Consider the following 46,599-nt stretch of genomic DNA (forward strand, 5'->3'; position numbering starts at 1 on the left):
GGTATTGGTGCTATGATCGGCATCGCTCAGTCCGGTTGGTGGTTTTGGTTGGTTTGGCGATTGATCAGATCGCACAATCCGGGCTGAGTTCCCTTTCAGTGATCTACTATTCCGCGCAGCTATTTAGTCACTGCCACTGCAACTAATTTAAGTTTCATTGTTAACAATCCTTATAATTTTCTTGGTGTGATTCCTGAACCATTGCCGAACGAATCGCTTCATCAATGGCAAACTATTTTTAAGGTACGCAGCAGTACCAATTCAATAATAAGTTTCATGGAATTGCAGATTATTTCTATTTGTGTGATCCAGATCGCCTTAAGTCAAATCTGAGGCGCGGAAATTCCTGGAAATAACTATCTATGCAATATTTACGCAGGGGACTATATACGGGTTATCGGTTATTATATGAGTTAGTTACCGATGTGTATTATATACGCGTTAATAATTGTAAATCAGCGAAATCATTTAATTATTTAGCGTCTTGTTAGCATAAATTTAACATAAGTATAAAAACTTAATATTTCTGTTGTAAGGAAATAAATAAACCTGAATCAGCTCCATAATAAAGGTATGGCAGGGCGATCGAAAAAAGCGAATAAGAATTTTCTAACAATCAGTAAATATCCTAAGGAACGACAGTTGATTTATTGTCTCGCGAAGGATGATGTCCGGGTCAGAAAAGGGGGGCGACCCGGTGATAGCGTTACGCGCGGCGTGTGGCCCACCAGCAGAGCAGCGAACCAATGCAAACCATAATGGCACCCTGCCAGAAGGAGAACGACAGCGGGGCGCTCAACAGCACGGCTGCCAGCGCAGATGACAGCACCGGTGTGAAATAAGAACCTACCGCCATGATGGTGACATTTCCGTGCAAAATCCCCACGTTCCAGGCGGCATAGGCAAAGCCCAGCGTCAGCGCGGCAGAGACGAGCTTAATCACCACCGGCGTACTGAACATCATTTCGGGCTGCGGCGTCAGAAAATAGTGGACCCACAAACTGAGTGCCGTCAGTAAAACAAAAACCGTAATGCCATTAAACCCCCGCGCGTATTTATTGGTCACGGTACAGTAGGTCGCCCAGATAAACGCGCCGAGAAAGGCGAGAAAGTAGCTCAACGGACTGCTGGTGATATTGCTGATAATCTCTCCAGGATTCAGACCGTTTTCTCCACCCAGCACCCAACAGATACCGGTTATTGCGAGCAGGACGCCGGGAACGATTATCCAGGTGGTTTTTTGACCGTTAAACAGAATCGCGAATAACACCGTCAGACTTGGCCATAAATAATTGACCATACCGACCTCAATCGCCTGATGACGGGTAGCGGCATAGCCCAACGATAACGCCAGACATATTTCATAACTGACAAACAGCACGCTACCGGCGATTAAATAACCAACAGGGAAACGACGGATATTGGGAAATCCCACGGTAAATATCAACAGCAGCCCACTTAATGAATAGATTGCCGCCGCACCACCAACTGGCCCAAGTCCCTCACTGACGCCACGAATCAGACCCACCATTGTGCTCCACAACACAATGGCAATAAGTCCAATCAGCGTTGCTTTTTGTTTCGTCATTCTGTTTGCCGTTTTCCATGCCTTATCAAAAAAGAAGTTGAAATATATAGCACTTTTTTAGCGGATTTATCCAGGCGAATGCTGAGGAGGTATTACCACCTTGGTGGTATATAAAACCGACAATTGGGACTATTTAGTAGCGGAACCGTTTCGTTATTGATTTGACTCAAAAAAAATACGGGTATTGCTGTTAGTTTCCTCGGCGACATGACAACTCTGGAAAAAGAGGGAAAGCAATGAACGTCAGCCGCAGAAAGTTTTTTAAAATCTGCGCGGGCGGTATGGCTGGAACAACGGTTGCTGCGTTGGGATTTACGCCCAAAATGGCACTGGCTCAATCGCGAAATTATAAGCTGTTGCGCGCGAAAGAGATCCGAAACACCTGCACATACTGTTCCGTAGGTTGCGGGCTATTAATGTATAGCCTGGGAGATGGAGCAAAAAACGCCAAAGAAGCGCTTTATCATATCGAAGGGGATCCGGATCATCCGGTGAGCCGTGGCGCATTGTGTCCGAAGGGTGCCGGTCTGCTGGATTACGTCCATAGCGAAAACCGCCTGCGTTACCCGGAATATCGCGCGCCAGGCTCCGATAAATGGCAGCGCATTAGCTGGGATGAGGCACTCACCCGCATTGCTAAACTGATGAAGGCTGACCGTGACGCCAACTTTATTGAGAAAAACGAACAGGGCGTAACGGTAAACCGCTGGCTTTCCACGGGGATGCTCTGTGCCTCCGCTGCCAGTAATGAAACTGGCATGCTGACGCAAAAATTTGTGCGCTCACTCGGCATGCTGGCAGTAGACAACCAGGCGCGCGTCTGACACGGACCAACGGTAGCAAGTCTTGCTCCAACATTTGGTCGCGGTGCGATGACCAACCACTGGGTTGATATCAAAAACGCGAACGTCGTGATGGTGATGGGCGGTAACGCCGCGGAAGCCCATCCAGTGGGATTCCGCTGGGCGATGGAAGCGAAGAACAACAATGACGCCACGCTGATTGTTGTCGATCCCCGTTTCACCCGTACCGCCTCGGTTGCCGATATTTATGCGCCGATTCGCTCTGGCACGGACATTACGTTCCTGTCCGGCGTGCTGCGGTATCTGATTGAAAATAACAAAATTAACGCCGAATACGTCAGGCATTACACCAACGCCAGCCTGCTGGTGCGGGATGATTTCACCTTTGACGACGGTTTATTCAGCGGTTATGACGCGAAAAAACGGCAGTACGACAAGTCGTCCTGGAACTACCAGTTCGATGAAAACGGCTATGCCAGACGCGATGAAACCCTGTCGCATCCGCGCTGCGTATGGAATCTGCTGAAACAGCACGTTTCCCGCTATACGCCGGAGGTGGTAGAGAACATCTGTGGGACGCCGAAAGCTGACTTCCTGAAAGTGTGTGACGTGCTGGCCTCCACCAGTGCGGCGGATCGTACCACGACATTCCTGTATGCGCTGGGCTGGACGCAACACACGGTCGGGGCGCAGAACATTCGCACGATGGCGATGATCCAACTGCTGCTCGGCAACATGGGGATGGCAGGCGGCGGCGTTAACGCCCTGCGCGGTCACTCCAACATTCAGGGCTTAACCGACTTAGGTCTGCTCTCTACCAGCCTGCCGGGTTATCTGACGCTGCCGTCAGAAAAACAGAGCGACTGGCAGACCTGGCTGAACGCCAACACGCCAAAGGCCACGCTGCCCGACCAGGTGAACTACTGGAGCAACTATCCGAAGTTTGCCGTCAGCCTGATGAAATCGTTCTACGGCGATGATGCACGCAAAGAGAATGACTGGGGCTTTGACTGGTTGCCGAAATGGGATCAGGCGTACGACGTCATCAAATACTTCAACATGATGGATAGCGGGAAAGTCACCGGCTATATCTGTCAGGGCTTTAACCCGGTGGCGTCCTTCCCGGACAAAAACAAAGTGGTTCGCAGCCTGAGCAAGCTGAAGTACTTGGTGGTTATCGATCCGCTGGTGACTGAAACCTCAACCTTCTGGCAGAACCACGGCGAGTCGAACGATGTTGACCCGGCGTCGATTCAAACCGAAGTATTCCGTCTGCCGTCCACCTGTTTTGCCGAAGAAGATGGTTCTATCGCCAACTCCGGACGCTGGCTGCAGTGGCACTGGAAAGGTCAGGATGCTCCGGGTGAAGCACGTAACGACGGCGAAATTCTGGCCGGGTTGTTCCATCGTCTGCGCGAGATGTATCGCACAGAGGGGGGTAAAGGCGTGGAACCGCTGCTGAAAATGCGCTGGGACTACAAACAGCCGGATCATCCAGAGTCAGAAGAGGTGGCGAAAGAGAACAACGGCTATGCGCTGGCCGATCTCTATGACGCCAACGGTGTTCTAATCGCGAAGAAAGGGCAACTGCTCACCAGCTTCGCACAACTGCGTGATGACGGGTCGACCTCGTCTTCCTGCTGGATCTACACCGGTAGCTGGACGGAGAAGGGCAACCAGATGGCCAACCGCGATAACGCCGACCCGTCAGGGTTGGGCAATACGCTGGGTTGGGCATGGGCATGGCCGCTGAACCGTCGCGTGCTGTATAACCGCGCCTCAGCGGATATCAACGGTAAGCCGTGGGATGCGAAACGCATGCTGATCCAGTGGGACGGGGCGAAATGGACGGGTAATGATATCCCGGACTTCAACACCGCGCCTCCGGGCAGCGCAACCGGGCCGTTTATCATGCAGCCGGAAGGGCTGGGGCGTCTGTTTGCCCTTGATAAGCTGGCGGAGGGGCCGTTCCCGGAACACTACGAGCCGATGGAAACGCCGCTGGGAACCAACCCGCTGCATCCGAACGTCGTTTCCAGCCCGGTCGTGCGCATCTATGAAGATGACGTGTTGCGCCTTGGGAAGAAAGACGCGTTCCCGTATGTCGGAACGACCTATCGTCTGACCGAGCACTTCCACACCTGGACCAAGCACGCGCTGCTGAACGCCATCGCGCAGCCGGAACAGTTTGTGGAGATCAGCGAAACGCTGGCCGCCGCCAAAGGCATTGGCAATGGCGACTACGTGACGGTAAGCAGCAAGCGCGGATTCATTCGCGCGGTTGCGGTGGTTACGCGTCGTCTGCGAACGCTGCACGTCAACGGTCAGCAGGTTGAAACCGTCGGGATCCCGCTGCACTGGGGCTTTGAAGGGGTTGCGCGTAAAGGCTATATCGCCAACACCCTGACGCCAAACGTCGGTGACTCAAACTCGCAAACGCCGGAGTACAAAGCGTTTTTAGTTAACATCGAGAAGGCGTAAGGGGGCGAGCATATGTCTTTGGAAACGCAGGACATCATCAAAAAGTCCGCAACGAACGCGATCACGCCGCCGCCGCAGGCGCGTGATTACAAAGCCGAGGTCGCCAAACTCATTGACGTCACCTCCTGCGTGGGCTGCAAAGCCTGCCAGGTGGCCTGTTCTGAGTGGAACGACATCCGTGATGACGTGGGGCATTGTGTCGGGGTGTATGACAATCCCGCCGATCTCAGCGCCAAGTCCTGGACGGTGATGCGTTTTAGCGAAACCGAGCAGAACGGCAAGCTGGAATGGCTGATTCGTAAAGACGGCTGTATGCACTGTGAAGATCCGGGCTGCCTGAAGGCGTGCCCGTCTGCCGGGGCAATCATCCAGTACGCCAACGGGATTGTCGATTTCCAGTCCGAACACTGCATTGGCTGCGGCTACTGCATCGCCGGGTGTCCATTTAATATTCCGCGCCTCAATAAAGAGGATAACCGCGTCTATAAATGCACACTCTGCGTCGATCGCGTCAGCGTGGGTCAGGAACCGGCCTGTGTCAAAACCTGTCCGACCGGGGCGATTCATTTCGGTACCAAGCAACAGATGTTGGAAATGGGCGAGCAGCGCGTCGAAAAGCTGAAGGCGCGCGGTTACGAACATGCTGGCGTCTATAACCCGCAGGGCGTAGGCGGTACGCACGTGATGTATGTTCTGCATCACGCGAATCAGCCGGAGCTCTATCACGGTTTGCCGAACGAACCGAAAGTCGACACGTCTATCAATCTGTGGAAAGGGGCGCTGAAACCCCTGGCGGCGGCCGGATTTATCGCCACTTTTGCCGGGCTTATCTATCATTACATCGGTATTGGCCCGAACAAAGAAGTGGACGATGACGAGGAGGACCATCATGAGTAAGTCGAAAATGATTGTGCGCACGAAGTTCATCGACCGCGCCTGTCACTGGACGGTGGTGATTTGCTTCTTCCTCGTGGCGCTGTCGGGGATTTCGTTTTTCTTCCCGACGCTGCAATGGCTGACGCAAACCTTCGGTACGCCGCAGATGGGACGTATTTTGCATCCGTTCTTTGGCGTGGCGATTTTTGTCGCGCTGATGTTCATGTTTGTTCGTTTCGTCCATCACAACATCCCGGATAAGAAAGACCTTCCGTGGCTGAAGAACATTGTTGAAGTGCTGAAAGGCAACGAACATAAAGTGGCGGATGTCGGCAAATATAACGCCGGACAAAAGATGATGTTCTGGTCAATTATGAGCATGATTTTTGTGCTGCTGGTGACCGGCGTGATCATCTGGCGTCCGTACTTCGCGCAATACTTCCCGATGCAGGTGGTGCGTTACAGCCTGCTGATCCACGCGGCGGCGGGGATCGTTCTGATTCACGCCATCCTCATCCATATGTATATGGCATTCTGGGTGAAGGGATCGATTAAAGGGATGATTGAAGGGAAGGTGAGTCGCCGCTGGGCGAAGAAACACCACCCGCGCTGGTATCGTGACATCGAAAAGGCAGAAGCAAAAAAAGAGAGTGAAGAAGGGTTAAGCTAATTCTCTTTTTTTCAGATTAAAGGGGCGCTACACAAGTAGTGCCTTTTTTTTGCCATAAAAACGTCATGATCCTGACATCGACTAAACGTAACGTGTTGTCTTCACAAATAACCGAAGAGTTAACCGACAATGCATCTGGTCAAAAAATTAGTCGCGGTAAGCGTACTTCTTTGTGCGTCAGTTCAGGCGCAGAACATCCTCGATTTTCCACAACCGGAGAACAATCCGGAAGAGTTTTACGCCGTGACGGAAATTCCGGCCGGTGGGATCATTAAATACGAAACCGACGCTAAAACCGGATTCATCTTCGCGGACCGCTTCCAGTCGATGCCGGTCGCTTATCCGGCAAACTACGGCTCACTGACCCAGTCACTGGCGGGCGATGGGGATCCGCTGGACGTGATTTTCTACACCCGCGCTCCGATGGCACCGGGAACGCTGATCAAGCTGCGCGCGATTGGTGTACTGAAGATGATTGATGGCGGCGAGAAGGATGACAAAATTGTGGCGGTTCCCGCCAGCAAAATTGATCCTACGTATGACGACATCAAGGAACTGGCCGACCTGCCAAAAATTGAGGTTCAGCGTCTGGAATCGTTCTTCCGTGTCTATAAAGCGTTACCGGAAGGGCGTAAGAAAGTGGAGCTGAACGGCTTTAACGACGCGGCGACCGCGAAGCAGGAAATCAAACAGGCATGGGACGCCTGGAAAGCGAAAAATCCTCAGCAATAAGTGAATCTGCCGGACGGTGTGTTTGCCTGTCCGGCATGCAACGCCTTTACTGCGCGGCCAGCCGGCGCAGGCGGGAAACGTCCACGCTTTTTTGCGCTTGCGCCAGACTCCAGGTATTTTGCAGATTCAACCACATTTCCGGAGAACTGCCGATCACTACCGAGAGTTTGATCGCCATTTCCGGGGTCAGGGCCGCTTTGCCCGTAAGTAACCGACTTGCCGTTGAGGGCGCAATCTCCATTGCTCGGGCAAATTCACGCAAACTGACGTTCAGTTCGTCCAGCGCTTCCTGAATGATATCCCCGGGGCGGGGATGATTCGCCATTTTCATCAGTGATAATCCTCGTAATCCAGAATGTACGCATCGCCATTGACGAATTCAAACGTCATACGCCAGTTGCCTGAAACCGAAATCGCCCAGACGCCATCGCGATCGCCGCTCAGGGGATGCAGTCGGTAACCGGGCATGTTGATATCGTTCACGCAGCCTGCGGCATCAATCACAGCAAGGCGGTGTCGTAAACGTCTGACGTGATTTGTCATCACACCTGACGTTTTGCCGTGAAGAAACAGGTCGCGTAATCCCTTGTGCCTGAAATTCATGATCATCCAGTTCACCTCGTTCCTTCAGGAGGAACAGTAGCATTATGTTCCGTGTGGCGCAACAATTTTCGCCGTCGTGTGCGTGATTGTCTGGCGAAATGAGCAAAGAGAAAAGGAGAGGGGATGAATACTGGAAAGCGCTACGCAAATTGCCCGGTAAACATCACGTTACCGGGCATTGAGGGTTAAAGACGTGCGGTGAGGTCGTCTATCTCTTTACGCCATTGAGCCTGTAACTGCGGCTTCTGGTGTCTGGGTTTACGGGCCAGATCCTCAGCCAGACGCTGCTCAAGCGCGAGCAGTTTTTCCAACAGGTCTTCCTCGTCAATGCGCTCCAGGGCAAGCGGACCGTCATCTTTCACATCAGCCGACGAAAGTTCCGCTGTGGTCTGCCGGATATGCGCATAGACGGCTTCCAGATCGTGCCATTCGCTCAGTTCACCGTCGTCAACAAACCAGAACCGATTACAGCTCTGGCTGATGAGTTGACGATCGTGACTGACCAGCAGCACGCCGCCCTCAAAGGTTTGTAGCGTCTGCGCCAGCGCTTCTTTGCCCTCCATATCCAGATGGTTAGTCGGTTCATCCAGCATGAGCAGGCTATAGCGCGCCAGCGACAGTCCGACGAACAGCAGGCGCGAACGCTCGCCGCCGCTTAATGTACTGACCGATTGCGAATGGCGAATCCACGGGAATCCCGCGCTTATCAGCGCCATTTTGCGGATGTCCGGTTGCGGGGCGAACGGTTCAAGGGCGTCAAACAACGACGCATTATCCGGCAGTTGATGCAGCGTCTGGTCGTAGTAGCCCAGTGAAACGCGAGGGTGAAGGCGCAGTGAATCTGACGTCTGCTCCGTCAGATAATGCTGCCAGATCAGTTTTAACAGCGAGGATTTACCGCAACCGTTACGCCCGACGATCGCCACCCGATCGCCGCACTTCAGGCGGATGCCTGCAATGGTAAACAACGTTGGCGCGTCCGGGGCAGGCATGACCGACAGGTGCGATAATTCCAGCAGACGGTCTGCTCGCAGTGCGTCTCCGTGTAATGTTAGTGACCACTGACTTCCTGCCGTCAGATCCGTTTGCACCTCCTTCAGACGTAACACCTGCTTTTCCATTTGCTTCGCTTTGCGCGACAGATCTTCGTTGTCGTACACTTTCCCCCAGGTTGCCAGTCGTTTAGCGCTGGCGGTGACGCGGTCGATCTCCTTTTGTTCCGCCTTATGGCGTAACGCGTCGCTGGCATCGCGCTCAATCAGCGCCTGCCGGGCCGCGCTACAGGACAACGCAAAGGTATGAAGGGTACGATCGCGCAGGATCCACGTGCCGTTTGTGATCGCATCCAGCAGGTGCGGATCGTGGGACACCACCACGAAACTGCCGCACCAGTTCTGTAAAAACTGTTCCAGCCACAGTAGCGTCGGCAAATCCAGGTGGTTACCCGGTTCGTCAAGCAGCAGAAGGTCTGGTTGGCGCATCAGCGCGCGGGCCAGCAGCAGACGCGTATGCTGACCGCCGCTCAGGGTCTGCGCCGTCAGTTGTCGATCCTGGACACGGAAGCCCATCTGCGCGAGCAAGGTGTCGACCTGCCAGAGTTGACTGGGGCGTTCATGTTCAGGAAGTTGAGCCAACACGGCTTCCTGTAACGTCAGCGGCAGGATCTCATCAGGCAAATGTTGTTCAACACGGGCAAGATGGCAATGGTTCGCCAGCGCCAGGGTTCCGCCGGTCGGGGCAATTGAACCGTCGAGAATTTTAAGCAGTGTGCTTTTGCCGCAACCGTTGTAGCCGATAAGCCCAATGCGATCGCCTTTTTTCAGGGTAAACGTCAGATCGTCGAAAAGCGTGCCGAACGCCGTATCAACGTGCAGGGATTGTGCGGTTAGTAATGTGCTCATTGTTGCTTACTCAAGAGTTACAGGCGTAAAAACGCCTCGTCAAACATCGCTGACGATAACCCGGTAAGCCCGAGAGAAGGGGAATTCAGAAGTTAGCTTCGCTCAAGCAGAAGTTATCGCAGCACGATACCGATAACGCTTGAGCACTGGCGATCGCCAAAAGCATGTGAAGCGATGAATCGTTCACAGTACAGCATAAGTATCCTCCTTTTATTTATCCGAATGTTAATCGATGGTGAAAGTGTAAGCGCAAGTGATGAGACAGCGCAAGCCTGAAGGCCCGGCAGCGTACGCCACCGGGCAGTTCATCAGATGGAAGTACGACGATAATCGCGATATTCCGCCTGCCAGAAGTTCTCTTCGATAGCCTGCAACAGCGCTTCGGCAGAGGTTTTCACCGCCACGCCCTGTTGTTGTGCCATTTTACCGACGGCAAACGCAATGGCGCGCGAGACGGTCTGAATGTCTTTCAGTTCCGGTAACACGAGCCCTTCACCGTTGAGTACCAGCGGCGAGTACTGGGCCAGCGTTTCACTGGCGGACATCAGCATCTCATCGGTAATGCGGGATGCGCCGGAGGCAATCACGCCCAGCCCAATCCCGGGGAAAATATAGGCGTTGTTACACTGGGCAATAGGATAGATTTTGTCTTTCCAGACCACGGGCATAAACGGACTGCCGGTGGCGACCAGCGCGTTACCTTCCGTCCAGGCGATGATGTCCTGCGGCGTTGCTTCCACACGCGAGGTGGGGTTAGACAGTGGCATCACGATCGGGCGCGGGCAATGCTTGTGCATTTCGCGGATGATCTCTTCGGTGAACAAACCGGTTTGTCCGGAAACGCCGATCAGAATATCGGGCTTAACGTTACGGACTACGTCAAGCAGCGACAGCACGTCGTTGTCGCTGTCCCACGATTGCAGATTTTCACGTTTCTGCACCAGTTTGGTCTGGAAGGAGAGTAGATTCGGCATCTGGTCGGTCAGCAGGCCAAAACGGTCCACCATGAAGACTCTCTGGCGCGCGGCCTCTTCGCTCAAACCTTCACGCTGGATCTGAGCAACTATCTGCTCGGCAATACCGCAACCGGCGGAACCCGCGCCGAGGAAGACAATTTTCTGCTCGCTGAGCTGGCTACCTGCCGCTCGGCTGGCGGCGATCAGCGTACCAACGGTAACCGCAGCGGTGCCTTGAATGTCGTCGTTGAAGGAGCAGATTTCGTCGCGATAGCGGTTAAGGAGCGGCATGGCGTTCTTCTGCGCGAAATCTTCGAACTGCAGCAGAACGTCCGGCCAACGGTGCTTAACCGCCTGAATAAATTCATCGACAAACGCATAGTATTCATCATCGGTGACACGCGGATTTCGCCAGCCCATGTACAACGGATCGTTGAGCAGTTGCGGGTTGTTGGTTCCCACATCCAGCACCACAGGCAGGGTATAGGCAGGGCTAATCCCGCCACAGGCGGTGTACAGTGAAAGCTTCCCGATTGGAATGCCCATCCCGCCGATCCCCTGGTCGCCAAGACCGAGGATACGCTCGCCGTCGGTCACCACGATTACTTTGATGTTGTGGTTGGGTACGTTTTGCAGAATGTCGTCCATGTTGTGGCGGTTCTGGTAGGAGATGAACACGCCGCGCGCGCGACGATAAATCTCGGAGAAACGTTCACAGGCAGCACCTACCGTCGGGGTATAGATAACCGGCATCATCTCATCGAGATGGTTGTGAACCAGTCGGTAGAACAGGGTTTCGTTGGTATCCTGAATATTGCGCAGGTAGATGTGCTTGTCGATTTCCGTTTTGAATCCCTGATACTGGATCCAGGCACGTTCCGCCTGTTCTTCAATCGATTCGACCACTTCCGGCAGTAACCCCAGCAGGTTGAAGTTACGGCGTTCCTCCGTACTGAACGCACTGCCTTTATTCAGTAAGGGAAATTCCAGCAGTACCGGGCCAGCGTAAGGAATATAAAGGGAACGCATTTTTTTGCTTTTGGTTTCCATGTCACTCACTCTTTTTTGGATATCCGTCCCTGGCACTTTTTATAATACGTCGCCATTCCACCAGGGTATCGGGCACAGAGTATAAAGCATTGCGAATGGATTAAGGCTTTTTGTAAGCAAAAACACCATCGCGGTTGCGATGGTGTTTATCGTCATATTCGGGCTGTACGGTTACTTCTTGCTGTCTGCGTGGCGTTTTCTGCCGGTAGGGTTGTTCACCACGCTGGATTTTTCACCTTCAGTCACCACTTTGCGCTGATTGGAGATTTTATGGTCCAGTCCAAGAATATGACGGGCCTGACGGTTCGATTTCATTCTAACTCCTTTATCCTGTTACTGGTTTCAAGGATGAGTCCATATGACTTCGGACGAAATATAACCCTTAAGGTCGACGATACAGAAAAATACCGACCTGATTGATGGTCGGCCATTTTCTCTGAAAGGTCAATGTGTAAGCGGGGAATTAAGAAGTCTCTGCTAACCGCCACAAAATCTGCTGAACGTCCTATACTTGTTATCCCGACGATAAAAAGGAGAGAACGATGACTATCCATAAGAAAGGTCAGGCACACTGGGAAGGCGACATCAAACGCGGAAAAGGCACTGTTTCGACGGAAAGTGGCGTGCTTAACCAGCAGCCTTATGGTTTTAATACCCGCTTTGAAGGGGTGAAAGGCACCAACCCGGAAGAGTTGATTGGCGCGGCGCATGCCGCCTGTTTCTCAATGGCGCTGTCGTTGATGCTTGGCGAAGCAGGCTTCACGCCAGAGGCTATCGACACCACGGCGGACGTGTCGCTGGATAAAGTCGATGCCGGTTTTGCCATTACCAAAATTGCGCTACACAGCGAAGTGAAGGTGCCGGGAATCGATGCCGCCACCTTCGACGGTATCATCCAGAAAGCGAAAGCCGGCTGCCCGGTCTCGCAGGTGCTGAAAACGGAAATCACCCTCGATTATCAACTGAAGTCATAGCGACAGTATTGCCCGGTCGCGTGATGCGAACCGGGCATAAAAGCCTTACTGTACAACCCAACATCACGCACCAGCTTAGCGCTATCCGGCACGCCAGCAGCGCACGTCGATTCCCGAATCAAGTCTGCGTAGCACCTGTCGGTTTTCACATCCGCTACCGGCGAGCGGACACCGTTCACGAAAGAAACACCCCACCGGCAGAACCCGGTTGCCGGGCAACTCCGTTTTGCGAATCACCAACTCTTCGGCCAGCGGCGCGCCGGTTTTTGGCACGGAATCCAGCAGCAGACGGGTATAAGGATGTGCCGGGGTGGTAAGTACCTGCGCCGTGTCGCCGAGTTCGACGATTTGCCCGAGGTACATCACCGCCACCCGGTCGCTCATATGACGTACCACCGAGACGTTATGCGAGATCAGAATGTAGGTCAGATTGCGACTGGCCTGCAGTGCAACCAGCAGGTTCAGGATCTGCGCCTGAACGGAAATATCCAGCGCAGATGTGGGTTCATCCAGCACGATCACGTCCGGTTCTGACGACAGCGCGCGGGCAATAGCAATACGCTGACGCTGCCCGCCGGAGAAGGCGTGTGGCAGACGGTCGAGATATTCCGGGCGGATCCCGACCTGGCTTGCTAACGCGGCGGCCAGCGCCCGACGCTCCCGCTCGCTACTGCGCTTGTGGATCCACACCGGTTCGGTGATTATCCGCCAGACGGGCAGACGCGGATCCAGCGAAGAGAGCGGGTCCTGAAACACCATCTGCATTTCGGTCGACGCGGAGTCCTGCTGATACTGTCCCTGGCTGGGTTTCAGCATTCCCATAAGTAACTGCGCCAGCGTACTTTTACCGCAGCCGGATTCGCCCACGATCCCCAGCGTTTCGCCCCGACGGATCTGTAAATCCATCCCGTTGAGCGCGTGCACGCGTTCGGTCACCCGTCCCAGCCAGTTTTTCTTCGCCGGGAAATCAACGTGCACATCTTCTAAGGCCAGTAATGTTTCAGACATGGGAACTCTCCAGATGGGGATACCAGCAGGCTGACCGCTGGTCGCCAGCGCCGAGGGGGCTCATGGTGGGTATCGTTTCGCAAAGCGGACCCGCGGCAAAACAGCGATCCCGAAACGCGCAGCCGTGCGGCAAACAGGTGAGATCCGGCACGGTGCCTGGGATTGCCGGCAGCGGTTGACGCGGTTCACCCTGTTCCGGCGCACATTTGAGCAGGCCAATCGAATAGGGATGGGTCGGATGGTGAATCACGGCATCGGTCGGGCCGCTTTCAATGACGCTTCCGGCATACATCACGTACAGCCGGTCGCACAGTTGCGACACCACCGCCATGTCATGACTGATAAACAGCACGGCCGTACCGCTGGCGCGGGCTTTGTGCTTCAGCAACCGCAGCACCTGCAACTGCACGGTGACGTCCAGCGCGGTGGTAGGTTCATCGGCGATGATCAGTTCCGGCTCGCAGGAGAAGGCAAGGGCGATCATGACCCGCTGACGCATCCCACCCGAAAGCTCAAACGGAAAGCGGCTCATCACCCCGGCGGCGTCGGGGATCTGCATCTCTTCCAGCAGGGTAATCGCTTTTTCGCGGGCCTGCGCACGACTCACCGTCTGGTGGTGGCGAATCACCTCAACCATCTGCTGGCCAATACGGCGCGTCGGGTTGAGGGCCGTCATCGGCTCCTGGAAGATCATCGCCACGCGGGCGCCGCGCCACTGGCGCATCTGCTTCTCACTGGCGTTCAGCACATCTTCGCCCAGTAACGAGACGCGCCCCTGATGGATGCGATAGCTGCCTTCCGGCAGCAGACGCATGGTGAGCATCGCCGTGACCGACTTCCCGGAGCCTGATTCGCCCACCACGCCGACAATCTCGCCGCGATGAATGCGCAGCGACACATGGCTCAGTGCATGAACATCGGCTTTGTATCCCGGAAAGCTTAAGTGTAAATCGTCTATTGCCAGCACCGGTTGAGTCATCACTGTTTTCCTCCTGCTTTCGGATCCAGCAGATCGCGGATCCCGTCACCGAACAGGTTAAAACCGACGGCGGTGATCAGGATGGCGGCACCGGGGAAGGCGCAATACCACCACTGATCGAGAACGTAGTTGCGGCCAATCGCCACCATTGCCCCCCATTCTGCGCTCGGTTGCTGGGCACCAAGCCCGATAAAGCCCAATGTTGCCGCCATCAGGATGGCGCTGCCGATATCCAGCGACGCCTGCACAATCAGCGGCGGCAGCGAGTTGCGCAGGATGTGCCAACTGATCAAATGCCAGCGGGAGGCACCGTACGTGCGGGCAGCCTGCACATAGGCAAACTGGCGCACGACCAGCGTTTGTCCGCGCGCCAGTCGCACATAAAAGGGAATGCGCACAATGGCAATTGCCAGCATCGCGTTAAGCAGGCTCGGACCCAGCGCGGCGGCCAGCGCCATCGTCAGCACCAGAGAGGGGATAGACAACATGATATCCATCATCCGCATGATGATGGCGTCAGCGCGACCGCCCATCACGCCGGACAGACAACCGAGCAGTGAGCCAACGCCGCCGGCAATCCCGACCACCACCAGCCCGGCGACAATCGACTGCTGGCTGCCCACCAGCACGCGACTGAACAGATCCCGTCCGACCTCATCCGTTCCGAACCAGTGCGTCGCCGTCGGTGGCAACAACCGTGCGCTTAAATCAATGGCATTCGGATCGTAAGGCGTTAGCCACGGCGACAACACCATCAGCAACAGCATCAGGACAATGATCGCCCCGCCAATTAGGGTCAGCGGACTGCCCTTCATCAGCCAGAACAGTCTGGCCCAGTCTATGCGCCGACGCGTCGCGCGAACCGGCGTCGGGGTCTCTTCGGTTAACATCATTCAGCACCTCCGCGCCCGATGCGTGGGTCCACCCACAGATAGAGCAGATCGACCACCAGGTTGACCAGCACATAAGCAAAAGAGACCACCACGGCAAAGCCCATCACCGCCGGGAAATCAAGCGCCTGAATCGACGTTACCACCCAGGCGCCCATACCGGGCCAGGCAAAAACAGTTTCGGTCAGTACTGCGCCATACAGCAGATCGCCCAGCGCCAGTCCAAGTACGGTGATCGACGGGATCAGCGCGTTGGGCAGGGCGTAACACAGTACGATGTACCAGCCGGGAAGACCGCTGGCTTTAGCCGTGCGGATATAATCTTCACTGAGCTGTTCCAGCATCGCAGAACGAATTTGCCGTGCCACAATCCCCAGATGAACGAACGCCAGCGTCAGCGACGGTAAAATCAGATGCTGTAGCGCATTGAAAAAGACCTCGCCGTTGCCTTCCAGCAGGGCATCAATCAGATAAAACCCGGTGACATGCGTCGGCGGATCCAACCAGTCATCCAGTCGTCCGCCTCCCGGTAAAATGTGCAGTTGTCCGTAAAACAGCACGATAACGCCCAGGCCCAGCCAGAAAGCCGGCGTTGAAATACCGGTGATCGCCATCAGGCGCACCAGATGGTCCAGCCAGCGATTACGCCAGACGGCGGAGAGGATGCCTAACGGAATACCGATGACCAGCGCCAGCAGTAGCGAGCAAAAGGCCAGCTCCAGCGTGGCCGGGAAAAAAACGCGCAGCTCTTCCATCACCGGACGTCCGGTGCGAATCGAAATGCCTAAGTCGCCCTGAAAGACATCGCCTACGTAGCGGGCAAACTGCACGTACAGCGGTTGATTCAACCCAAGCTGTTGGCGAATGTTCTCGACAATCTCTTCGCTTGCCCGGTCGCCCGCCAGCAGGCGCGCCGGATCGCCGGGGATCAGGTGCGAAATAATAAAAGTGATGACGCAAACGCCGGCCACGACAAGGACAAGTCCCCAGCAGCGCTGGCGCAAAATGCTCCAGAAAGTCATTGGCTTCCCCTGGCGGAGCCAATACGGCTCCGCATTAACGTGGCTTATTTGCTCATGGTGCCGATATTAAAGACCTGCTCGAGCATCGGATTGAACACGAAGCCTTTGACCTCTTTGTTCATCGCTAACTGGTAGTTCTTCTGGAACAGATAGACGTAAGCCGCTTCATCAATGACTATCTTCTGTGCCTGCTGGTAGTCCGTGGTTCTGGCCGTCTGATCGGTCGTGCTCAGCGCACTGCGCAACAGCTTGTCGACCTCGGCATTTTCATAGAACGAACGGTTTCCGGGCAGTCCTTTCTTGTCAGACTCGAACCAGTAGTTCATGAACATATACGGGTCAGCGAAGTCCGGACTCCAGTTGCCGATGGCGATGTCGTAATCGCCTTTACCCACGCGATCGCGCATCGTGGCATTCGCCAGTTTTTCCAGCTTCACGGTAATGCCCAGTTTGCTGAGGCTGGCCTGAGTGGCGAGGGCAATCGGCTCCCAGTTTGGATCGTTATCGGAATAGAGGAAGCTCAGGCTGGTAGGTTTGCTGGCGACTTTCTCCCATTCAGCTTTCGCTTTGGCTTCATCAAAGTGATATTGCAGCGCAGAGGGGTCATAGCCCCACATGCCTTCCGGGATAGGCCCGCGCATCTGTTTGCCGTTACCGCTGAGGATCCCTTTCACCATGCCCTGATAGTCGGTGGACCAGGAGATAGCCCGACGCAGTTCCGCCTGATTCAGCGGCGCTTTGCTGTTGTTCAGATAAAGATAGGTCACGCGCAGCGACGGATAGTCCGCCACCGCAACGCTGCCTTCGTGTTTTAACGCGCTGAGCTGATCCACCGGCAGGGCATCGGCGATATCGATATCGCCACGCGACAGTTGCAGGCGACGCGACGCACTCTCACCGATGATTTTCACCGACACGCGTTTAAAATTCGGTTTTGGCCCGGCGTAATGCGGGTTCGGAACCAGCACCAGTTGTTGACCTTTCTGCCAGCTTTTCAGCATAAACGGCCCGGAGCCTGCGGTGTTTTGCGCCAGAAAGCCGCGAGCGTCATCCGCCGCATGCGCTTTCAGCACGGCAGGGTTGACGATCGACGCCCCGTCATTGGCCAACGTATAGAGAAACGGCGCGAACGGTTGGCTGAGGGTAAATTTCACCGTGTGTGCATCAACGGCTTCCACTTTGAGATCTTTGGGAAACGCTTCTGCGGGCCCCTGGCTGATTTTCAGCAGACGCTCGAAGGACTGTTTCACCGCCTCGGCGGTCACGGCGGAGCCGTCGGCAAATTTGGCCCGATCGTCAAGCGTAAAGGTCCACTCTTTCTGATCGTCAGAGGCTTTCCAGCCGCTTGCCAGATCGCCTTCCACTTCGGTAGAGCCTTTGTCACCCTCGGTTTTATACTTCACCAGCCGCTGATAGGACGGATAAGTGACCGTCCAGTCGTTATTATCAATGGTAACCGCCGGGTCAAGGGTTTGCGGATCGGCGGCTTTGCCGATCACCAGCATGTCTTTCGGGACGGCAGCCTGAGCCGCAGGCAGGGTCATCGCCAGGGCAACAGCAAGCAACGCGGGGCGAAATAGCAGAGTTAGTTTCATGATGAAGCTCCGGAATCAAAAGGATGTGTGTGTCGTTGTAGTCGTAACGGGAAAGCAGGCAATACAGTCTTCCAGCAGCGGATAGCGACTCGCGGCGGGTAACTCAAAATGCCACCACTCGCTGCTGATGCCGACGAAGCCACCGCCAAACATAATGGCGTTGAGTAACAGTCGGTTACGCTGCGCGGCGGCAGGAACAGAAGGGTGGTAAGCATGGGAACGGTCGTGCATCTCATCAAAACCCGCGCCCATATCCAGGATCTTGCCGTTCGCGTCTTTCAGGGTGACGTCGATGGCCGTTCCGCGACTGTGGTTGGAGCCGATAGCGACATCGACCACGTACTGCGGATCGGGGCAGGCATCCCACAGGATCGACTGCGCCTGCTGTGGGCGATAGGCGTCATAAACCACCAGAGAAAGGCCCGCCAGTTGCGCGATGCTGATGCTTTTTGCCAGCGCGGTGACGGCATCCTGATGCAGCAGGCAGCGCGATTCGCGATAAATCGGCGCGCCGGTCAGGTTATCGGCGGTCGCGTATTTGAGGTCGATATCCAGCGTCGGAAAAATCACCGACAGATCGGCCAGTTGCGGAGTTTCAGACATAGCACGTTTCCTGTTTATTGTTCGAATTGACCAAATTCTTGTTGTAACTGGCGGTTGGTCTGTAACCGCCCGGTAAGTGAATCGCCCAGATGTTCTGCCACGCCGGAAAGCAACAGGTTGAACAGACAGCTCACGGGAGCCAGCGAATCCCAGAAGTGTCCGGTGTCGGTTTTCACCTGCAGTAAGTCGATGGCGTAATCTCGCGCCCAGGGGCACCAGATATCGGTTACCAGCGCCAGCGGTATTTGCCGCTCGCTGGCGACGCGGCAATACTGCCGGGCGATGGCGGAGTAGGCGCGGGTATCGGTCAGCACCACATACGGTTTCTCAAACCCGGAATTGAGGGACTCCACCCAACTGCCGGAGAGCCCTTCGGAATAGTTCACCCTGGGCCGCAGATACTCGAGGTGACTGAAAAAAGCGTTGGCGATACCCCGCGTCGACTGGATCCCCAGCACATATACCGCTTCCGCCTGCGCCAGTTGCCGGATAATGCGCTGGAAAGTTTCACCTTGCGCCAGTTGATAAACATGGGCGATCGCATCTATCTCCAGCGACAGCGACTGACGTGCGCGGTCCGGCAACTGCTGCTGTTGCTGCCAGGAGTCCAGACGCTCGTTCATGCCCCAGGGCTGATAGGGAACGCCCGGCAGTTCCCGCAGGCTGGCTTTGACATCTTCCAGATTGCGGTAGCCGATTTTGCGCAGGTAGCGTCCGACGGTAATCCCGCTGGTGCCCGTCGCTTTGCCAATGCTGTCGGCGGTTTCAAACGGGATCTGCGCCGCATGGGTTAACAGCCAGCTGGCAACGCGCTTTTCGCTCGGCGTATGCAGGCTGAAGGTCTGTTCAATTCGGGTCAGTAACTCAGGTTTTGCTGTCATCACCGTCTCGCTGTTACCAGGCTGTCAAAAGTCCGCTCACTGTTAGTCAATTAACAATGCAGGACGCGTGCCATGTTCGGAAACGCCGCCGCTGCGGGCGTCAATTGTTAAAATGACGCCGATTTTATTAACCAATGATCAACATTTGTGCAGCGTAGTGCAGTTTTGGTGCAACGGTAAGGTGGAAGGGCGTTTATCTGCAGGATACGCAGGCGGGATCACATTCTCGCGGCGAAATAAGCGGCAAACATCGGGATCGGTACAGGGAAATATCAATAACAGCCATAACACGTGTACATGTATTTATTTCTTTGAGGGGAAGGGTATTATTTTTCTCGTTCTACATTAACGGTTTAAAGCGCTCGTGTAGAGGTTATTTATATCATTAACGGAGTCATCATAATGAACAAATTCTCCCTTTCTACAGCAGGTATTTTAGTGGCAGCGCTGTTGACCAGTGTTAGCGTAAATGCAGCAACGAAAGACGCGAAAGCCGACGTCACCCCCAAAAGCATGAGCTGCCAGGAGTTCATCGACCTGAACCCGCAGACGATGGCACCGGTTGCCTTCTGGGTATTAAATGAAGATGAAGACTTTAAGGGCGGGGACTACGTCACTTTCGATGAAACCGTGACAACCGCCGTTCCTCTAACGGTTGAAATCTGTAAAAAACATCCGCAAAGCGAATTGGCTAAAATCAAAGACGAAATCAAAAAAGAATTAAGCAAATAAGATTAAGCGCTTATTTAAACCCAGCCAGAGTGCTGGGTTTTGCTATTTGTGACAATGTCACATTATTAATTTAAGACAATATTGGATTTTGTATAAAGCTCTAAAACCACGTGCCGATACTGAATATAAATTAGTCTGGAAATAAAAGGATGTTTATATGGTCTGGTATCCGTCACGTATTTCGACTCGTTTGACACTCGGGGGGATCGCGTTACTTGCCGTAACGACGTTAGTTATTGTTGTTATTATGCTTTGGCGCGGGCAACCTCGCGTCGTTGAAATCAACACGGCGTTGATCGAGGAGACCGGGCATGGCCTGACGCGTCAACTCAGCAGCGTCCTGTCACGCATTGAGGGAGAAACCGTTAGCCTGTCGCGCCTGGCCGAAGTCCTGCCAAATGACGAAGCGCTGTACCTCGCGGTTGTGCCGCGTTTACTGGGCGAACAAAATAAGTCGATCATCACCGGGGGCGGAATCTGGCCTGAGCCCGATGCCTTCACTCCCGGTGTTGCGCGTCGCAGCTTTTTCTGGGCACGCAATAACGACGATAAGCTGGTGTTTTCCGACGAATATAACGCGCCTGGCGGCAACGGTTACCACAGCGAAAGCTGGTATCAGGGCGCGAAAGGTCATTCAAAGGAAAACTGCGTCTGGTCTGATGTTTATCAGGATGCTATTTCCGGAATCAACATGGTGACCTGCAGCATTCCGTATCAACTGGAGGGTAAATTCGCCGGTGTGGCAACGACAGATATTCGACTCGATAACGTTGCCAGCTTTATGCAGCAGCAGGGCGGACGTACCGGTGGATACGCCTTTGTGGTCGATAAGCAGGGACAAATTCTCTATTTCCCGCAAAACGATCGGGATCATTACAAAACCGTTGGCGATCTGGTGAAGGCTTCCGCGTGGCTGAGTCCGGTCGCGCAGCGTTTGCAGAAACTGCGCACCGCAACCACCGATGTCTCCTCCATTGCACTGGAAAACGACGGCATTCTGAACGCGCCGTCACGCGTGATGCTGTTCCCGATGGCTGATACCGGTTGGGTGGTGGGGCTGGTGACGCCGCAAGAGCGCATCGTCGGACTGGCGAAAGTGATGATGCGCGATGTTCTTGAAGTGCTGATCCCGGTCATGACGCTGTTGCTGGTGGGCTCCTGGCTGGTTGTCCGCCGCTTGATTGCCCGTCTGGACGACACGCGCCGGGCGCTGGACGATATCGCACAGGGTGAAGGCGATCTGACCCGTCGCTTAGAAGTGAGAGGTAAAGACGAAATTTCGGCGATTGCGCAGGCGTTTAACCTTTTCGTGGATAAAATTTCCGCCATCCTGCTTACGGTGCGCAGCAGCAGTGAGGTGGTGGCGAGCAACGCCGTCAGCCTTGCCGACAGCAATACTGAATTGTCATCACGCGTCACCCAGCAGGCGGCGGCGCTGGAAGAGAGTGCGGCCGCGATGGAGCAACTTAATGCGACCGTACATCAAAATGCCAGTAATACCCAACTGGCTGATGAGCTTTCAGAAAGTACGGCGCAAACGGCTAATCGTTGCGGAGACGTCATGCATGGGGTGATTTCGACCATGGATAACGTCAGTGCCTCATCGGGTCGAATGGTTGAGATCGTTTCCGTGATTGACAGCATTGCTTTCCAGACGAACATTCTCGCGCTCAATGCCGCCGTGGAAGCGGCCCGCGCCGGGGATGCCGGGCGCGGATTTGCAGTCGTGGCATCGGAAGTCAGAACGCTGGCCCAGCGTAGCGCTACCGCCGCCCAGGAGATCAAAGCGCTGATTGATGAGTCGGTATCTCATGTCGATAACAGCAGCCAGCAAATTCATCATGCCGGCGATCGTTTACAGGAACTGGTGGGGCATGTTCGTCAGGTGCGTCAGTTAATGGGGGAAATTCGCGTGGCGGGAGAAGAGCAGCGCAAGGGCGTGGCCGAAGTTACGCTCGCCGTGACGGAAATGGACAGCACGGTCCAGCAGAACGCCTCGCTGATTGATGATGCGGCGGCGCGCACGCATATCTTAAAAGCCGAAGCGGAAGAACTGGCCTTGCAGGTATCATCGTTTAAATTGCCGTAACGTCGTTGTGATGGAATTGCCGGAGGAGACGTTGTCTTATCCGGCCAATACATGACATCACGCCAGAGGCCCGGTAAGCGACAGCGCCATCGGGCCTCTCATCACGGTGAATCAGATTTTCAACGGCAGCGCCGTCTGCATCCAGGTGGCTATCTCATCTGCCGGAATGGGACGGGAAAAATAATATCCCTGAATCACCGGACAATTCATTGAGCGCAACAGCTCAAATTGTTCCTTCGTTTCAACGCCTTCCGCAATTACCATCAGGTTCAGACTCTGCCCAATGCTGATAATTGCTTCCAGCAAAGACTGAATGCGTTTCTCGGTCTGGCAGCGATCGACAAAGGTTTTATCAATTTTTAATTCCGTTACGGGCAGGCTGACCAGGCGGGAGAGGCCGGAAAAACCGGTGCCGAAATCATCGATCGACAGTCCCACGCCCATGTTGCGTAAGATCTCAATGCGCCTGAGGATCTCTTCATCCTGCTCCATCATCATGCTTTCGGTGATTTCGACCGTCAGCTGATCGCCCGGAATGGCAAATTCCACCATCGCTTCCGATACCTGGTCCGGCAGTTGATTGCTGCGAAAGTGCAGGGCGGAGAGGTTCACCGACAGGGTCGGAATGGTCAGCGACATCGTGCGCCATTCCGCCAACTGGCGACACGCTTCTCTGACCACCCAGCGACCAATATTCTCAATTTCGCCCGTCTCTTCAGCGAGCGGAATAAAACGATTGGGCGGTACGTGACCGTGCACCGGGTCGCTCCAGCGCGCAAGCGCTTCGAAACCATACAGCTCGCCGGTCTGGGCAAAGATCTGCGGCTGATACACCAGCCGCAACTGGTCATTGGCAATGGCATTTTTCAACGCCGCGCCCAGTTGCAGACGTTCTTTTACGGCGAGGTTCATTTCTGGGTTGAAGAACTGCCAGCCGTTACCCCCCGCTTTGCGAATGAAATCCATCGCGTTGTGGGCCGTGGAAAGCAGATAATCACGTTCTCGTCCCGCCTCATAGCTAATCCCGATGCTGAAGGTCAACGGGAAGGGCTTGTCGTCATAAAGTGTCGCTTCACTGCCGATATTGATCAGTTCATCCGCAAACTGGGTGATATTACTCATTTCGTGGTCGTCACTGACCAACACAAACTGCGTGCCTTCGATACGGCTTAAATACTGATTGGGCCTGAGCCGGTCGCGAATTTTATTGATAACCTGCTGCAAAACCTGATCGGCTACGGCGTAGCCAAGACTGTCGATGACATCCTGGAAGTGATCGACGCTGATGAGAAACACCACCGGCGAGAAGGCTTTTGCGCCAACAATGAGATCGTCGAGATAGGCGTGCAGGTGATTGCGATTGGGCAGACCGGTGAGCGGGTCAAACTGCAGGAGATGCTCGATATGTTGACGGCTTTTCTCCTGTTCCAGCGCCAGGGCCGCCATATGTTGGCTGATATCTGCCACGCGCTCAATAAAGGCGCTGGTCTCTTTCCCTTTTGTCGTTTTAATTAATAGCGTCCCGGCCGGCTCACCATCACGTTGACGAATGGTGAGCGTCCAGACGCTCAAATCCTTCGCGTCGATCTCTTTTGATGACGCGGCCCAGAACTGACGGGCGTTATCTTTCAAGGCATACAGCGAAACATGCGTATCCCGCAATACCGCTTCGATATTGCGGCAAATAATGTCACCCATTTCGTGAAACGGCGGGCTGGTGCACATTGCCGCCAGAATATTGCCTTCAAGCTGGCGAATCTGCCGTTCTTCGGTGATATCAGAAAAGGTCATGACCAGGTTTTGCAGTTCACGACGCGGGTCATGAACCGGGCTGACAGACGCTTTAATCCAGATCTTTTCGCCCGCACGGGTGACCACCAGAAATTCGTCCTGATCGCGGGTCGTTTTCCAGAGTAGCTGTTTGAGTCTCAGGCGATTATCCGACGGCTCTTCGGGAATATTGAGCAGGTCATCCGGTTGTTGACCCGACGCATCGGTAATGCCGTAGCCAAACATTTCGGTAAAGGCGCGGTTACACTGAACAATGCGGCGCGCAGGGTCGAGCACAATCACCGGGCGGTCGAGATGATCGACCGCCAGCACCAGCAGACGTTTCTGTTCTTTTTGTTCCATCTCTACGCTGGCATCTCGCACAAGCGCCAGATAGAAAATCTTGCCAGCCACGTTTACTTTTGACAGGGCAAAACGCGTCCAGACTTTGCTGCCGTCTTTTCGTTCCAGCAGCAATTCCCGGCTCATCCCTTCGACACGCGCCTGGCCGCCTTCACGGTTATGCCGAATGTAATCCGGGTGAGCGGGGCGTAAATCATGGGGAATGAGCATCGAGATGCCATTACCGATCACCTCGTCACGACGATATCCCCAGAGCTTTTCCGCTGCCGGATTAAAAAACAGGACTTCGTCATTTTCATTAATTAATACCGCCCCCATCATATTCTGCTCAAGAGCAGGAAAGAAAATGCTGTCTCCGGAGCCTTCAACGTCGGTTAGCTTCATTTTTTACCTCTGCATCCGGATATTTCTCAGGAAGCTGGTTTCCAGAGTTCAACACAATTCCTGCCTCGTCTTTTTGCCGTATACAGAGCTTCATCTGCGATCTGAATTAAGCGCTCGTAATCCGGGTGACCATTAAACATGGCGGCGCCAATTGACAGTGAAAGCGGAATGATTTCGCCATTCGGCGATTTAATTTTGGTTTTCTCGACGCGACTGCGAATACGTTCGGCAGTGCGCAGCGTATCGGTTTGGTTCGCCTCGGTAAGAACGATAACAAATTCATCGCCCCCGTAGCGGAAAACATAGTCACTGCTGCGTACGTTATCATAAAAAGCCTGAGAAACCCGACGCAGAATATCATCACCGGTATTGTGACCCCAGGTGTCATTGATCTCTTTAAATTTATCGACGTCGATAATCAATACCGAGAGTGGAGTGCCGGCGCGATTAGCATGGGCGATCTCACGTTTAAAAATGGTCGGCAGGAAGCGACGATTCAGTAATTTAGTTAACACGTCCATCCCCACCTCATGGCGGGAAACTTCTTCAAACAATTCGCGCAGCAGGGTGATTATCTGCGAAATGGAATTGCGGATTTGCAGCAGGAACTTCACACGCGCCGCTTTATTGTTCAGCGCTTTTGTTGATCCGTTGGCGTTATGAAAAATGCCGTCAAAATCCTGAATTAAGCGTGAAATATGGCCAACTTCAGCAATGCCACTGAAATAATGCCGACCTTTGTGATTGAACCACAGGCCAAAATCCGCCTGACTCAGCGGCAGGCTGTTGCCCAGATCGGAATCGAGTAACACTTTATAAATAATGTCCATTTCCCATGAAAGCAGGGCGCCAATTTGTCGCTCTTTCTCTTCTTCCGCATTTTCCAGCAGGGTGAAAATACGATAATTTTCATCTTCTTTGGCGGCCGTACTTTCACTGAATGAGAAGGCGCGGGACATCACTTCCATTGCCAGATCGATGCTGTTTATAGAAAAATGATAAACCTGTAATTTTTCAATTGAATCATGGTGACCATCAATAATGATGGGGTAGAGGATCTTTTTCAGAACCCGGAAACCCATTTCAACCAGTTCAACCGGAATACCTATACGCGCATGCACCTCAGCAACCGTATGTTGATCTTTTATAAGCTGGTCAATATCGTCAACCTTGCAGGAGAGAACGTTGATAATCCAGAGTTCGAGGGCATTTTTTAGCTGTCTCTCAACCTGTTCATTACTCAAAAACTCTTCTGCATGCGGATCGGTGAGAACATCACGATAGAACTCAATGCTCAGGGTATGTGCATGGGCCTTTGCGATCTCAGACGCAAGCTGGCGAATGTGAGGATGGGTGTTTTCAACCAGTGCCTCCCATTCGTTTTTCATTCTTTTAAGATACATCTCCATGATGCAGATCCTTACAGTGGTTAGCGAACGACATTGCGGCCTGGGTCATATGCACATTCGGGATAGTAAGATGAATCTAAAGCACAGAACACCTGAAATGTAGCATGGGTACATTAATGAAATAGTGTAATGCCTTAAGCCATATTTTCATGCAATCAGGCGAAGTAGACCTGAAATAATTATGGATATAGCCAAAAGTAGCAAAAAAAATCCTTTTTAAGCGACTTTTTAAACTAATCGACTTCTGAAAAGTATAGTCCATCCTTTTGATCGTTGAGAGGAATGAGTAACCCGCGCAAGATGACGAATGGTATCTTTTATCATCTCGCTGTTTTTCAATTTCATGAAATGACATGAGTGATTTTTTGAAAGAAATCTTCATCATTATGTAATAAATCCTATTTTTTACGCCGGGTAATAATCAGCGTATTTTTTGACGCTTATTTCCGCCGTTATTTATTGATCATTCGCCGTAGAGTTGATCGCCAACAACCCTTCAGATCACACGTTGCGTTCTACTCTCTCCTTAGCCACAGCATATCGGCAGCGAAATAGTGGAGGTTACGATGGGACGACAACTCGTTATTTTTCTGGATGGCACGGGCAATCGCTTCAGTCATAAACCAACGAATGTCATTCGGTTGCTACGCTCACTGCCTAAAGAGCGCGAGGACGTGCTGACCTATTACGATCAGGGCGTCGGGACGTTTGGCGTTAAGGAGACGCTCTTTGAATGGCAAAAGTTGCCTTCGCGGATCTGCGGACTGGCGTTTGGTTGGGGACTCAAGCGTAACGTCGAAGGGGCTTATCACTTCCTGGCAGAGAATTACCGTCAGGGAGATGAAATCTATCTGTTCGGCTTTTCCCGTGGTGCCTATGCTGCCAGAGCGCTGGCGGCGCTGATTCACACGGCGGGTATTGTTGAAGGCTATCAGGCGCATCTCTTTGACTATGCGTGGGCAATGCTGCTGGCAAGAACCGGGGAGAATCATACGCCAGACTTCAAACTTCAGGCGCGTTTCAAGTCTACCTTTGGCAGGCGGGTGAACGTCCATTTCCTTGGCCTGTTTGATACGGTGAAGTCGGTGGGCTGGATTTACGATCCGGTCATCATTCCTTATACCGCGAACAACCCGGCTGTTGAGATTGTCCGTCATGCGGTGTCCATTGACGAGCGGCGCTGCTTTTTTCGCCAGCATCTCTGGCGCAAAAATGATGATATGAAAACGGATCTAAAAGAGGTGTGGTTTGCCGGGGTGCATTCCGACGTTGGTGGTGGTTATCCGCCACCGCAGTCGCAACTGGCGTTGACGACGTTTCGCTGGATGTTGGGTGAAGCCTGGCGCGCTGGACTGAGCATCGATTTTTCCCGTGCTAAAAAGGAACTGTCGATTCGCATGCGGGGATTCCCTGCTATTCATGACTCCATGCTGTTGGGGTGGAAGTTTGCCGAATGGCTACCTCGTCTGGTCTGGACCGGAGAAGATCATCAGCGTGAACTCAAAATTGGCGCAATGCCCCCGTTTGGTCAACCGGTTCCGCGGCCAATGACGGGCGTCATCAGCGTACATGAATCGGTGGTTAATTTAATGAACGCCAATCCGGATTATCGACCGTCCAATCTTCCTCGTTATTATTCGATTGAGGGCGACGATCCGGGGATCGCGAGTTTACTCTGAAGACGCTCACGTCGCCGGGTTATTATTGCCGCTGTTTACCCTGTTCTGAATATTCGTGAACAGGGTAAACAGATTAATGCCTCAGTGTGATGTCCTCTGCCGGAATAACCTTTTTCTCTTAGAGTCCCCCTGAAATTCACTGCACTATCCTGAAGTGTGTAAAACGCATAAATACGGCTATCCGGCCGGTTCAGGAGTGAAACCATGAGCACACGTTACACCGTAGAAATTACCTCTTCCGACGGTCATTCTGCCCGTTTAAAAATTGAGATTTCCTTTCTTCCTGGACAGTCGGAATGGACGTCAGAGCAGCCTGATGTCTTCTCAATTAATACTGGCCCAATGCTTAACAATTTTCAGCTAATGGGACTGGGCGTTACACCGGTGGCTTTTCTGACGAATTTCCCCGGCAAAAGCAGCGGAAAGGGCGGGAAGAACGATCCGGGAGGGTCATTTCCACATGGGGAGCTGGACTGGGAGATTGTGCCATAAGCGTGACGCGTTCGGCTGATACCGCAGTTTCATTATTCCCTGGAGGTTGCAATGTCAGAACTCACCACCGCCTGGCAAGACTTAATGGAAAGCATTGAAGCGGGCTGGCGTCGTAGTAGACGCAGCGATCGGGTCAGTCTTTTACCAATGTTCAATAAGAATAACGACCTCCAGCTAAAATTTGATGTGAATGGCGTCGTCGCCGTGACGTTTGATTCCCGCCAGAATCCCTCTTTTCGCTGGGCGCCATCGACAAAGCGTCCGGGTTTTTCTGTGCTCACCGCCACATTACCGCTACAGAAGGCATCGCAAAAAACGGTCTATTTTGATGGGCTGGCGCTGAACCTGGCGACGTCCGGGCATGTGGTCAGCCTGTTTCTGAAAAAAGACACCTTCGATATGTACTACGAACTGACGCTGCAACTGGACAGCGTCAGTCTCTCGCCGGTACTGGCGGAATCAAATTTGCATCGTTCAGCCCTGCGCAACATGACGGCGGAAGAAGCGGGGCATGAACCACATTATTTCAGCGCCAACTGCGGTGAGGGCATTGCGATCGCCGACTCGCAGGCTAAAGCCAGTCTGAAGATCGTGTGTGAAAGCGGGCAGCCCGGGCGGGATACGACGTGGACCGTCACGCTGGAACAGGCGGAGAGCATTTTGACTCCCCGGCAAGGGAGCGCGATTCAGATTAGTCACACGCCGTTTATTGTCTCGCAACTACAACAACCGACGCTGGCGGAAGAGGCCGGTAATATTATTGCGCAATGGAAAAGTGACGATCCTGACGGGGCACAGTGGCGGTTCGGTATTGAGAGCGTTTCGCTGAATTTTCCACCGCAGGCGGTGGGTGAAGCGATGGTTCGCGGGGAGCGTTTTCGTCCTGTCGGGCAGGCCAGCCCCATCGATCCACATAAACCGATTCCGTTTCGCTTTTCTCGTCGCACCGAGTTGACGGTGCGTCCTTCTCGCGTGGACCGCCGCTATACCGTACATCCTGGCGACACGCTATCCGTTCTGCGGGATGCCGAACTGACGCGGATGGTGAGCGAAATGGTGTATCCGCTGGAGTTGACCTATCAGCGCACGCCGGAATTACAGCGCACGGTGATTGTTTCCGAGATAGCCAGCGCGCTGGGTCAACCCGCGATTGCCTTGCCGGTCAGTGAGCAGAGCTTTGCTATGAGTCCGCTACTGGAAACCTATTTTCGCCATCACGCGGCAAAAGAAATGGGTGACCTGAAAACGCGTATTACCACGCTGAGAACTCACCATCTCGCCGCCCGGCAAAATTTCATCCATCGTCTCGCCCGGTTCACGCTGAAAGAGGCGAATTACCCGCTGCGCAAGCTGGATCTGACGGAAGGTCTGAGCGCCACACTGCGTGGCAAAAAGCAGGGGGCAGCCGCTGTCTGGCCCCTTCCCGAAGGGGCATCGCTGAGTGATTCCCAGCGTATCGCGCTGGATAACTATGTGGACAGCCTGCCAGACAGTCCTGCCGCTGCACGTTCGCTGCCCATTGGACTGCTGTACTCCATTGAGTTTGCCTCTGAACTGATGGCGGTGTTACACACCCCGGTCACGAAAGAGGTTCGCCTGCTGGAACTGACGCTCTCGGTACTCGGTGCAACCGGCGCGGTACAGGCGGCCTTTGACGAGGGGCGCACGCAGTTCGATGCCAGCGTTGAAAACGGTCAGCTGTCACGGCTGGTAAAAACGCGCTATGGCCGTATCGCCACCGTCTGGAATAAGGCGCGTCACGTGGTGGTTTATACCCGCAGCACCGCACCCGGCGCACAATTTGCCGGGGAGCAGAAAGATGAGGAATTTTTAGGGCGTCCGCTGCTGCGCAAAATGGAAGAGTACATTGAGATCCTCGAACCGTATCGCCTTTTCGACGGCGAAGCGTCTGCGGCGAATAATAAGCCGGGATGCCTGCACGCCTTTCATTTCGCCACGCAGCGCATTTATGTCAATGGTTCATGGGGACACGACGTGGATGAGGGCTACGAAATCCCGTTGTTTAACGAACTGGACAGCTCCGGTTTTTACGTTAAGCCGTGGGCAGGTCCGGTTGCGCGGGGCGGAGGGGATGAACTGACGCAACACTGGCATGACCAGCCACAGCATCTCTACTTTTTTACTACGACAAAAGTCGGGGCCGGGGCGGATACGGACACCTGGGCGTCGCAGTTAGCCATCGATTGCGACGAGAATTACAGCTTTGGCAGAATGACTCGACCAGAGACAGGCGAGCTTCTGAAACCTGTTCAGCTTCCCAGCCTGACGTTACAGGCGCTGACCAATCCCCGATTTTCGATGCCGCTACGCCCGGAGGGCGTCTCTGACATTGTTCATGGCCGTGGCACAGAAGAGCTGGTCGCCAGTATTCGCACAATGCAGATTGAACGTACGCTCGCGACACGCAGGGTGGATCTGAGCACACTACCGGATGATAAGGATAAAAACATTGCGTCGCTGATCCAGCACGCGACATACAGCGCGGAGTTAAAAAGTCTGGAAGCGACGCTTCAGACGCTGTTTCAGGATGCCAAAAAACTCTGGGCGCTATACGAGGGTAACAACGTCAAGACGTTCAAAGAGCGTCTGCTCACACAGGTGGATGACGTCTTTAAAGAATGCAGTGACCGTCTGGACATCAAGGTTAGCGATATAACACAAGGGAAGGGCGAAACCCTTGATCACGTCAAAAAGACCCTGGGGTTGGCGCGATCGCTATCGGTCCAGATGATCGATGAACTCTGTGCTCAGGGGCACGCGGCAACAGACAGCCTGCTGACAACATTGTCTGCGATCCACGATCCGAACCTTGCGCTGGATAGCGTAAAGTCCTTGCTGGAGGAGCGTTATCTCAGCCTCCCCGTACAGGCCTTCCTCAGACGTTCCGCTGAGTCATTGAACGGTGCAAAAGCGGTCATCGCCGATTTACGGCTCTTTTGTGCGAAAGCGCCCGACAACATTGCCGCCCTGTGGCCAGCGCTCAGAGAGATTATTACGCGTGCGGATACGGCGTATAAGGATCTGTTGGGTATAAAGGATCGGGATGCGCTGCTTCTGGCCGTCGACGCGTATTGTCGCACGATGACGACCATGCTTAGTGGCGGCATGAAGAGCGTTGATGAACTCAGTACCGCCATTGGCGCGTTAAAATTCCCTGCACAGTGGCAGGGGCCTCAGCATCTTCGCGATATGCTCACGCTGCCGCTGACCAATCTGAAACGGGCGGTTGCCGCATTTAGCGCGACCATCAGTCATGTGTCAGAACAAATCAGGAACATCGGCGAGCTGGATGCCCAGCGTGCAGAACTGCAAAAGCTGCTCCCGGCGGTACTCACTCCACTGGATGATACGCTCAGCCTGCTGGAGAAGTTCGACTGGCAGACAATGCGTAATACGACAACGACGCTGGAATCGGTACTCGCCGCCATCGACACCTTGCAGGGCAACCTTTTCGGCAATGCCACGCAAACGTTCTTCCCGCAGTGGCAAGAGGAATGCGCGGCATACCGGGCGCTGGTTAAAAACATTGAAGATAAAAAGCCGATTGATAAAGAATTTGCGGATTTTGTCACAGCGCTGGAGGCACTGAACCAGACTCTGGCTGTACCTGCTTTCCCCAACCGTTCGCCATTTTCAACCGCCCTGACTGACCACTGGAACCGGGAATTTATTTCCATCGATAGCGCGGTTTCGACACTCTCCACCAGCTTTGACGAGGTTAATAAACAGGCCACCGCGTTTTTGAGCCACAACGCCGCCGTCGTAAAGGCGGAGCTTGAGCGGCGCAGACTCGACGTGAGGGCGCTGATTGAGGGGCTGTCTGACGCCGGTCAATGGTTTGAGGTCGCGAACAAACTGCAAGAACAGTTAGCCGAGACGACCCGGCAGGTACGCGAACAGTTTGTTGATCGGGCCACGCGGTTGTTTGATCAAAAAAGTCGCGAGTACGCGAAGGCGATCGACGCGACGTTAAAGCAGGCGAATACGGGCATCACCGGGGCACTTCCCCAAGCCGGTCAGGCCATAAAGCTGATGAAGCTGCTTTCAGATCCGCCACAGCTTCCGCAACTGACTATTCGTACCGACAACATTGAATATGTTTTCGACGATCTAAAAGACCAGATTGAAACATCGCCGTTTGTCGCCCGACTCCGTGAGGCCGACGCGGGGATTAAAGAACTGGGGCTGACGATCCCTTCCTGTGAACTGAACGGCAACATTGTCCCTGCGTCGCTTCGGGGCGTTGATTTCTCGCAGATCGTTCGCAATACGGCGATTGATTTTGAAAACTTTTTCAAGAAGTTCAAACTGCCGGACTTGCCCGATGATGCCATTCGTATCAGCCATCATATCGATGCCAAAACGCGTAGCGCCAGTATCAAAGCGGTTATTGATCATCAGTTTACGAGCACAGAATCGCTGTTTGAAATCCCGCCGCTGAGCCTTGATGTCCGTAAACCAAAGCTGGTGGCCACCAGTGATGTCGATATCTCCGTCAGTGACGCGACCAGAAGCCGCACGCAGGCGCTGTTCAGCGGCGACTGGATCCTCAACTTTTCAGGCCAACCGCTGGTGACCTTTGCGGATGCCCGCATTCAGTACAGTGAAGCCAGCGGATTCACGTTCGATCTCGACCCGAAGAATATCGAACCACACGCCGCGCTGAAATTTATCGGCGACGTATTACGGGGCGCGATGCCAGACGTTCCTCCGTATGTGGAAATCGTCAAAAACAAAGCGGGGATCCCGACGGGGGCGTCGGTGAGCCAGAAACAGGCGTTTGGTCCGCTGGAGTATGGCGGCGTCTCTCTGGGTAAATCTGTGCTGGCTTCCGGGTTCCGGCTGAATATGAACGACGGGATGATGCAGATTGAAACTTACTTTGGCATTGGTGAAAAAGCCTCCCCGGTGTCCATGCAGATAGGCGTCTATGGCGGTGGCGGCTGGCTAACGACCCGGGCCGCCGCGGTGAATAAGGACGGCAAACTCACAGCGGAGTATGAGGCATCGATTGGCGTGGCATTGGTCTCGACGAAAACCTTCAATCTTGCGGGTGTCGCCGAGGGTCATTATGCCATTCGACTGTTTGTCGAAGCCGGTTTCTCCTCCGACGCATCGCATAACTTTTTTGCCGCCGGCGTGCAAATGACCGGTAGCGCGAAGGTACTGGGCTATCTGACCGCTTATCTGAATTTACTGGTGCAGGTCGAGCACCGAAACGGACAGATGAAAGGGCGCGGACATCTGGATATTTATATCGAAGTTTGCTGGTGCTACACGGCGCATATTTCCCGCACAGTGGAACAGGATTTGTGAGGTGTCTATGTCATTAACAACGTTTAGCTGGATGATGCATGGCAATGATGAAGGGCTGGTGGATGGGGATACGAAACGGCGAATCTCAGTTAACTGGGTGATGCCGACGGGAGAACTTCCCGTTGGTGTCCCGTCCATAGACGGACAGACGGTGATTGACACCGTCGGTTCGCTGCTCTGGCCCTGGCAAATGCGCATTACCGGCTGGGCGATAGTTACCGATAAACAATTTCACCTCGCCACGCCGGTCCCGACCAATGTGCTGACCGATCCGCAGAATCTGCAGGAAAAAATGGCGGACGAAATCGGGCAAAAGTGCAGCCGTTGCAAACTGCCGTTTTCCACCGCTATGGCGCAGGCCCAGGCCAGCCCTGGTGAAATCAGTCTGCCTCACCTGTTTGCCCCCCTGACGCTGTTACCTGCTGGCGTGAGTCTGGATATGCTGGGCATGACCCGCAGCTTTACCCTTGACGATGCAACACTCCCTGTTGCCTGTGCTCCGGAATTCACGATGACTCATAAGGGGCAGAACATCGTCTTTAGCCCTGTGAGTGCCGACACAAAGGGCGAGATAGTGACGATCGGCTACGAGGCAAAGGCGGAGAAAGAAGATAAGCCTTACTCGGGTTTGCCCGCCTTTGCTGTCGTGATGAAAAAGATCAAACCCGCCGACAGCGTGACGCTAACGCCGACACTGAAGAGCGCCGAACGAGCGGAAATGGGGATGCGCGCCTGGCTGGCCGATGCCGTTCTGGCACCGTTGCCCATGTTGGCTCACGTACTCAATGCCGAAGCGGCCAATGCCAAAACAGGCAATGGCGAATGGCAACCAGGCATTGAACAACATCAACTGCTGAACCGCGCATTAGGTCCTGGGTATCTGTGTACTGAAATACGCGATAAGTCGATTCGGCATTTCTGGTTCTGGGATCGCCTTCAGGGCAGCAACCCGGTGGCGATTTCGATCGAGACCTGGGACGCTAACACCCTGGTCTGGGAAACACTCAGGCAGGCGATTAATAACCCCGGGACGGGTGAACATCGGTTATTGCAACCCCTTGTCAACGATAGCAGTAAGACCATTACGGGCTTTGCGCTAAACGTGGGGATGATGCTCAGTACCGCCGATGGCCGACGGATAATGATGACCTCATGGCTGGCGGCAGTGGCGGTGAATTTTCATCAGCCAGATGCTAACAACCCAACACTCAACTTTATCGAGTGGTATCAACTGATATCGTTGCATTACTCAGACCCCGGCATGGCCGAACTACAGGCGCGCTGGTGGTTTTTCCATCTGTCTATAAAAGCGCCAGCGGCAACACAAGCACTGCACGCCGGCATCGAGTCCTGGATTGCCGGAGATGTTTCAACTCAGGCCACCGTTCTGAGTGACAGCTATCAGGAAATGCTGGCGTTGCTGGTGGAGTGCCCAACGCCGGACACGCAGAATGCCAGTATCAGTGAAGTACTTCAGACGCTACAGCAGCAAATGCAGTTACCCGGCGCGCAAAAGGTTATCAGTCTGGGCGAGGAGCGCGATCTGGCGGTTGAAATCTGCCCGCCGGACGGGGCCTATGACGATCGGGACATTCGCGGTTATGCCGTCGCCATGGCCATGGGGAAGGAAAGTATCGTCCCCAAATTAGGCTGCGCGTGGCTGACGGACACGGCGCTGAAAGTGCAGGGGGCGTGGCTGCCGGACACAGAGCGGAAAGGGCCCACACAGCGCTTTCACGACACCGTGGGGGCGACCGTGCAGAACGGTCGCAAAGTGGTGGCGTTTGCCTATTCGGGCGCGCCGTTGAGCGGTGCGGTGAGCCTCAAAGACGGCGTCGACTGTCTCGATTTCGGCTGGCCCAAAGACCCACAGGAAAACTCGGATATCTATACCTCTCCCTGGCGACTCCCTCCGCTAGCCTATGGGTTCCGCTATTGGGTAACCGGAACGGCAATCGGCAATGGCGGGCAGATTCTGCAGGAGAACTTTCGCAGCGGTGACAATCCCTGTGCGCTCAAAGCGGCCAGCCAACTGAATTTCTTACCCGGTGAGGGCTATCTTTATTTGTGCCGGGTAGCACCAGGTGCCGTCACCGTGCAGTCCACAGAGAAGGCCGTCGATCCCTGGCTGATGGAAGGGGAATCCCGCGCCTGGGATCAGCAAGGCTTAGCGGCGGATCGGGCGCAGGCCGGTGAACACCCGAAAGTGGCAGACGGCAGGCGCCCCCGTGTTGTTGTCATTTGCGACGGAAAAAACAACTGGAACAGCAGCGCGCTCACGGCGGCCACGCTGACGTTGACCCCGCCCGATGCCACGGAACAGGTACTGACAAAGTGGATGGAAGCCGACATCTGCCTGGAATTGCTCAAACCCGACCTCGGGAAGAGTGCAACGCTCAGAGCCCAGCGTGCCACACTACTCAAGAAACTGCGTAAAACAGGCAAAAACCTGCCTGAGGATGTGGTCGATCTTCCTCGCCATCCCGCCGTTAAGTCTATCGGGGTGAGAGTGAAATTTGATGATGGTCCGCAAGTCGATTACCTCGTCACGCCAACATACCTCACAGAACGAGGTTTTTTAACGCCAGCCACACTGCGCGTTGAGGCCGGAAGCGCATCACGCGTCCTGCCGCCAAAGGGTACGGATACTGGCACGATAACGCTCATCCTGAAACCGGGAACGATTGCCACCGTGACCCTCTGGTCTCTGGTGCCAACGACATTCTTTATCCCAGGGCCAGATATCCGGATGGCAGACTTTGCCACTGATAATAACGACAAGACACACCCGACCTGGAGCGAGGCGTCACACCGGGGGTTTTCACCCGTTGTGCACCTGTTTGAGTGTTTACCTGACACAATAACGCTGTTCGACGGTGCGGGCAGGGCGCTAAAAGAGATTCAGCAGGCGCTCCGTTTTGTGCCGCAAGAGTCAGATACCGTCGCCTATCTGGCAACGGAGAAGGGGTTCGACGCGAACGGGCTGAAGGGGTTTCTGATTCAGCGACACGAATGGCACTGGACGGGCTACCCGCTGGCGCTGCCCAAGCGGTTGGGTGACAACACTCAACTGGAGCAGTGGTCCGAAGCGTTTGCTGGCACCTCGTCTTTACGCGAAACGCAGAACCATATTCTGCAAACCAGCCGTGCGGCAACACCCGCAGACTGGCGCTTTGGCTCACTTGCCGAACCGGCGCTCCTCTGTCGACTGCGAATGCCCGGCTATCACGGTGCGCGTTTTTTCGCCTGCGTCATGCGCCCGATCCTGCGTTATCGCCGTTGGCTGAAAACCAGTGCGGTTCAGGATCTTGAGAACACGATTGTCGCTAAAGGCACCGTCGTGCCCGCACGTATCAACTGGCACGATCCCTCACTGCGGCTGGCCCCGCCGACGGTCCATACCACGATCCCGCTGGTCCGCACGGTCATGGCGCTCGAGAAGGAAAAGCCAGCGGAGATCCGTACCAGTGCAAACGGGGCGCTGATTTGCCTGAACGACGCGCTCTGTCGAACGGCGGCGCTGACGCAGTACAGCGGCGTCGGGGAAACCTTCGACGTTGACCTCGAAGCCACGCGCTATGCCACGGTGAATGAAATTGGCCCCAATCCCATCTTCCACGCAGGGCCAGGGCAGCGCGTGGATGATGCGAAGAAGGTCACGCTTTTTCTGCCTGGGAGTAGCTGGTTCACCCAATTGGGCGAGCCGGTCGTGCCTGAGCGCGAGATGAACTGGGGAATCGAGGTCGAGCGTCCCTTTGGCCTGACTTACGATACCGACAGCAATGCCAAAGTGGTGCAGACGGCCATCATCGTCCGCCCGACGGGACACGATGTTTTTGCCTACTGGATAATGGCGAAGATCCGTATCCGTCGGATGCTTGACCCACACGAGAAGTGGACGTTGAGCGATCAATTTCCCCTCAGCGAGGATAAGCAGAGTTGGTTACTCGGGCGCCGGGAAGAAGGCGACGATCGCGTTCCGTTTGATTTCGTCATCGAGATCCCGCCGGGAACTGATTTTCTCCTCTCCCTGCATTTTGCAGAGGGAAAACGTATCGAGAAAAATGGCGACGCGAACGCGTCACGCCGTCTGTTGTGCAGTTGGCACAAAGGCCAGTGGGACGGGACGGCGGCAATGCTCTGGGGAGTGCAGGTGCTTGATCAGGTCATGGCCTTTGGGAGCGATCAATGGGCCACCGTCAAACGTTATTCGCCGTGGGAAACGACAGAGGCGACGACTGGATTGCCAATAAAGTCGGTGTTGCCCATTGCGCTGAAAAACGCGGAAGGTTGCAAGGCCCGCCGCCTGTTGCTCAGCGACTATGGTGAATCGCACTGGTTGACCTTTATTGGCATGCCGTACCGGCATCTGGCCATTGCCCGGGAGTCTTTGCGGATGGCGATTGAGGATAAGTACGATCTCGCGCAGTCAAACAAAGAACACGCCATCACGCTGACCCGCAGTAGCGTGGTACAAGCCAGTGAAAATATCTCCCGCGATTTACTGATTGAACCTCTGGAACCGATTAAGAAAACGGCTCCTGGGGAAGAACCGCCCCGTGTCAGACCGGGGGGCGGTACCTTTCACCTGTTGTTGGTGTTTGAACCCGTCAATGACGTGGCAACACCGCTAGCCAATCAGCAACTGGGGAGGCTGACAGGCGTTTATTATCCGCAGCGCGATGACATAACGGCTACGACGCGCTATCCGCAATTGCGCTTTCATTCTTACATGGCGGATTCGCCAATAAAGAATAAATTACCTGATGGCTCAATCGGTTATATCTATAAATTTCACTATACCGACTGCCTGCCAGCGGACTGGACAACGCTGCAAGCGCAGTTGTTTCCCGTCAGGAACGCGGACGGCTCAGGAGAAGAAGCGAAGGTTCGCTGGCTGCCTGAAATCATTGGCCCCATTACCACCGCGCCGCTACCTGTGCATGATGGGCACTGGCCGAAGCCCAACGTAACGCTTAAGCGAAAAGAGGGGAAAGAGAGGTCCATTGATCTGAATGTTGATGAAGACCGGGGATGGCGCTGTCAGGTAACAAAGGAAAAAGGAACCGATGTGTTCAATGCGCTTAGTTGGGCCGATGACCTGCCGGGAGGGCTCTGTACCGTGCTGGAGGGCGATCGGCTGGCGCTGGTTGGCAGTGGAGGGCGACTTATCGCAACGTTCACAGACTGGTCGCAGAAGAAAGGGGATGTACAGACGTATGATGACAAAGGCCAGCCCCGAAGTGAGCGCTGGGGCTGGAACTGGAACGCGTAAATGACGACGTAAAGAGAGAACGGCGTCTCTCTTTACGTTACAGTGTCACTTAGACCAGCGGTTTCTCAGATAATTGACGACCTGCTGGGCCTGCGGTTGGTTGAGATTGTTTTCTCTGAACAAAATCGTGCCGCTGATTTGTGGCATCGATTCATTCAAATCGAGTTGTTTCTTCAGTTCCGGGACGCCGCCGTTGACCGTCCAGTCCGGTTCATTGCGTGAGGGCTCGCCGACCTTGTACAGCGCAACACCGATATACAGCCGCGTTTTTGTCGGCTTCACGACGTCCGCCCACCATTTTGCCAGCACGTCATAGCGCGCTGCATCGCGGGAGAAGGGCCAGTAAATTTGTGGCGCGATGTAATCCAGCAGGCCCTGTTTCACCCAAAGCCGTGTGTCCGCATACGACTCATCATAAGCTGCCGCGCCACGGGTATCGGATCCGGCGGGGTCATGCGAACGGTTACGCCAGACGCCAGCCGGACTGACGCCAAACTCCACGTCCGGATTGATTTGTCGTATAGTACGGGAAACCTGCTCAATTAACTGTTGCGTATTATGGCGACGCCAGTCAGCTTTTGAGCTGAATCCCTGGCCGTAACGCTGGAAGGTCAGACTGTCGTTCAGCGCTGAACCGGGGGACTCGGCATAGAAATAATCATCAAACTGGACGCCATCCACCGGATACCGTTTCACCACTTCAGCCACGATACTGGTTATCCAGTCACGGGCTTCCGGGATCCCCGGGTCGAGAACATAGCGATCGCCAGCGGTACGGATCCAGTCACGATGGAGGACAAACACGCTGGCGGGCTGAAGCGACACGGTGCGGTTTAGCGCATTCACCGTTGACGATTTCACATTGGTGGAGACGCGATAAGGGTTGAACCAGGCATGAACGCGCATGCCGCGCTTGTGGGCTTCATCGAGCATGAACTGGAGCGGATCGTAGCCTGGATTCTCACCAATCTTCCCGGTGAGCATATCCGACCACGGTAAAATGGATGACGGCCAAAGGGCGGTGCCGTCGGGTTTAACCTGAAAGAAAACGGTATTAATACCCAGTGACTGTAAGTTATCGAGTTTATCCGTTAACGCCTTTTTCTGCATTGCAATGCGCGTAGCGGCGCTACTGACATTAACAGACGCCACCGGCGGCCAGTCCAGCCGGGAAACCGTCGCCAGCCACACGCCGCGAACCGGCTCATTCAGTTTCTGCGCTTTAGACGGCGATGTCGGCGTAGATTTCGGCGGCGTTACCAGTGAAACCGGGGGTTTTGATGAACAGCTCGCCAGGAAGAACGCTGCCACCACCAGGGCACTGATTTTTTTAACGCGAAACAGAGAGAAAACGCCACGAGAACAGATATCCATATAGGCCAGTCATCCGGTTAACACAAAAGAGAAATTATTTTGTTCCTAATCGACGTTAAGTCAAGCTGGCGAAGGGGTAAGGCGTGCAATTTTGCCGGGTCTCAACCAGACTGGGGCCCGGTATCGCCTTCAGCGTTGAATCGCGAGCTATACCGCACGCCATGTTGGCGAAAAACAAAGAAAATATCTGACTAGACCCTCAGCGGCACATTGCCAGCCCGATATAGCAATGGGTCTGATATTGAGAGTTAATTAAATGTAATTTTTTACGGAGGATAAATCGACTTTTGGTCATTATTTGGCTATTTTTCATATAGTAGAATTTATATTGAAAATCGACCAGGTGTTGCGAGGGTGTAATTTGAATTATGAAAATGAATTATTAATCAATTTAGTAGGAAAAAACACATGCAACACTTTAAGATTATTCTCGTGAAAATTCGGAAAAATCAATATAAATAATGACGATCGAATTAATTTCAACAATACAGCATATCTTTATTTATTTGATTTTATTGGGGTTTTGTCGTGATTGCTGGATTATGAAATAACTTTTATTTTTAAATATTCCAAACGCAAACTATTGACTGCGGTATTGATATTCATTAAGCTAAAAAATAATCTTATGATTAGATAATGGTATTGTGAATTCTATAGTAAATAGTATTCAAATTCATAAATCAGGAATGAATTATAATGGATAAGGATATCAATTCAAATGACCTTGCTATCTGCGTTTTACCGCCATAAAAGGCATTTTCAGATCACGGCGATTGCACTGGCCATCAGTGGCGCCCTGGTATCGTCACAAGTTCATGCCGTTGTTACCACCTATGTCAGGGCTTCGGATGGACAGGAGGTGACATTAACGCCTAATGAACAGTACATAATGAATGATACCGCCGCGTTACTCGCTTCAAATGCGGGGACGATTAGCGGGGAGGGGGTTTCTCTCACTGTCAATTACGTCACTGGTGGCCTGGCCGTTATTAGTGCACAATCCGGAGGAAAGGTAGTTCTTACGGGAGCAACGATAAATTATTTAAAAAATCAGCCCAGTTATAGCATTGACCGCACGCAGGCTATTCAGGTAACGGGCCAGAATTCACTTGTCGATATTTCTGACTCCAGAATAGAGAGTTTTAATTACATTGCAAAAGTGCTGGCTGGGGCGACAGCCCGCTTCCATAACACGGTGATGATCGCGCATATGCATGGATTGAATGCGAAGGATATTGGTTCAAGCATTCATGTCACTGATTCTGATATCACGTTCCTTGGTCAGTCGACCGGTTTAAATGCACGAAATGGCGCACTACTCACTGCCCGGAATACGTATATTCATGGGGATGTCAGTTATGGCTCGTCGTTATCCTGGGATTCAAATTTCCCGGTGCAAAACCAGACGCAGGCGACTAAAGGTATTTATGATAATGTCACAATCGAGACGCAGCGAAATGAAAATGTAGGTTATGCGATCTGGCAAATCGGGCGTTCTCAGTTTTTGATGAACGACTCACATATTATTACGCATGGTAACAATACCAGTGCCGTATTTGCCGATAAAAGTCAGGAAATATCGGAAGTTCGCAATACAAAAATGGAGACGCTGGGTAATAATGCTATCGCTGTAGGCATGAGAAATGGTAGCCAGATTCTGCTTGCGGACAACAGTGAAATTATTACCTCTGGTGATAACAGCTACGCCCTGTATGCGCATCATAACAATAGCGACAACGTTGCTCCCACCACAATTACGGCATCGGATACCGCCATTACACTTTATGGTACAGGGAGTTACGGCGTCAGCACTGAATCTGCAGGGTCACAGGTTTACCTCGATAATGTTCAACTGACGACTCACGGAGTGACATCAACAGGACTCATAGCGAAAACGGCAGGGAGTATTTTACATGCGAACCGTCTTAACGCGCAAATTCATGGAGCGACGTCTGTTGGGGTACGGATACAAAACGGGGCTGATGTTCAACTGAATAATAGCCTGTTGAAGATGACCGGTAACGGCAGCCATGGTATTGTTTTTAACACCGCCAGCACGAGTGATGCTAATAGTTTACAGGTAACCGGTAGCCATATTGAAACCAATGATGGCTATGCCATCCAGAATGAAAGCGGCTCGTTAGCCCTGAACCTGAATGACTCCATGATTATTGGTCGTTCGGGAGGCGAAATCGATGTTGCCATCAACGTCAAAGATTTAAGTTCATCAAGGCGATCGGGCGCAGTGGATATCACGGCGGATAATTCGCATATTTTCGGCGATATTATTTCGCAGTCAATGAATGCCAACAGATCTTTAGACGTGACGTTAAACCATGCCTCCACATTCACCGGTCGGACACCCGATGTTGATACAATGACCCTGAATGATACCAGCCAATGGAATATGACTGACAGCTCGACAGTTGCAACGCTTTCAAATAACGGTTCGGTCGTGTTTTCGTCCCCAGGCAACAGCGGCGCATTTAAAACATTGACGGTGAATGGCAATTATAGCGGCGGTGGTAACGTCACCATTAATACGACGTTAGGTGATGACGATTCTGAGACGGATAAACTGGTGGTGCAGGGGAATACGTCGGGGACAACCGGTCTGTTTGTTAATAACCATAATGGCGGCGGCGCTCAAACGACTGATGGTATTGAGATTATTACTGTCGCTGGAGAATCTGAGGGTATTTTCACTCTCCGAAATCGCGTCGTTGCCGGCGCTTATGAATATCACGCTGCTAAAACGGGTAAAAACTGGTATTTAACCAGTTCTGTCTATGAAGAACCGGAAGAACCTGTAACCCCCACTGACCCGGAAACGCCAGTCACTTCGCCAGATCCAGCGACTCCCGCCACACCGTCAGATCCAGCGGCTCCCGCTACACCGTCAGAACCGGCAATTCCAGAAAGTCCGAATCAACCCGCAGAGGAGAGTGGCGGTGGGGGCGTTAAGGTAATACGTCCAGAAGCAGGGGCCTATGTCGCAAACCTTGCGCAGGCAAATACCATGTTCGTTTCCCGTTTACACGACAGGCTCGGTGAAACACAGTACACCGACTTTTTAACCGGTGAGAAAAAAGTGACCAGCATGTGGTTGCGTCAGGACGGCGGGCACACTCGCAGTAAAACTCAGTCTGGCCAGCTAAAAACGCAGAGCAATCGTTACGTGGTGCAAATCGGCGGGGATATCGCGCAATGGAGCCATAGTGGCCTGGATCGTTTTCATTTAGGTGTCATGGCGGGTTATGGTTATGCACAGGGCAATACGAATGCTAAATACAGTGCGTATAAGGCCAAAAACAGAGTAGATGGCTATTCGCTGGGAATGTATGGTACCTGGTATGCCAACCAGCAGGATAAATCCGGATTCTATGTCGACAGCTGGGTCCAGCATGCCTGGTTTACTAACTCCGTACAGGGCGATGGATTATCCAAAGAGAAATATGATTCGCAAGGATGGTTAGCGTCGGTTGAAGCTGGATACAGTTTTAATCTGAGCCAGCACGATAACGTCAGTTACTGGATTCAACCAAAAGCTCAGGTGGTCTGGATGGGTGTCCATGCAGATAAACACGATGAAACGAATGGAACAAAAGTGACTGGCAATAGCGGGAATTTGTCGACGCGTTTAGGTTTGCGCGCTTATCGCCAGGAGCAACGTGAAACAGATGCAGGAACCACGCGAGCACTGCAACCGTTTGTTGAGGTTAACTGGCTGCACAATACTAAAAACGTCGGCGTGACAATGAATGATGTCTCTGATTATCAGGCTGGTGCACGCAACATCGGAGAAGCTAAAGTCGGTATTGAAGGCAACATTAACAAAAAAATGAGCGTATGGGGTAGTGTGGCCCAGCAAATCGGTGACCACGGATACCGTGATTCGCAGGCGTCTATTGGCATCAAATACAGTTTCTGATCCATTTGCCTGAAGGGACGTTGCGTCTGACCGGAGCAAGCCGGAAGGAAAAGGGAGTAATCGTTATTTCGGGACTGCAGTCACCAGAAAGGAGGATCCGGTGACTGCAATGCCTTATCGGGACCGGTTCAGCAAAGGGTAGCAAGGTAGTAAGCGATACAGGATTCATTTTGCCAGATTCAATTTAACATAATCTATGTTATATGTACTTATAAATCAATGACATAAGGTTTAAAGTCGTATGATCTACGCACTAGGCCATGGCTTGTAATGAGTGAAAAAAGGTTCAAGATTTTAGAGAAATGCTCCCAAGATCAACATGGCGGCATAAGTTTTCCAGCTTGACCAATCAATCGTGGAACCAAGCAACAGATAGAATGCCAGGCCTACCAGCCCCAGCTTTACTACTATCCCAATTAATATGGTAAAGATAGACTCATCGCGTTCGCCTTTAAGTAATTTACAACGCGTAATTAGATCGTCTTTTTTCATGTAGAATCCCTTAGAGTTATTAAAGTCCTGCATTAGAAGTTGTTACCTGCCGAAGTTACCTCGTATGAGTTAACTGTGGCTCCAAACATACAAAATATAAGCTGTGCCAATTGAAAGGATTAGAAAAGCACAGTTACTAATAAAATCTACTAATGCTTGTAGCTTCTTTAGTCTCACTATTGCTGGACCGTGTTCAGTAGAGGTACTACTCAGCCCTTTTGTTCTGGCACTCTCTGCTTTTCTGAAAAAATTGTAATGCAATCCTGACCGCAAGCAAAACCATGCCAAACCAGTCGTTATTACGATATTTATGTAGAAAGCATATTGAATCATTTGTTCAGTTTCGAAGCTTTCCATTGAAAACCCTTTGTTGAAATGTTGAATAAAATTATTTTTAGTAAATGTAAGCAATAAATAGAACGAATATTAATAGTGAAAGATGCAATGCCAACATCTGCTTATGATGCCTTATGAGGATTTCTTCCTTCGCATTCATTAAATCGTACATCTCATCAATATTTTTATTGCTGGTATATTCGAGACGTTCATCACGAAGTAATTTGAACTTTACCAATACGACAAGTGATTTAATAATAAAGCTCGTAAGCATAACAGTTATAGACAAAAATAAAAAATAGGCCAAATTCATATATCACTCCATGGAGATTAATAGAAAAATTTATAATAAGTAATCTCATAGAGCATTACTTGAATCTTCTTCCCATACTAAGGACTCACCGAGAAATTTAGTTAAAGATGATTTGGCATACTGTGGTTCGGAAAAAAAACGTGGGAACCAGCCGTCAAAGCTTTGGGTACCATTGTGACGATTTTCAGGCGAGACTGATAAGCGGTACCCGTCTCCGTAAGGTGAAATGCTAAATGTGTATCCATCATCTGTCTTTGAGATCAGCGTTTTGCTTGTCATATGACTAATAGATACCGTTAACTCCTTTGGTGTTTGTATCACCGAAAGAAGAAACAATGCGCTTATGGCTGCAAAAATCCAGCAATATAATGATGCATCCATAAAACCAGCTACAACACTCGATCCCAAAAAAAACCAAAATAAACTTATTAAGATTACTGAGTTTTCATTCATGTCTGTTCCTTGTTATTACTAATTATATTATGCTTTATAGTTGACCGTCAGACTACCCACGGGTTTTGACGAACAAAGTCACGCACTCCATTTATACATGCTTTTGAGATGACTTCAAAATAAGGATGGTTTGATGGAATCATATTCCCGGTATTATCAAGAAGCATAATAGTCCCTAAAGACCGAACCAGTTGATATTCATTGAGCTTACGCTTTAGCAAAGTTTGCAATCTATAAATTGTCTCACCGGAACTGTTACCTTCGATACCTACAACAGAGACCGTACAGTTCACTTCCTGATTATCAGATTGATAATCGAACCAGTAATTTTCGTTGTAATTTCCTTTTTGCGCATGCTCAATTTTGCCAGGCCATTTTACCCATAAAGAAGAGTTGTTTTTAGATCGTAAGATCTGCTTCAGCGTTTCCAATTGAATCGCCACGGGTTTAACAGACACCTCAGAGTCATTTAAGATGGCTTAAAGAGAGGTGCCCATGAGCGGTAAGCGTTATCCCGAAGAGTTTAAAATTGAAGCAGTCAAACAGGTTGTTGATCGC

At 52.9% G+C, this 46,599-nt stretch carries 31 protein-coding genes; 12 read left to right on the forward strand and 19 right to left on the reverse strand.

Annotation, left to right across the window (positions count from 1 at the left end):
* Positions 1 to 706: 706 nt before the first annotated feature.
* A complete protein-coding gene (gene yddG / locus QQZ17_RS14720) occupies positions 707 to 1,588 on the reverse strand; it encodes an aromatic amino acid efflux DMT transporter YddG (RefSeq protein ID WP_152404658.1) in 882 nt (293 codons plus the stop codon).
* A 236-nt stretch (positions 1,589 to 1,824) separates the two neighbouring features.
* Here yddG and fdnG point away from each other — a divergent pair, with 236 nt between their 5' ends.
* From fdnG to QQZ17_RS14740, 4 genes are all read left to right on the forward strand, one after another.
* Positions 1,825 to 4,872 (forward strand): formate dehydrogenase-N subunit alpha, encoded by a 3,048-nt coding sequence (gene fdnG / locus QQZ17_RS14725; RefSeq protein ID WP_152404660.1) that lies wholly within the window; start codon positions 1,825 to 1,827, stop codon positions 4,870 to 4,872.
* Positions 4,873 to 4,884: 12 nt separating this feature from the next.
* Complete coding sequence (gene fdxH / locus QQZ17_RS14730; protein ID WP_152404662.1) at positions 4,885 to 5,769, forward strand: formate dehydrogenase subunit beta; 885 nt, start codon at positions 4,885 to 4,887, stop codon at positions 5,767 to 5,769.
* The gene (gene fdnI, locus QQZ17_RS14735; RefSeq protein WP_152404664.1) at positions 5,762 to 6,418 is read left to right on the forward strand and encodes a formate dehydrogenase-N subunit gamma; all 657 of its coding nucleotides are present in this window, start codon (positions 5,762 to 5,764) and stop codon (positions 6,416 to 6,418) included. Before fdxH ends, fdnI begins: the two co-directional genes overlap by 8 nt.
* A gap of 129 nt (positions 6,419 to 6,547) precedes the next feature.
* Positions 6,548 to 7,150, forward strand: coding sequence for an inorganic diphosphatase (locus QQZ17_RS14740; RefSeq protein ID WP_152404666.1), 603 nt, complete (start codon positions 6,548 to 6,550; stop codon positions 7,148 to 7,150).
* Between the two features lie 46 nt (positions 7,151 to 7,196).
* Here QQZ17_RS14740 and QQZ17_RS14745 read toward each other — a convergent pair whose 3' ends face one another.
* The 5 genes from QQZ17_RS14745 to sra all read right to left on the reverse strand — a co-directional run bounded on the left by QQZ17_RS14745 (position 7,197) and on the right by sra (position 11,975).
* Complete coding sequence (locus QQZ17_RS14745) at positions 7,197 to 7,481, reverse strand: HigA family addiction module antitoxin (RefSeq protein ID WP_152404669.1); 285 nt, start codon at positions 7,479 to 7,481, stop codon at positions 7,197 to 7,199.
* Positions 7,481 to 7,759: a type II toxin-antitoxin system RelE/ParE family toxin gene (locus tag QQZ17_RS14750; RefSeq protein ID WP_152406330.1), complete on the reverse strand. Its 279-nt coding sequence runs from the start codon at positions 7,757 to 7,759 to the stop codon at positions 7,481 to 7,483. Before QQZ17_RS14750 ends, QQZ17_RS14745 begins: the two co-directional genes overlap by 1 nt.
* 179 nt (positions 7,760 to 7,938) lie before the next feature.
* A complete protein-coding gene (locus QQZ17_RS14755) occupies positions 7,939 to 9,654 on the reverse strand; it encodes an ABC-F family ATP-binding cassette domain-containing protein (protein ID WP_152404671.1) in 1,716 nt (571 codons plus the stop codon).
* 308 nt (positions 9,655 to 9,962) lie between these two features.
* Positions 9,963 to 11,660: a malate dehydrogenase gene (gene maeA, locus QQZ17_RS14760; RefSeq protein ID WP_152404673.1), complete on the reverse strand. Its 1,698-nt coding sequence runs from the start codon at positions 11,658 to 11,660 to the stop codon at positions 9,963 to 9,965.
* Positions 11,661 to 11,831: 171 nt separating this feature from the next.
* Positions 11,832 to 11,975 (reverse strand): stationary-phase-induced ribosome-associated protein, encoded by a 144-nt coding sequence (sra, locus tag QQZ17_RS14765; RefSeq protein ID WP_061077521.1) that lies wholly within the window; start codon positions 11,973 to 11,975, stop codon positions 11,832 to 11,834.
* 227 nt (positions 11,976 to 12,202) lie between these two features.
* On the opposite strand from sra, the gene osmC reads away from it, so the two are divergent.
* Complete coding sequence (osmC, locus tag QQZ17_RS14770) at positions 12,203 to 12,634, forward strand: peroxiredoxin OsmC (protein WP_152404675.1); 432 nt, start codon at positions 12,203 to 12,205, stop codon at positions 12,632 to 12,634.
* An 81-nt stretch (positions 12,635 to 12,715) separates the two neighbouring features.
* Here the strand turns inward: osmC and QQZ17_RS14775 are convergent, their stop codons facing one another.
* From QQZ17_RS14775 to QQZ17_RS14805, 7 genes are read right to left on the reverse strand one after another with little or no spacing between them, the layout of a single operon-like run.
* Complete coding sequence (locus QQZ17_RS14775; protein WP_152404677.1) at positions 12,716 to 13,642, reverse strand: oligopeptide/dipeptide ABC transporter ATP-binding protein; 927 nt, start codon at positions 13,640 to 13,642, stop codon at positions 12,716 to 12,718.
* Complete coding sequence (locus QQZ17_RS14780) at positions 13,635 to 14,621, reverse strand: ABC transporter ATP-binding protein (protein ID WP_152406331.1); 987 nt, start codon at positions 14,619 to 14,621, stop codon at positions 13,635 to 13,637. Before QQZ17_RS14780 ends, QQZ17_RS14775 begins: the two co-directional genes overlap by 8 nt.
* Positions 14,621 to 15,514: a D,D-dipeptide ABC transporter permease gene (gene ddpC, locus QQZ17_RS14785; RefSeq protein ID WP_152404679.1), complete on the reverse strand. Its 894-nt coding sequence runs from the start codon at positions 15,512 to 15,514 to the stop codon at positions 14,621 to 14,623. The genes QQZ17_RS14780 and ddpC overlap by 1 nt, the downstream gene beginning before the upstream one ends.
* The gene (locus QQZ17_RS14790) at positions 15,511 to 16,533 is read right to left on the reverse strand and encodes an ABC transporter permease (RefSeq protein WP_152404681.1); all 1,023 of its coding nucleotides are present in this window, start codon (positions 16,531 to 16,533) and stop codon (positions 15,511 to 15,513) included. The genes ddpC and QQZ17_RS14790 overlap by 4 nt, the downstream gene beginning before the upstream one ends.
* 44 nt (positions 16,534 to 16,577) lie before the next feature.
* A complete protein-coding gene (locus QQZ17_RS14795) occupies positions 16,578 to 18,128 on the reverse strand; it encodes an ABC transporter substrate-binding protein (RefSeq protein ID WP_152404683.1) in 1,551 nt (516 codons plus the stop codon).
* 15 nt (positions 18,129 to 18,143) lie between these two features.
* The gene (gene ddpX / locus QQZ17_RS14800) at positions 18,144 to 18,731 is read right to left on the reverse strand and encodes a D-alanyl-D-alanine dipeptidase (protein WP_152404685.1); all 588 of its coding nucleotides are present in this window, start codon (positions 18,729 to 18,731) and stop codon (positions 18,144 to 18,146) included.
* Between the two features lie 14 nt (positions 18,732 to 18,745).
* Positions 18,746 to 19,612, reverse strand: a complete 867-nt coding sequence (locus QQZ17_RS14805) for a MurR/RpiR family transcriptional regulator (protein ID WP_152404687.1) — start codon at positions 19,610 to 19,612, stop codon at positions 18,746 to 18,748.
* Positions 19,613 to 20,014: 402 nt separating this feature from the next.
* Here QQZ17_RS14805 and hdeB point away from each other — a divergent pair, with 402 nt between their 5' ends.
* Together hdeB and QQZ17_RS14815 are read left to right on the forward strand one after the other, a co-directional pair.
* Positions 20,015 to 20,344, forward strand: coding sequence for an acid-activated periplasmic chaperone HdeB (gene hdeB, locus QQZ17_RS14810; RefSeq protein ID WP_152404689.1), 330 nt, complete (start codon positions 20,015 to 20,017; stop codon positions 20,342 to 20,344).
* A 157-nt stretch (positions 20,345 to 20,501) separates the two neighbouring features.
* Positions 20,502 to 22,433, forward strand: a complete 1,932-nt coding sequence (locus tag QQZ17_RS14815; protein WP_152404692.1) for a methyl-accepting chemotaxis protein — start codon at positions 20,502 to 20,504, stop codon at positions 22,431 to 22,433.
* A gap of 111 nt (positions 22,434 to 22,544) precedes the next feature.
* Here the strand turns inward: QQZ17_RS14815 and dosP are convergent, their stop codons facing one another.
* Both dosP and QQZ17_RS14825 read right to left on the reverse strand, forming a co-directional pair.
* On the reverse strand, positions 22,545 to 24,950 hold the full coding sequence (gene dosP / locus QQZ17_RS14820; RefSeq protein ID WP_152404694.1) for an oxygen-sensing cyclic-di-GMP phosphodiesterase DosP: 2,406 nt from the start codon (positions 24,948 to 24,950) through the stop codon (positions 22,545 to 22,547).
* Positions 24,951 to 24,976: 26 nt separating this feature from the next.
* Positions 24,977 to 26,359: a diguanylate cyclase gene (locus QQZ17_RS14825; protein WP_152404696.1), complete on the reverse strand. Its 1,383-nt coding sequence runs from the start codon at positions 26,357 to 26,359 to the stop codon at positions 24,977 to 24,979.
* 566 nt (positions 26,360 to 26,925) lie between these two features.
* Here QQZ17_RS14825 and QQZ17_RS14830 point away from each other — a divergent pair.
* The 4 genes from QQZ17_RS14830 (at position 26,926) to QQZ17_RS14845 (ending at position 39,142) form a co-directional block, all read left to right on the forward strand.
* Positions 26,926 to 28,038: a DUF2235 domain-containing protein gene (locus QQZ17_RS14830; RefSeq protein WP_152404698.1), complete on the forward strand. Its 1,113-nt coding sequence runs from the start codon at positions 26,926 to 26,928 to the stop codon at positions 28,036 to 28,038.
* 204 nt (positions 28,039 to 28,242) lie between these two features.
* Positions 28,243 to 28,530: a hypothetical protein gene (locus QQZ17_RS14835; protein WP_152404700.1), complete on the forward strand. Its 288-nt coding sequence runs from the start codon at positions 28,243 to 28,245 to the stop codon at positions 28,528 to 28,530.
* Between the two features lie 51 nt (positions 28,531 to 28,581).
* Positions 28,582 to 33,867, forward strand: coding sequence for a hypothetical protein (locus tag QQZ17_RS14840; RefSeq protein ID WP_152404702.1), 5,286 nt, complete (start codon positions 28,582 to 28,584; stop codon positions 33,865 to 33,867).
* A 1-nt stretch (position 33,868) separates the two neighbouring features.
* Positions 33,869 to 39,142, forward strand: a complete 5,274-nt coding sequence (locus QQZ17_RS14845; protein ID WP_152754625.1) for a hypothetical protein — start codon at positions 33,869 to 33,871, stop codon at positions 39,140 to 39,142.
* Positions 39,143 to 39,187: 45 nt separating this feature from the next.
* Here QQZ17_RS14845 and QQZ17_RS14850 read toward each other — a convergent pair whose 3' ends face one another.
* Positions 39,188 to 40,516, reverse strand: a complete 1,329-nt coding sequence (locus tag QQZ17_RS14850; RefSeq protein WP_152404706.1) for a glycoside hydrolase family 10 protein — start codon at positions 40,514 to 40,516, stop codon at positions 39,188 to 39,190.
* Between the two features lie 718 nt (positions 40,517 to 41,234).
* Between QQZ17_RS14850 and QQZ17_RS14855 the strand changes: the two genes are divergently transcribed.
* Positions 41,235 to 44,447, forward strand: coding sequence for an autotransporter outer membrane beta-barrel domain-containing protein (locus QQZ17_RS14855; protein ID WP_152404708.1), 3,213 nt, complete (start codon positions 41,235 to 41,237; stop codon positions 44,445 to 44,447).
* 294 nt (positions 44,448 to 44,741) lie between these two features.
* Here QQZ17_RS14855 and QQZ17_RS14860 read toward each other — a convergent pair whose 3' ends face one another.
* The 3 genes from QQZ17_RS14860 to QQZ17_RS14870 form a co-directional block, all read right to left on the reverse strand.
* Positions 44,742 to 44,939 (reverse strand): hypothetical protein, encoded by a 198-nt coding sequence (locus QQZ17_RS14860; protein WP_000710701.1) that lies wholly within the window; start codon positions 44,937 to 44,939, stop codon positions 44,742 to 44,744.
* A 694-nt stretch (positions 44,940 to 45,633) separates the two neighbouring features.
* Positions 45,634 to 46,041, reverse strand: coding sequence for a hypothetical protein (locus tag QQZ17_RS14865; protein ID WP_001572392.1), 408 nt, complete (start codon positions 46,039 to 46,041; stop codon positions 45,634 to 45,636).
* 47 nt (positions 46,042 to 46,088) lie between these two features.
* Positions 46,089 to 46,499 (reverse strand): hypothetical protein, encoded by a 411-nt coding sequence (locus QQZ17_RS14870; protein WP_284554139.1) that lies wholly within the window; start codon positions 46,497 to 46,499, stop codon positions 46,089 to 46,091.
* Positions 46,500 to 46,599: the final 100 nt, after the last annotated feature.

Source organism: Citrobacter sp. T1.2D-1 (genome assembly GCF_950098555.1).
GTDB classification, from domain to species: Bacteria; Pseudomonadota; Gammaproteobacteria; order Enterobacterales; family Enterobacteriaceae; genus Citrobacter_A; species Citrobacter_A telavivensis.

Coding starts and splice junctions, on each gene's coding strand:
- yddG (WP_152404658.1), bottom strand. CDS start 1,588: ATGACGAAACAAAAAGCAACGCTGATTGGACTTATTGCCATTGTGTTG.
- fdxH (WP_152404662.1), top strand. CDS start 4,885: ATGTCTTTGGAAACGCAGGACATCATCAAAAAGTCCGCAACGAACGCG.
- fdnI (WP_152404664.1), top strand. CDS start 5,762: ATGAGTAAGTCGAAAATGATTGTGCGCACGAAGTTCATCGACCGCGCC.
- QQZ17_RS14740 (WP_152404666.1), top strand. CDS start 6,548: ATGCATCTGGTCAAAAAATTAGTCGCGGTAAGCGTACTTCTTTGTGCG.
- QQZ17_RS14745 (WP_152404669.1), bottom strand. CDS start 7,481: ATGAAAATGGCGAATCATCCCCGCCCCGGGGATATCATTCAGGAAGCG.
- QQZ17_RS14750 (WP_152406330.1), bottom strand. CDS start 7,759: ATGATCATGAATTTCAGGCACAAGGGATTACGCGACCTGTTTCTTCAC.
- QQZ17_RS14755 (WP_152404671.1), bottom strand. CDS start 9,654: ATGAGCACATTACTAACCGCACAATCCCTGCACGTTGATACGGCGTTC.
- maeA (WP_152404673.1), bottom strand. CDS start 11,660: ATGGAAACCAAAAGCAAAAAAATGCGTTCCCTTTATATTCCTTACGCT.
- sra (WP_061077521.1), bottom strand. CDS start 11,975: ATGAAATCGAACCGTCAGGCCCGTCATATTCTTGGACTGGACCATAAA.
- osmC (WP_152404675.1), top strand. CDS start 12,203: ATGACTATCCATAAGAAAGGTCAGGCACACTGGGAAGGCGACATCAAA.
- QQZ17_RS14775 (WP_152404677.1), bottom strand. CDS start 13,642: ATGTCTGAAACATTACTGGCCTTAGAAGATGTGCACGTTGATTTCCCG.
- QQZ17_RS14780 (WP_152406331.1), bottom strand. CDS start 14,621: ATGACTCAACCGGTGCTGGCAATAGACGATTTACACTTAAGCTTTCCG.
- ddpC (WP_152404679.1), bottom strand. CDS start 15,514: ATGATGTTAACCGAAGAGACCCCGACGCCGGTTCGCGCGACGCGTCGG.
- QQZ17_RS14790 (WP_152404681.1), bottom strand. CDS start 16,533: ATGACTTTCTGGAGCATTTTGCGCCAGCGCTGCTGGGGACTTGTCCTT.
- QQZ17_RS14795 (WP_152404683.1), bottom strand. CDS start 18,128: ATGAAACTAACTCTGCTATTTCGCCCCGCGTTGCTTGCTGTTGCCCTG.
- ddpX (WP_152404685.1), bottom strand. CDS start 18,731: ATGTCTGAAACTCCGCAACTGGCCGATCTGTCGGTGATTTTTCCGACG.
- QQZ17_RS14805 (WP_152404687.1), bottom strand. CDS start 19,612: ATGACAGCAAAACCTGAGTTACTGACCCGAATTGAACAGACCTTCAGC.
- hdeB (WP_152404689.1), top strand. CDS start 20,015: ATGAACAAATTCTCCCTTTCTACAGCAGGTATTTTAGTGGCAGCGCTG.
- QQZ17_RS14815 (WP_152404692.1), top strand. CDS start 20,502: ATGGTCTGGTATCCGTCACGTATTTCGACTCGTTTGACACTCGGGGGG.
- dosP (WP_152404694.1), bottom strand. CDS start 24,950: ATGAAGCTAACCGACGTTGAAGGCTCCGGAGACAGCATTTTCTTTCCT.
- QQZ17_RS14825 (WP_152404696.1), bottom strand. CDS start 26,359: ATGGAGATGTATCTTAAAAGAATGAAAAACGAATGGGAGGCACTGGTT.
- QQZ17_RS14830 (WP_152404698.1), top strand. CDS start 26,926: ATGGGACGACAACTCGTTATTTTTCTGGATGGCACGGGCAATCGCTTC.
- QQZ17_RS14835 (WP_152404700.1), top strand. CDS start 28,243: ATGAGCACACGTTACACCGTAGAAATTACCTCTTCCGACGGTCATTCT.
- QQZ17_RS14840 (WP_152404702.1), top strand. CDS start 28,582: ATGTCAGAACTCACCACCGCCTGGCAAGACTTAATGGAAAGCATTGAA.
- QQZ17_RS14850 (WP_152404706.1), bottom strand. CDS start 40,516: ATGGATATCTGTTCTCGTGGCGTTTTCTCTCTGTTTCGCGTTAAAAAA.
- QQZ17_RS14855 (WP_152404708.1), top strand. CDS start 41,235: ATGACCTTGCTATCTGCGTTTTACCGCCATAAAAGGCATTTTCAGATC.
- QQZ17_RS14860 (WP_000710701.1), bottom strand. CDS start 44,939: ATGAAAAAAGACGATCTAATTACGCGTTGTAAATTACTTAAAGGCGAA.
- QQZ17_RS14865 (WP_001572392.1), bottom strand. CDS start 46,041: ATGAATGAAAACTCAGTAATCTTAATAAGTTTATTTTGGTTTTTTTTG.